The organism is Actinomadura sp. 6K520, from assembly GCF_004349245.1.
Classification (GTDB): domain Bacteria; phylum Actinomycetota; class Actinomycetes; order Streptosporangiales; family Streptosporangiaceae; genus Spirillospora.
In genome coordinates, this window is record NZ_SMLC01000048.1 from 1 (window position 1) to 45106 (window position 45106).

Annotated in this window: 36 protein-coding genes and 1 pseudogene; 24 read left to right on the top strand and 13 right to left on the bottom strand. The window is 72.2% G+C overall.

Features of this window, described 5'->3' with window-relative positions; genetic code table 11:
• From E1289_RS15320 to E1289_RS15330, 3 genes are all read left to right on the top strand, one after another.
• Nucleotides 1-629, top strand: a 629-nt coding sequence (locus E1289_RS15320) for a TetR/AcrR family transcriptional regulator (RefSeq protein WP_243712841.1), incomplete at its 5' end; no start/stop codon positions are given.
• Between the two features lie 488 nt (nucleotides 630-1117).
• Nucleotides 1118-1606 carry an endonuclease/exonuclease/phosphatase family protein gene (locus E1289_RS15325; RefSeq protein WP_207928980.1) on the top strand — a complete coding sequence of 163 codons (489 nt, stop codon included), beginning with the start codon at nucleotides 1118-1120 and terminating at the stop codon, nucleotides 1604-1606.
• 208 nt (nucleotides 1607-1814) lie between these two features.
• Nucleotides 1815-2468, top strand: a complete 654-nt coding sequence (locus tag E1289_RS15330) for a DUF4232 domain-containing protein (RefSeq protein WP_131980569.1) — start codon at nucleotides 1815-1817, stop codon at nucleotides 2466-2468.
• Between the two features lie 125 nt (nucleotides 2469-2593).
• Here E1289_RS15330 and E1289_RS15335 read toward each other — a convergent pair whose 3' ends face one another.
• Nucleotides 2594-3931, bottom strand: coding sequence for a cytochrome P450 (locus E1289_RS15335; protein ID WP_131980571.1), 1338 nt, complete (start codon nucleotides 3929-3931; stop codon nucleotides 2594-2596).
• A gap of 119 nt (nucleotides 3932-4050) precedes the next feature.
• Here E1289_RS15335 and E1289_RS15340 point away from each other — a divergent pair, with 119 nt between their 5' ends.
• Nucleotides 4051-4704: a TetR/AcrR family transcriptional regulator gene (locus E1289_RS15340; RefSeq protein WP_165970481.1), complete on the top strand. Its 654-nt coding sequence runs from the start codon at nucleotides 4051-4053 to the stop codon at nucleotides 4702-4704.
• A gap of 25 nt (nucleotides 4705-4729) precedes the next feature.
• Here E1289_RS15340 and E1289_RS15345 read toward each other — a convergent pair whose 3' ends face one another.
• Together E1289_RS15345 and E1289_RS15350 are read right to left on the bottom strand one after the other, a co-directional pair.
• Nucleotides 4730-5662 (bottom strand): FAD binding domain-containing protein, encoded by a 933-nt coding sequence (locus E1289_RS15345; RefSeq protein ID WP_243712842.1) that lies wholly within the window; start codon nucleotides 5660-5662, stop codon nucleotides 4730-4732.
• Nucleotides 5659-8181, bottom strand: coding sequence for a molybdopterin-dependent oxidoreductase (locus tag E1289_RS15350; protein WP_131980575.1), 2523 nt, complete (start codon nucleotides 8179-8181; stop codon nucleotides 5659-5661). Before E1289_RS15350 ends, E1289_RS15345 begins: the two co-directional genes overlap by 4 nt.
• Before the next feature lie 134 nt (nucleotides 8182-8315).
• Between E1289_RS15350 and E1289_RS15355 the strand changes: the two genes are divergently transcribed.
• The 3 genes from E1289_RS15355 to E1289_RS15365 all read left to right on the top strand — a co-directional run bounded on the left by E1289_RS15355 (nucleotide 8316) and on the right by E1289_RS15365 (nucleotide 9894).
• Nucleotides 8316-9116: an SAM-dependent methyltransferase gene (locus E1289_RS15355; protein WP_131980577.1), complete on the top strand. Its 801-nt coding sequence runs from the start codon at nucleotides 8316-8318 to the stop codon at nucleotides 9114-9116.
• 69 nt (nucleotides 9117-9185) lie between these two features.
• Nucleotides 9186-9575 carry a DUF202 domain-containing protein gene (locus tag E1289_RS15360; RefSeq protein ID WP_131980579.1) on the top strand — a complete coding sequence of 130 codons (390 nt, stop codon included), beginning with the start codon at nucleotides 9186-9188 and terminating at the stop codon, nucleotides 9573-9575.
• Between the two features lie 10 nt (nucleotides 9576-9585).
• On the top strand, nucleotides 9586-9894 hold the full coding sequence (locus E1289_RS15365; RefSeq protein ID WP_131980581.1) for a DUF202 domain-containing protein: 309 nt from the start codon (nucleotides 9586-9588) through the stop codon (nucleotides 9892-9894).
• Nucleotides 9895-9976: 82 nt separating this feature from the next.
• Here the strand turns inward: E1289_RS15365 and E1289_RS15370 are convergent, their stop codons facing one another.
• Nucleotides 9977-10810, bottom strand: coding sequence for an SAM-dependent methyltransferase (locus tag E1289_RS15370; RefSeq protein ID WP_131980583.1), 834 nt, complete (start codon nucleotides 10808-10810; stop codon nucleotides 9977-9979).
• Between the two features lie 229 nt (nucleotides 10811-11039).
• Between E1289_RS15370 and E1289_RS15375 the strand changes: the two genes are divergently transcribed.
• Nucleotides 11040-12557 carry an SDR family oxidoreductase gene (locus E1289_RS15375; protein ID WP_131980585.1) on the top strand — a complete coding sequence of 506 codons (1518 nt, stop codon included), beginning with the start codon at nucleotides 11040-11042 and terminating at the stop codon, nucleotides 12555-12557.
• A 10-nt stretch (nucleotides 12558-12567) separates the two neighbouring features.
• On the opposite strand, the gene E1289_RS15380 is transcribed toward E1289_RS15375, so the two are convergent.
• Nucleotides 12568-13653 (bottom strand): cobalamin B12-binding domain-containing protein, encoded by a 1086-nt coding sequence (locus E1289_RS15380; protein WP_131980587.1) that lies wholly within the window; start codon nucleotides 13651-13653, stop codon nucleotides 12568-12570.
• The gene (locus tag E1289_RS15385; protein WP_243712843.1) at nucleotides 13650-15011 is read right to left on the bottom strand and encodes a GAF domain-containing SpoIIE family protein phosphatase; all 1362 of its coding nucleotides are present in this window, start codon (nucleotides 15009-15011) and stop codon (nucleotides 13650-13652) included. Before E1289_RS15385 ends, E1289_RS15380 begins: the two co-directional genes overlap by 4 nt.
• A gap of 335 nt (nucleotides 15012-15346) precedes the next feature.
• Here E1289_RS15385 and E1289_RS15390 point away from each other — a divergent pair, with 335 nt between their 5' ends.
• The 6 genes and pseudogenes from E1289_RS15390 to E1289_RS15415 all read left to right on the top strand — a co-directional run bounded on the left by E1289_RS15390 (nucleotide 15347) and on the right by E1289_RS15415 (nucleotide 24578).
• Entirely contained in the window at nucleotides 15347-16042 is a 696-nt protein-coding gene (locus E1289_RS15390; protein WP_131980589.1) for a 3-oxoacid CoA-transferase subunit A, read from the top strand.
• A 64-nt stretch (nucleotides 16043-16106) separates the two neighbouring features.
• On the top strand, nucleotides 16107-16745 hold the full coding sequence (locus E1289_RS15395; RefSeq protein ID WP_131980591.1) for a 3-oxoacid CoA-transferase subunit B: 639 nt from the start codon (nucleotides 16107-16109) through the stop codon (nucleotides 16743-16745).
• Nucleotides 16746-16847: 102 nt separating this feature from the next.
• Nucleotides 16848-17000, top strand: a pseudogene (locus E1289_RS15400) (SAM-dependent methyltransferase); the annotation flags it as partial.
• Nucleotides 17001-17250: 250 nt separating this feature from the next.
• On the top strand, nucleotides 17251-18084 hold the full coding sequence (locus tag E1289_RS15405) for an ATP-binding cassette domain-containing protein (RefSeq protein ID WP_243712844.1): 834 nt from the start codon (nucleotides 17251-17253) through the stop codon (nucleotides 18082-18084).
• The gene (locus tag E1289_RS15410; protein WP_131980595.1) at nucleotides 18081-18929 is read left to right on the top strand and encodes an ABC transporter permease; all 849 of its coding nucleotides are present in this window, start codon (nucleotides 18081-18083) and stop codon (nucleotides 18927-18929) included. Before E1289_RS15405 ends, E1289_RS15410 begins: the two co-directional genes overlap by 4 nt.
• A gap of 162 nt (nucleotides 18930-19091) precedes the next feature.
• Nucleotides 19092-24578 carry a carboxyl transferase domain-containing protein gene (locus tag E1289_RS15415; protein ID WP_131980597.1) on the top strand — a complete coding sequence of 1829 codons (5487 nt, stop codon included), beginning with the start codon at nucleotides 19092-19094 and terminating at the stop codon, nucleotides 24576-24578.
• Between the two features lie 85 nt (nucleotides 24579-24663).
• Here E1289_RS15415 and E1289_RS15420 read toward each other — a convergent pair whose 3' ends face one another.
• The 3 genes from E1289_RS15420 to E1289_RS15430 all read right to left on the bottom strand — a co-directional run bounded on the left by E1289_RS15420 (nucleotide 24664) and on the right by E1289_RS15430 (nucleotide 28621).
• Nucleotides 24664-26592, bottom strand: a complete 1929-nt coding sequence (locus E1289_RS15420; RefSeq protein WP_131980599.1) for a DUF6807 family protein — start codon at nucleotides 26590-26592, stop codon at nucleotides 24664-24666.
• A complete protein-coding gene (locus tag E1289_RS15425; protein ID WP_131980601.1) occupies nucleotides 26589-27635 on the bottom strand; it encodes a mandelate racemase/muconate lactonizing enzyme family protein in 1047 nt (348 codons plus the stop codon). Before E1289_RS15425 ends, E1289_RS15420 begins: the two co-directional genes overlap by 4 nt.
• Nucleotides 27636-27733: 98 nt before the next feature.
• On the bottom strand, nucleotides 27734-28621 hold the full coding sequence (locus E1289_RS15430; protein ID WP_131980603.1) for an NAD(P)-dependent oxidoreductase: 888 nt from the start codon (nucleotides 28619-28621) through the stop codon (nucleotides 27734-27736).
• A gap of 143 nt (nucleotides 28622-28764) precedes the next feature.
• Here E1289_RS15430 and E1289_RS15435 point away from each other — a divergent pair, with 143 nt between their 5' ends.
• The 5 genes from E1289_RS15435 (at nucleotide 28765) to E1289_RS15455 (ending at nucleotide 34177) form a co-directional block, all read left to right on the top strand.
• Nucleotides 28765-29763, top strand: coding sequence for a LacI family DNA-binding transcriptional regulator (locus E1289_RS15435; RefSeq protein WP_131980605.1), 999 nt, complete (start codon nucleotides 28765-28767; stop codon nucleotides 29761-29763).
• A 12-nt stretch (nucleotides 29764-29775) separates the two neighbouring features.
• Nucleotides 29776-30795, top strand: a complete 1020-nt coding sequence (locus E1289_RS15440) for an aldose epimerase family protein (RefSeq protein ID WP_131980607.1) — start codon at nucleotides 29776-29778, stop codon at nucleotides 30793-30795.
• 208 nt (nucleotides 30796-31003) lie between these two features.
• Nucleotides 31004-31999, top strand: coding sequence for a sugar ABC transporter permease (locus E1289_RS15445; RefSeq protein WP_131980609.1), 996 nt, complete (start codon nucleotides 31004-31006; stop codon nucleotides 31997-31999).
• Nucleotides 32000-32102: 103 nt separating this feature from the next.
• On the top strand, nucleotides 32103-32873 hold the full coding sequence (locus E1289_RS15450) for a carbohydrate ABC transporter permease (RefSeq protein WP_243712845.1): 771 nt from the start codon (nucleotides 32103-32105) through the stop codon (nucleotides 32871-32873).
• Nucleotides 32874-32917: 44 nt separating this feature from the next.
• Nucleotides 32918-34177: an extracellular solute-binding protein gene (locus E1289_RS15455; RefSeq protein WP_131980613.1), complete on the top strand. Its 1260-nt coding sequence runs from the start codon at nucleotides 32918-32920 to the stop codon at nucleotides 34175-34177.
• Between the two features lie 135 nt (nucleotides 34178-34312).
• On the opposite strand, the gene E1289_RS15460 is transcribed toward E1289_RS15455, so the two are convergent.
• A complete protein-coding gene (locus tag E1289_RS15460; protein ID WP_131980615.1) occupies nucleotides 34313-35512 on the bottom strand; it encodes an RNA-guided endonuclease TnpB family protein in 1200 nt (399 codons plus the stop codon).
• Between the two features lie 171 nt (nucleotides 35513-35683).
• Between E1289_RS15460 and E1289_RS15465 the strand changes: the two genes are divergently transcribed.
• Both E1289_RS15465 and E1289_RS15470 read left to right on the top strand, forming a co-directional pair.
• The gene (locus E1289_RS15465; RefSeq protein ID WP_131980617.1) at nucleotides 35684-36967 is read left to right on the top strand and encodes a Gfo/Idh/MocA family oxidoreductase; all 1284 of its coding nucleotides are present in this window, start codon (nucleotides 35684-35686) and stop codon (nucleotides 36965-36967) included.
• A 368-nt stretch (nucleotides 36968-37335) separates the two neighbouring features.
• Nucleotides 37336-38847 carry a polysaccharide lyase family 1 protein gene (locus E1289_RS15470; protein WP_131980619.1) on the top strand — a complete coding sequence of 504 codons (1512 nt, stop codon included), beginning with the start codon at nucleotides 37336-37338 and terminating at the stop codon, nucleotides 38845-38847.
• A gap of 171 nt (nucleotides 38848-39018) precedes the next feature.
• Here E1289_RS15470 and E1289_RS15475 read toward each other — a convergent pair whose 3' ends face one another.
• Nucleotides 39019-39330 carry a HEAT repeat domain-containing protein gene (locus E1289_RS15475; RefSeq protein WP_207928983.1) on the bottom strand — a complete coding sequence of 104 codons (312 nt, stop codon included), beginning with the start codon at nucleotides 39328-39330 and terminating at the stop codon, nucleotides 39019-39021.
• 167 nt (nucleotides 39331-39497) lie between these two features.
• On the opposite strand from E1289_RS15475, the gene E1289_RS15480 reads away from it, so the two are divergent.
• Entirely contained in the window at nucleotides 39498-39776 is a 279-nt protein-coding gene (locus tag E1289_RS15480) for a zinc ribbon domain-containing protein (RefSeq protein WP_131980621.1), read from the top strand.
• A 69-nt stretch (nucleotides 39777-39845) separates the two neighbouring features.
• Complete coding sequence (gene fmdA, locus E1289_RS15485; RefSeq protein ID WP_131980623.1) at nucleotides 39846-41093, top strand: formamidase; 1248 nt, start codon at nucleotides 39846-39848, stop codon at nucleotides 41091-41093.
• 40 nt (nucleotides 41094-41133) lie between these two features.
• Here the strand turns inward: fmdA and E1289_RS15490 are convergent, their stop codons facing one another.
• On the bottom strand, nucleotides 41134-43158 hold the full coding sequence (locus tag E1289_RS15490; RefSeq protein ID WP_131980631.1) for a CocE/NonD family hydrolase: 2025 nt from the start codon (nucleotides 43156-43158) through the stop codon (nucleotides 41134-41136).
• A gap of 39 nt (nucleotides 43159-43197) precedes the next feature.
• The gene (locus E1289_RS15495) at nucleotides 43198-44472 is read right to left on the bottom strand and encodes an ATP-grasp domain-containing protein (protein ID WP_131980625.1); all 1275 of its coding nucleotides are present in this window, start codon (nucleotides 44470-44472) and stop codon (nucleotides 43198-43200) included.
• Nucleotides 44473-44672: 200 nt separating this feature from the next.
• On the opposite strand from E1289_RS15495, the gene E1289_RS15500 reads away from it, so the two are divergent.
• On the top strand, nucleotides 44673-45106 hold a 434-nt coding region (locus E1289_RS15500; RefSeq protein ID WP_207928984.1), incomplete at its 3' end, for a cellulose binding domain-containing protein.

Consider the following 45106-nt stretch of genomic DNA (forward strand, 5'->3'; position numbering starts at 1 on the left):
GCGGGGAAGAGGGCCGGCGGGAAGGGGGCCGCGTGCCGAAGATCCAGGCGCCGACCGTGGCGGAGCACCGGGCCGCGCAGCGGGCCGCCCTGCTCGACGCCGCCCGCACCCTGCTGGCCGAGGAGGCCGAGCGTGCGCCCAGCCTGGCGGAGGTCGCCCGCCGGGCCGGGCTCGCCCGCTCCAGCGTGTACGCCTACTTCAAGTCCCGGGACGATCTCCTCGACGCCCTCATCGTCGACACGTTCCCGCGCTGGTCCGCCTACGTCCAGGCGCGGATGGGACGGGCCAAGAGCCCGGGTGACCGGGTGCTGGCCTACGTCTACGCCAACCTCCGCCTCGTCGCCCGCGGGGACCACGCGCTCGCCCGCGCCCTCGCCGCCTTCGGCCGCAGCGACACGCTGGCCGAATCCAGCGGGCTGCTCCACCGTGAGCTCCAGGGACCGCTCCGCGTGGCGCTGACCGACCACGGTGCCTCCGACCCGGACCGGACGGCCGAACTCGTCCAGTCGATCGTCTACACCCTGAGCCGCATGATCGAGGAGGGCCTGTCCGAACGCGCCGCGCGCACGCTCGCCCGGGAGCTGCTCACGCCGTACCTGCGGTCCGCCCCGCCTCGGCCGGGCCGGTAGAGCCCGCCGCGCGGTGGGCGGTCAGGCGGTGGGGCCGACCGGTTTCCAGCCCGAGCGCCACCGCCGGCCGTTGCCGGCGTTGAGCGAGCTGTTGTCCGATTCCTCACCCTGATCGGCTACCTGGGGTGACATGACCCGGTCGTGGCCAACTTGGGCACGTTCGTGGTGCTGCGTTGACCGCAGAGTGCATAGTGTGTTTTGTCGTAACTGTCGGCAATAGCGCCGGCCGCGGGCAGGTCCGGGGGGTGGGGGCGGGATGACCATCCGGGTGGCGACGTTCAACGTCGAGAACCTCTTCGCGCGGTTCAGATTCGGCGCCGGCGTCGATCCGAGCACGGTCAGCAAGGACGGCTGGACGGTCGAGAGGACCGCCTTCCACCCGCTGTCGCTGGCCGACAAGCAACTCACCGGCGCCGCGGTCAAGGAACTCGGCGCCGACGTGCTGTGCCTGCAGGAGGTCGAGAACCTCGACACCCGGACCGGGACAGGTGCTGACGCTGTTCGTGCAGCACTTCAAGTCGATGATGGGCGGACGCGCGCAGACCGCGCCGCGGCGCCGCGCCCAGGCCCGCGCGGTCAAGCAGATCGTGGCGGACCGCTTCGGGCCGGCCCCGGGGGCGCACCCGTTCATCGTGTGCGGCGACCTCAACGACTTCATGCAGGCCGACGACCAGGGCGAGCCGGCCATCGACGACCTCGTCGGGTGGGACCAGGTGGTCAACGTGGTGGACCGGCTCCCCGAGGCCGACCGGTGGACCCACTTCTTCAAGCGGCGCAAGCATTACACGCAACTGGACTACCTGCTGCTGTCACGATCCCTGGCCGCCGCCAACCCCGGCCCGCCCGAGATCATGCGCAAGGGCATGCCGCTGCGCGCCGAACGCTACCCCGGCCCGCACTTCCCCGGCGTCGGCCGCGACAACCCCAAAGCCTCCGACCACTGCCCCGTCGTCATCACCCTCACCCAGCCGGCCTGACCCGTCCGTGGCGATCCGCCCGGACGGCCGGGACGAACCCGCCAGGGCCCCGACTACAGATGGTGATCACCCGTCGTAGCCGTCCGGCGGGGCCGTCCCGTGCGGGGAGCGAGCACGACACGTGGACTACCTGGAATTTCGTTCGAACCCATCCGGCATATCGGCCATCTCACTCTTCGACTGACAAAGATTCGAGGAGGTCCCCACCATGACGCAGAGTGCCGACCGTCGTTCCTTCGTGGCGCTTGCCGGGGCCGGGCTGGTGCTCGCACTCTCCGTCACCGGATGCAGCTTCGACTTCAGCGTGGGCGACCCCGAGCCGACCGCCGCGGAGCCCGGGACCGGCGTGGAGCCCGAGGAGGCGGGGCCCCTGGCGGGTTCCTCCCCCGGCGGTGACGAGCCGCCCCCGTCCCCGCGGGCGGGCGGCCATGAGACGCCCGTCTGCTCCGCGGCGCAGCTGATAGCCGAGCTGCACGAGCAGCCGTCCGACTCTGAGGAGAAGGTGCTGGCGGTCCTGACGCTGTCGAACAGGTCGACGGCGGACTGCGTCCTGCCCAGGGGCTGGGCGCCGCTCGGGCAGGGCGGCGGGGGCGGCCCGTACTACGCGGCCGTGGAAGGCGCACGCGACCCTCACCCGAACCCCGGCATGAGGATCACCCTGCGCCCGGGAGCGACGGCCTACGCGGGGCTGAAGTGGGCCACGAGCCCGGAGTGCCCGTCCGCCGGCGGCTGGGCGGTGTCGTGGCAGGGCTCCTGGCTCCCCGCCGAGGTGTCCTGGCAGGACGGTCAGCGCGACATCTGCCCTGGCGGCTTCACCCAGGGCACCCTCCAGCCCACCCCGAACACCGTCAACTACAGCTGATCCCTCAGTCGCGCGGGCCTCGGTCGAGCACGGCCGGGTCGAGCACGGCCGGGTCGAGCACGGCAGAGTCGATCACGGCAGAGTCGCGGTGAGCGCCGGTCACGGCTCACGGGCTTCGCCTTCCGTCACGGCGCGGGGGCCGCGGACGGAGTGGCCGGAGGAGTGAAGGTGCAGGGCAGCCGCTTGTATCCGTTGATGAAACCGGACAGCAGCCGGTCGGGCTCCTCCGCGGTGATGTCGGGCAGGCGGGTGAAGAGCTCGCGGAGCATCACGGTGACCTCTCGCCTCGCCAGGTTGGCGCCCAGGCAGAAGTGCGGGCCGGGACCACCGAACCCGACGTGCGGATTCGCCGAACGCGTGATGTCGAAGCGATCGGGGTCGGTGAAGACCGACTCGTCGCGGTTGGCGGACCAGTAGAACAGCGTCACCCGGTCGCCCTTGCGGTAGGTATGGCCGTTCATCTCGTAGTCACGGGTGAGATTGCGGCGCATGAAGATGACCGGGCTGCTGTAGCGCACGATCTCCTCGACGGCCCCCGCGATGCGGCCGTCGAAGTCGGCCAGCAGCAGTTCGCGCTGCTCCGGGTGGTCGGTGAACAGCTTCAGGCCGTGCGCGATCGCGTTACGGGTCGTCTCGTTGCCGGCCACCACCAGCAGCAGGAAGAACGTGGCGAACTCGCGCGGGCTCAGCCGTTCACCGTCGACGTTGGCGTTCACCAGCGCCGAGGTCAGGTCGTCGGTGGGCGTGGCCCTGCGCTCCCGGCCGAGCTGGGCCGCCAGGCGGTGCAGCCGCCATCCCGCCGACGCCACCGTGCCCAGCATGCGAACCGTGGCGAGCCGGCCCAGCCTCGGTGTACCGCCGCTGTACTCCAGGGTGGCGCCCACGTACTCGGGGTCGCTGTAACCGACGATGATGTTGGTCAGGTCCACCACCCGCCGGTGATGCCGGGCGGGGATGCCCAGCATGTCGCAGATGACCTCGACCGGCAGCCGCGCCGCGGCCCGGGAGACGAAATCGCCGTCGCCGGTCTGGATCAGCTCGTCCACGATCCGGGCGGCCCGCCGCGCGATGTCGTCCTCGGCCTTGGCGAGCATCCTGGGGCTGAACGCCCGCGACACGATCCGGCGGATCTTCGCGTGCCGGGGATCGTCCATGTCGATCATCGAGTTGAAGTACTTGTCCATCCAGCGCGGCATGTCGGCCGGGCTGGTGGCGCTGGGCTCGCTGCTGAAGACCTCGGGGTTGCGGCTGGCCTCCGTCACGTCCGCATGCCGGACCAGCGCCCAGGAACCCGGGCTCTGCGGCAGGAAGGGCAGCTTGGGGAGGGTGAAGAACACCGGTGCCTGCTGAGCGCGCAGCACCGCGAACGCACGCGCCCGCTCCTCCAGGGGCCGGGCCCAGAACCGCAGATCACTCAGGTCGATGTCCGCCGGCGTCAGCTGCGGGGGGTTCTCCGTGGCCACGTGACCTCACGCTCCCGTCTCACCTCGTGCATTCTGGTGAAGCGATGCACCAGAAGTATCTGGTGAGTACCGTCTCCAGATTTGCGGACGAAGTCAAGAGATGCGGCACAATCGGGGCTGTGCCGCAGCAGCCTTCTCGCACCCGCCCCTACGGCGGCGTCCCCGCCGATCAGCGGCGGGCCCGCCGCCGCGCCGCGCTGCTGGCGGCCGGGCTGGAGCTGCTGGGCACCCAGGGCTGGGCGGCCACGACCGTGCGGAAGGTGTGCGCCGAGGCCGGGCTCAACGACCGCTACTTCTACGAGAACTTCGCGGACCGGGACGCCCTGCTCCTGGCGATCATCGATGACCAGGTCGCCCAGGGCACCGCCGTGATCCTGTCCGCCGCCCGCGGGGCCCCCCGGGACCCGCAGGCCCGCACCCGCGCCGTGGTCGAAGCCGTGTTCGACTTCCTGACCACGGACCCGCGCCGCGCGCACATCCTCACCCACGCGTTCCCCTCGTCCCCCCTGCTCCAGCAGCGGCGGATCGAGATCATCCGGACCCTGGCCGGCATCTTCACCGCGCAGGCCCACCAGACCCTTGACCACGTTCCGCTCCCCGACACCGACCTGCAACTGACGGGGCTGACCCTCACGGCCGGGCTCTGGGAGCTGTTCACCAACTGGTTCCGCGGCGACCTCGACATCGACCGCGACCACCTCGTCGACTACACCGTCGCCCTGACCCTGACCACCACCGAGCTGGCCGCGCCCCTCCACCACCGGCTCCAATGACGAGCCGTCGCGCGGGTGCCGGCGGTCAGGGCGAAGGCGGGGACAGGCAGGCGGTGAGGGTGTCGATCAGGGTGGCGCGGAGGAGGGCCACCTTGTAGGCGTTGCGCGGCAGCGGGCTGCAGCGGGCGGTCGCCAGGTCGGCCGCGGCGGCCAGGTTCTCCGCCGTGGCGGGCCTGCCGAGCAGGGCGTCGGCCACCTCGGGAAGGAGGAGGGGTGTGCGGGCCACCCCGCCGACGGCCACGGCGGCGGACGTGACGCCACCGCCGTCGAGGGTCATCCGGGCGACGGCTTCGACCAGCGGCCATTCCGCCATCTCGCGGGCCGTGGCGCGGCGGTACGCGGCCCGTTCGGCCGGTGCGGGCGCGGGCATGAGGACGGCCTGGAGGATCTCGCCGGACTCCAGGAGATGGTCGCGTGTCGGGTCGCCGCCGTCCCCGTACAGCTCGGCGATCCTCAGCGGGGAGCGGCCGTGGACGTCGGCGGTCGCGGCATAGGTGAGCAGGGCGACCGCCAGCGAGGAGGGGTGGGGGGCGATGCAGGGGCCCTGGTCGACGACGGCCGAGTACAGGTGGGCGCCGTCGCGGGCGGGGCAGGTGTCGCCTCCCGTCTGGTGGCACGTGAAGGCCGGATTGCGCAGGTACCAGCACCGGTTGCGCTGGAGGAGGTTGCCGCCGACGGTGGCGACGTTGCGGATCTGCGGGGTGGCGATGGCGGCGGCCGTCGCGGCGAGCGCGGGATAGGCCGCGGCCAGGCGCTCGTCGGCGAGCACGTCGGCGATGGGGGTGAGGGCGCCGATGCGGGCGGAGCCGTCCGGCCGCCAGTCGGTGCCGCGCAGGCCGGGGATGCCGAGCAGGTCGACCGGGGTGCCCGGCGCCCGGGTCATGACGTCGGTGCCGCCGGCGCGCACCTCGCCGCCGGTGTCGCGGACGGCCTGGGCGGCGGCCTCGATGGTGGTCACGCGCCGATCCCCTCCAGCAGCAGGTCAGGCCGGATGGGCAGGTCGTGCGGGCGCCAGCCGGTGGCGTGCCGGACGGCGTTGCCGATCGAGGCGGCGACCGCCATGGTGCAGACCTCGCCGAGGCCGATGCCGCGGCCGGGCACGTGGTCCCAGCCCTCGGTGTGGAAGTACACGTCGATCTCCGGGGTGTCGGCGATGCCGGGGATGCGGTAGTCCTCCAGGTTCGCGGTGAGCACGGTGCCGGTGGCCGGGTCGTCGTGCCGCTGCTCGAACAGGGCGTAGCCGATGCCCTGGACGACCCCGCCCTCGCACTGGTTGCGGGCCAGCCGGGGGGCGAAGACGTGTCCGGCCGCCACCCCGCTCCAGACGCGGGTCGGCCGGACGCGGCCGAGCAGGGTGTCCACCTCGACCTCGGTGACGACGACCGCTCCCGAGAAGCCCCGGCCGATGGCGAAGTGGTCCAGCGGGAAGGGCGTGACGTATCCGCGGCGGTCCCGGGGCCGCCTGCCGACGACGTGGAGCCCCTCGGCCTCTTCGAGGGAGCGGGCGCCGAGGGCCTTGCGGAGCCGGTCCGCCGCGTCCTGCGCCGCCGGCGCTATGGACGGGGTCGAGCAGCTGCTGGCGGAGGTCGGCCCGTAGGCGTGGTCGCTGTGGCCGAGTTCGACGCGCACCTGGCCGGGCCGCAGGCCGAGCGCGGACCGCACGACTTCGGCGATCACCGAGCGGCTGCCGGTCCCGATGTCCTGGGTGGCGATGCGGGCGACGACGGCGCCCTGCTCGACGGTCAGCGAGACCTTCGTTCCCGGGTCGAGGAAGTACATGTAGTTGGCGGCCGCGACGCCCACGCCGCGGCGGAGCCGGCCGTCGCCGGGATCGGTGCGGTCGCGCCACATGGGCAGGGCCGAGGCCCGGTCGTAGAGCGCGTGCCGCTTGGCGTTGCCGTCCCACCGGCGGCGCAGCGCGATGGGGTCCTCGCCGCGGCGCAGCGCGATCTCGTCCACGCCCTGTTCCAGCGCCCACAGCATCGGCGGCAGGCCGGGGCCGCGGAAGGGGATGCCAGGGGCCCGGTTCGTGACGTGGTCGTAGTCCCGGATCCGGCGGGGCGCGTTGCCGTAGAAGAACCGCGAGTGCCAGGCCGCGTTGGACCCGATGGAGACACCGGAGTCGCCGTGCGCGTCCATCGTGAAGGCCGACAGCCTCCCGTCGGCGTCGGCGAGGAGGGCCAGGTCGATGCGCACCCCGGGGCGGGTGCCGCCGTCGACGAGTTCCTCCGGCCTGCCGAGGACGACCCGGACCGGCGCGCCGTGCAGGCGGGACAGCTCCACGGCGGCGACCACGTCGGACGTGACGTTGACCTTGGAGCCGAAGCCGCCGCCCACATGCTCGGCCACGATGTGCACCTGCTCCGGACGGAGCTTCCAGCGCTTGGCCGCCTGCTCGGCGACGCGCGTCACGGCCTGGGTGGACAGGTGGAGATGCAGCTCGTCCCCTTCCCAGCGGGCCACGCAGCCGTGCGGCTCCATGCACGTGTGGGCCTGGACGCCGGTGGTGTAGGTGGCCTCCACCAGGGTCTGGCCGTCGTCCTTCCGGGCTTTCTCGATGCGCTTCCCGGCCGTGCGGCCGCGCCAGCTCATGCCGGCGGGCCCGCGTACGTTCCCGTTCCACTTCGCGGAGGCGAGCGGGCCCTCGTTGGCGCGCGGTGCCCACGCGCGGGACTCCTTGGTCGGGTAGACGACGGTCTCGTCGTCCGGCGCCAGCACGGCGGGCAGCACCGTGTACTCCACCTCGACCCGCGCCGCGGCCGCGAGCGCCTCGGCCCTGGTGGGCGCGGCGACCGCGGCCACCGGCTGGCCCACGTACCGGACGACGCGGTCCGGCGGCAGCATCTCGGCCAGCGGGCCGTCGTGCCGGATCCCGCCCACCTGCGCGTGCGGGTGCGGCGACCGTACGATCACGCCTTCGAGCTGCCCCGCAAGGACGATGTCCGCCGTGTACTTCGCCGCGCCCGTGATCTTGCTGAGGGCCTCCACGCGCGGCGGCGCCACCGTGCCCTCGTCGTGCTCGCCCGCGCACGCCGCCGCGACCGCCGCGTAGATGCCGGCGTACGCCCCGCAGCGGCACAGGTGGCCCGCCAGGGCCTCGGCGATCTGCTCGCGGGACGGCTCGGCCGTGCCGTGCTCGGCCCGCCAGCGGTCCATGAACGCGGCCGCCTCCACCACGAAGCCCGGCGTGCAGTAGCCGCACTGCAGCGCGTCGTGCTCGGCGAAGGCCCGCTGCACCGGATGGTCGCCGCCGAGCCCCTCGACGGTCGTGATCTCGCGGCCCGCCGCCGCGCCGGCGGGCAGCAGGCAGCTCGCCGCGGTGCGCCCGTCCACCAGCACCGTGCAGGTACCGCACACGCCCGTCCCGCAGGCGACCTTGGTCCCCGTCAGCCCCGCCCGGTCCCGCAGCACCTCCGCCACGGTCTCCGCGGGCTCGACACCGACGTCCACGAGTTTGCCGTTGAGGCCGAATTCCATGCACGCTCCCCGCGCCGGGCAGTGATCAGGCGTCATCGTGGCACAGCGAGCAGGGTAAATCATCACTTTTGCACGTTCTCCGGGGCTAAGATCATTCCCGACGCTCCAACGCCCACGGCAGACGGGAACCACCGGTGTCGCAACAGCCTGGCGTGCCGCAGGGGATCGACCCGAGCACCCCGAACGTGGCCCGCATGTACGACTACGTTCTCGGCGGCAAGGACAACTACGCCGCCGACCGCGAACTCGCCGGCCATCTCATCGCCTCCATCCCGGACGGCGTCGAGGCCCTGCGCGCGAACCGCCGCTTCCTCGGCCGCGCCATCGCCTACACCGCCGAACAGGGCATCGACCAGTTCATCGACCTCGGTGCGGGCCTGCCGAACCAGGGCAACGTCCACGAGGTCGCCCAGCGCGTCCACCCGCACGCCGGCGTCGTCTACGTGGACATCGACCCGATCGTCATCGCGCACGCCCGCGCCCTGCTGGCCGCCGACGACCGCACCGCCGCGCTGCAGGCCGACATGCGCGCCCCCGAGACCGTCCTCGCCTCCGGCGAGGTGGCCCGCCTCATCGACTTCGACCGCCCGGTCGGCGTCGTCTTCAACGCCATGCTGCACTTCGTCACCGACGACGAGGACCCCGCCGGCATCGTCGCCGCGTTCACCGACCGCATGGCCCCGGGCAGCCACCTCGTCATCTCCCACAGCACCCTCGACGACCGCCCCGCCGACCTGGTCGAGATCATCGAGGCCGCCTACCGGAAGGCCTCGGCGCCCATGGTCTTCCGCGACTACGACCGGATCCTGCGCCTGTTCAACGGCCTCGCCCTCGTGGACCCGGGCCTGGTCAAGGTCAACCGGTGGCACGCCGACGCCCGGGAGACCGCGGCGAGCGGCGGCGCCTGGGTCTACGGCGGCGTCGCGGTCAAGTGACCGCACCCCGGCCGCCGAGTAGGCTCGCCTTCGGCCGGTGGTGAGCGGGTTCGTAAGATGAACGGCACGATGACTGCCACCGAGCGCCGGAGATCCCGAGGCCGCGGCTGGACCGGCCGCCTGCTGGCCGAGGGCAGCGACCCCGACCCGCGCTTCTCGCTCGCCAACGAGCGCACGTTCCTGGCGTGGATCAGGACGGCGCTGGCGCTGATCGCGGCCGGCATCGGCCTCGCGCTCGTCGACGACCTGGTCGAGGCGCCGCTGCGGCACGTCCTGTCGGTCGGCTCCGCCGCGACCGGGGCGCTGGTCGCGGCGCTCGCGTTCCACCGCTGGCTGCGGACCGAGCGGGCACTGCGCCGCGCCGAGACGCTGCCGCCGCCCGCGCTCGCCCCGGTGATTGCGTACGGGCTGGCCGCCGCGTCGCTCGTCCTGCTGGTCGCGGTCCTGGTCACCCGGTGAGCGCCCGCCGGTGAAGCTCTGGGACCCGGGCGCGCAGCCGGAGCGGACGGCGCTGGCGTGGTCCCGCACCACCCTGGCCCTGATCGCCGCCGGGCTGCTGTGCGTGCGGCTCGCGCCGTCGGCGGCCGGCGCGGGGCTGGCGGCGGCCGTCGTCTGCGGCGGCGCGGCCCTGCAGCTCCGGCGCAGCAGCGCGAGCTTCCGCCACCGCCGGCGCCACCTGCCCGAGGGCGGCGGCGCGGCCGACCCCGCCTCCGTCCTGACCGCGACGATCCTGACCGTCCTGCTGGCCGCGGTCGCCACCCTGCTCACGCTCACCTAGCGCGTGGGGGCCGATCCCTGGGGCGGTGGTGTCCAGCCAACGAGTTCGGTCAGGTGGAGGCTCTGATTCTCGGCTCAGGGCATCAGGAGGGCTTCGTGCCGATTCCGCAGACCGAATCCACGTTCCCTGGCGCGTCACCGATCTCGGGCAGGTCCGGGCGCCACATGGAGGTGGGGACCACGCCGGGCTCCACCAGTTCCAGCCCGTCGAAGTACCGGGCGATCTGGTCGGGGCTTCGCAGGTGGTACGAGCTCGCGGAGTTGGCGTTGTAGGTCTCGATGGCCTGGTTCAGCGCCGGGTTGGTGTCGGTGCCGTCGGTGAGGGCCAGGTAGCTGCCGGCCGGAAGCGCGTCCAGCAGGCGCTTCACGATTCCCCACGGATCGTCGGAGTCGGGGAGCTGGCCCATGATGCCCAGCAGCGTGAGCCCGATCGGCCTGGAGAAGTCCAGGGTCTTCGCCGCCTTCTCCAGGATCACATCCGGGTCGCGCACGTCGGCGTCGATGTAGTCACAGGCTCCCTCTGGCGTGCTGTTAAGGAGAGCCTGTGCGTGCACCAGCACGAGGGGGTCGTTGTCCACATAGACGATGCGGGATTCGGGTGCCACACGCTGGGCCACCTCGTGCGTGTTGTCGACGGTGGGCAGGCCGGTCCCGATGTCGAGGAACTGCCGGAGCCCGGCCTCGCCCGCGAGGAAGCGCACGGCGCGGGCCAGGAAGTAGCGCTGCAGTCTCGCCAGTAGCGCGATGTCGGGGAACGTCGCCTCGATCATCTCGCCGACCGCGCGGTCGGCGGGGTAGTGGTCCTTGCCGCCCAGGAGGTATCCCCAGACTCGGGCCGAGTGCGGCCGGTCCGACTGGATCCGGTCGGCCAACTCGTCCTGCGGGCTGTCGCCGTCCCCGGCGGGATGATCGCTCATGGCCCTCAGTTTCACATGCCCCCGCGCGCCGGGCGGGCGAGCGGACGAACCGGCCCGATGCGGCCTTGCGCCCCGCGAGCCGCGCGGACCGGGCAGAGCCGGAACGTCATCGCTTATCCGCAGTTCACAGGCTTGTGCGCGGGGACGGCGGGTACGAGGTGTCCGATCGGGGGGTGGTCAACATGGTTTCGAGCGACATGCTCTTGATCAACCGGGTCGTGGTCGGCTGATGGGCGCGGGCGGGCGGTTGTGCCTGGTGACCGGCGCGAGCGGGTACATCGGCGGGCGGCTGGTGCCGGAGTTGCTGGACGCCGGTCACCGGGTGCGGTGCATGGCCCGGTCGGCGCGGCGGCTGCGCGACCAGCCGTGGTCCGGGCGGGTGGAGATCGTCGAGGCCGACGCCACCGATCCCGTCTCGACGCGGCGTGCCCTGGACGGGGTGGACGTCGCCTACTACCTGATCCACGCGATCGGCACCGCGGGCGGCTTCGCCGAGACCGACCGGCGGGCGGCGCGCACCTTCGCGGACGCGGCGCGGGGGTCGGGGGTCGGGCGGCTCGTATACCTCGGCGGCATGGAACCCGAGGAGGAACTGTCCCCGCACCTGCGGTCCCGCGCCGAGGTCGGCGAGATCCTGCTCGGCAGCGGGGTTCCGACGGCGTGGCTGCGCGCCGCGGTGATCATCGGCTCGGGGTCGGCGTCGTTCGAGATGCTGCGCTACCTCACCGAGCGGCTGCCGGTGATGGTCACGCCGCGGTGGGTGCGCACGCACATCCAGCCGATCGCCATCCGGGACGTCCTGTACTACCTGGTGGCCGCCGCCGACCTTCCCCCGGAAGTGAACCGCGGATTCGACATCGGCGGTCCCGACGTCCTGACCTACGCGGAGATGATGCAGCGCTACGCGGCCGTGGCCGGGCTGAGGCGCCGGGTCATCATCCCGGTGCCGGTGCTGAGCCCCTGGCTGTCGAGCCTGTGGGTGGGCGGCATCACGCCCGTCCCCGGTGGTCTCGCGCGCCCGCTGGTGGAGTCACTGCGCAACGAGGTCGTCCGCCGGGAGCACGACATCGACGAGTACGTGCCGCCGCCCGGCGCGCCGATCGGTTTCGACCTGTCCGTGGCGCTGGCGCTGCGCCGCGTCCGGGAGGCGGACGTCGCCACACGGTGGTCGTCGGCCAGCACGCCGGGGGCGCCCAGCGACCCGCTGCCGACCGATCCGGACTGGGCGGGCGGCAGCCTCTACACCGACGAGCGCACCTGCCCGACGAGCGCGACGCCCGAGCGGGTGTGGGAGGCCATCGAGGCGGTCGGCGGGGAGCGCGGCTGGTACTCGTTCCCCCTCGCCTGGCGGGTCCGGGGCGCCCTGGACCGGCTGGTGGGCGGGGTCGGGCTGCGGCGCGGCCGCCGGGACCCGCGCCGGCTGCGGGTCGGGGAGACGGTGGACTTCTGGCGCGTGGAGGAGATCGAGCCGGGGCGGCTCCTGCGGCTGCGGGCCGAGATGCGGCTGCCGGGCCTGGCATGGCTGGAACTCGGCGTCCGCCGGGACGGTCCCGGAACCCAGGTCACGCAACGGGCGCTGTTCCACCCCCGGGGTCTCGCGGGGCACGCCTACTGGTGGGCGTTCCGGCCGTTCCACGACCGGGTCTTCGGCGGGATGTGCCGGGGCATCGGCCGCGCGGCCGAGCAGGACCGCACGGTGACCGGTGCGCGGCCCGGTGACCGGCGGGAACGGCAGCGGACGCCGTGATCGGAGCGGGTCAGGCGATGTCCCGCTCCGGTGCCGGTTCCCGCACCGCGTCATGGGCGCGTGCGAGCATGCCGGTGGCGCGCGGGTAGTCGGCGAGCTGCTCGGAGAGCAGGTCCAGCACGGGCCGGAGGCTCTCCGCCGGGACGCCGCGGACGCTGAGGATGCCGACCGTCCAGGTGAGGAAAGCGGTGAAGAGGCCGGGATCGTCCAGGTACAGGGCGGTGCCGAGGAACTCGACGATGTACGCGACGTCCTCGACCGTGCGGTGCCGCTGCTCGTCGGTGTATCCGGCCACCGCGGGGTACCGCGACTCCAGCCGGTCCATCACGTACCGGATCAGCTGCGGCGCCGTCCGGGTGACGTGGGCGTACGCCTGGTCGGCCAGGTGCGGCAGGTCGTCGATGACCCGGTGGCCGCGCGGCGGCTTGGGCAGCGGCCCGCGCGCCAGCCGGTCGGCCGCGGCGCGGGCGTCGGGGGCCCACGCGTCCGCGCCGAGCAGGTCGGCGTAGCGGCCGTCGTACCCGAAGGCGGCCCCGCCGACCAGGACCGGGGTGCCGGTCGACTGGCAGGCGGTGATGGCCGCGTGCGCGGCCGGCAGCCGCGTCGCGATCGACGACGACAGCGCCACCACGGCCGGTCCGGTGAGGTGCAGGTGGGAGATCAGGTGCGGGGTCGGCACCTGCGCGCCGAGGTAGTCGACCCGCCAGCCGCGCAGCCGCAGCACCTCGGCCACCAGCCGGGCCGGCAGCGCGTGCCACTCGCCGTCGATGCAGGCCACCGCGATGCGGCCCGGCTGCTCCGGGGCGCGCTCCCGCTGCCGCCGCCGGACGGCCGGATGGTGGGCGACCGCACCGAGCACGCGTTCGTTGACGGCGGTGGCGGTGTGCTCCTGCGCGACGGTGATCCGGTTCGCCGCCCATTCGCGCCCGACGCGGGCCTGCAGGGGGGCTATGACGTCGAGCATGACCTCTTCGGGGTCCATTCCGCCGTCCAGCGCCGCCATCACGATGTCGGTGGCCGTGTACTCGTCGCCGGTGCTGACGGCCTCCCAGAGATCGTCCGGCCGGATGTCGGTTCGCGTCCTCCCTGCGGTCATATGGTGAGCCTCCCCCGTCCCCCGGCGACGCCGATCCGGCTGCGCCCGGGAGCGGTGATCGCGATCACCGCCATGTCGTCGTGCCCGCCGGCCCCCACCCATTCGGCGGCGAGCATGTGCACCCGCTCCACCAGCGCCTCGGGGGGCATGCCGCCGCACCGGGCCAGCTCGGCGCGCAGCCGCTCCTCGCCGAACTCCTCGTCGCCCAGCGGCCCGCCGCTGGCCTCGGTGATGCCGTCGGTGTACAGCAGGCAGGCGTCCCCGGGGTCGAGGGTCTCCTCCGCGGTCGTCGAGTCGATCTCCTCCAGCACGCCGATCAGCGAGCCGCGGGTCGCGGCGGTCTCGACCGTCCCGTCCGCCCGGACGATCAGTGGGGGGGCGTGACCCGCGCTGGTCAGCCGCAACCGGACCTGTGCCCCCTGCCGGCGGGCCGAGACCAGGACCAGCGTCACGAACCTGGTCGATTCGCCGTGCAGGAGCATCCCGTTGAGCAGCTCCAGGACGCGCCGGTGGTCGTCCGCCATCGGCAGCAGCGCCCGGAAGGTGTTGCGGATCTTGCCGGTCAGCACGGCGGCCTCCAGGCCCTTGCCGCACACGTCCCCCAGCACCACCAGCGACTCGGCCTCCGAGTCCTCCGCGCCGGCGGGGTACACGTCGTAGAAGTCGCCGCCGACGAGGTCCTCGTCCCCGGACGGCCGGTAGCGCGCCGCGAGTTCCACCCCGTCCAGTTCGTGGGTGCGGGGCGGCAGCAGCTCGCGCATGAGCGTCGCGGTGATGGCGGCCTGCTCGGCGTACAGGCGGGCGGCCGACAGCGCCGCGCCCGCCCGCCCCGCGAAGAGGCGGATGGTCAGCTCCTCCCCCGCGGAGAACGCCTCGGGGCCGGAGCGGCGCAGCAGCACCAGCGCCCCGGCCGGCACCCCGTGCCCGGGCAGCGCGATCACCAGGATCGCGGCGGGCGGCGCGGGCACGATGCCCGTGATCCAGCCGGGAGCCTCACGTGGATCGATCCAGCGGTGCGGCGCCGGCGGAAAGCCCCGCATCGCGTCGGCCAGGCCCTCGACCTCGGCCGGGTCGCTCATCAGTACCCGGTGGTCGACCCGCCCGCCGGGCCCGCAGGCGGCGACGGGGTAGCCGCGCCCGGACCGCGGGACGACCACCACGGCCGCCTCGGCCAGGTGCCGGGCGGCCAGCCGCGCGGTCACGTCCATGCACCGCTCCAGGTTGAGCGATGCCAGCAACTCGTCGGACGCGTCGGCGAGCAGCGCCGTCCGCTCCCGTTCGGCGGCCAGTTCCGCGGCCAGCCGGTCCCGCTCGGCGGCCAGCCGGTCCCGCTCGCTTTCGCGCTGTGTCGATTCCATCCCCTCCCAGCTTGCCAGCAAGGCAACGGTTATATGTCCATATAGCGAGTTATGTAATGCTCTGAGGACGTAGGTCCCATTTACTGAATGGCCGGACCGCTGGGCGCGTTCGGGGGCCTCCGCGGGCCGTGGGCCGGCCATCCCCGGGTGATGGTCATGGCTATGGCCGGTCATGAGCGTGCCCGTCTGCCCGAGATGTGCGGCTAACGCCGCCATCTGCCGGTCTGCTGCCCGGTCACCCATAAGATCTACCGTGACGCCGCCCACCGGTCGCGGCTCGTGCCGCCGTTCACGACGCCCACCGTGGCGGAGAACCCCGTCTCTGGAGGAGCAGCGTGAGCAAGGCCCAGATACTCGCGTCACCGGACGAGGCGGTGCGCGTCGTCAAGGACGGCGACACCGTCCTGGTCGGCGGCTTCGGTTTCGCCGGCATGCCCTTCGACCTCATCGACGCCCTGATCCGGCACGGCGCGGGCGACCTCACCATCGTGTCCAACAACGCCGGCAACGGTGAGGTGGGCCTGGCCGCCCTGCTGAAGGCCGGTCAGGTCCGGAAGGTCGTGTGCTCCTTCCCCAGGCAGGTCGACTCCTACGTCTTCGACGACCTCTACCGGCGCGGGGAGATCGAGCTCGACGTCGTCCCGCAGGGCAACCTCGCCGAGCGGATGCGGGCCGCCGGGGCGGGCATTGGAGCGTTCTACTGCCCGACGGGCGTCGGCACGCCGCTCGCCGAGGGCAAGGAGACCCGCACGATCGACGGGCGCGACTACGTCCTCGAATACCCCATCCGGGGCGACGTCGCCCTGATCACCGCGCACACCGCCGACACGATGGGCAACCTCGTGTACCGCAAGACGGCCCGGAACTTCGGCCCGGTGATGGCCACCGCAGCCGCGACGACCATCGTCCAGGTCTCCTCGATCGTGGACGCGGGCCGGCTCGACCCGGAGGCCGTCGTCACCCCCGGCATCTACGTCGACCGCGTCGTCCAGGTCGAACCACGCCACTACACCGTGCAGGGAGCCCGCTGATGCGCACCCCGCACGATCCCCACCAGCCCACGCCACGTCACCACACCCCGCTGGGAGCCCGCTGATGCCGCTCGATCGTGACCAGCTCGCGGCCCGCGTCGCGCAGGACATCGCACCGGGCAGCTTCGTCAACCTCGGCATCGGCCAACCCACCAAGGTCGCCGACCACCTTCCGGCCGAGTTCGGCGTCGTCCTGCACACCGAGAACGGCATGCTGGGCATGGGCCCCGCGGCCACCGGCGACGAGGTCGACCCCGACCTCACCAACGCCGGCAAGGTGCCCATCACCGAGCTTCCCGGCGCCGCGTACTTCCACCACGCGGACTCCTTCGCCATGATGCGCGGCGGCCACCTCGACGTATGCGTCATGGGCGCCTTCCAGGTGTCGGCGGGCGGCGACCTCGCCAACTGGGACACCGGCGCGCCCGGCTCGATCCCCGCCGTCGGCGGCGCGATGGACCTGGCGATCGGCGCCAAGCAGGTCTACGTGATGATGACGCTCTTCGCGAGGGACGGCAGCCCGAAGCTCGTGCCCGCCTGCACGTACCCCCTCACGGGGGTCGGCTGCGTCAGCCGCGTCTACACCGACCAGGCCGTCTTCGAGATCACCCCCGACGGCGTCCGCCTGCTGGAGTCGTTCGACATCTCCGTCGCGGACCTGCGCGCCCGGCTCGACATCCCGCTCCTGGCCGACACCTCCTGACCAACAGACCACCGAGCACACCCCCGCCCGGGGCGGGCGGGGACCCGCCGCGGCCCTCGGGACGGCCCGTGAAACGTCAAGTGGATGACGAACTACGCCCGCATGTACCGTTTCGGCGTCACTCCGTGGGAGCGCTACGGAAAGGCCGCCGCGGAGAGCATCGCCGCACTCCTGGATCGCGAGGAGTCCGAGCGTTCCCGCCCCCTGGGCAGGGCCCTCGACCTCGGCTGCGGCCGCGGCCAGTTCACCCCCAAGTGGTACCGCCTACGCCACCACCCCTGACCGCACCCCATCGCGCGGTCACGGGCTCGCTCCCGCGCGGCCATCCGGAGAGCCGTGTACGTCGGGGGGCGTAGTTGGGGTGTCGTCGTCTGTGGGACGACCTTGGCGGGTGGCGGCGGGCACGATCGGTGGCATGAGTGGGAATGCGAGGAGCCAGGGTGCGGAGGCCGTCCGCACTCGGGGGTTGACGAAGAGGTATGGGGAGCATGTCGCCGTTGATTCGGTGAGCCTGACCGTGCGGCGGGGGGAGGTGTACGGCTTCCTGGGGCCGAACGGGGCCGGGAAGACGACGACCCTGCGCATGATTCTCGGGCTGATCCGTCCGAGCGGCGGGTCGGCGACCGTGCTGGGGCGGCCGGCCGGCGGCGCGGGTGTGAACCGGCACGTCGGCGCGCTGGTCGAGGGGCCGGGGTTCTACCCGTATCTCAGCGGGCGCGACAACCTGCGCGTGCTGGCGCGGTACCGCGGAATCGGTGACGGCGACGTCGGGCGGGTGCTGTCACGGGTCGGCCTCGCCGGGCGGGCGTCCGACCCGTTCAAGACGTACTCCCTCGGGATGAAGCAGCGGCTCGGGGTCGCCGCGGCGCTGCTCGGTGATCCCGGCCTGCTGGTCCTGGACGAGCCCACCAACGGGCTCGACCCCGCGGGTGTCGGGGACATGCGGCGGCTGCTGACCGAGCTGGCCGCCGCGGGGCACACGGTGCTGCTGTCCAGCCACATGCTGAGCGAGGTCCAGGAGACGTGCGACCGGGTCGGGGTGATCAACCGGGGGCGGCTCATCGTGGAGGCCACGGTCGGGGAACTGCGGGGTGCCGGTGGCCTGCGGGTGCGGGCCGAGCCGCTGAGCACCGCGCTGGACGTGAGCAAGCGGCTAGCCGGGGACGACGTGACGGTCGACGGCGGCGCGCTGCTGCTGCGCGTCGACCCGGGCCGGGCGGCCGAGGTCACCCGGGCGCTGGTGGCGGCGGACGTCGACGTCCACGAGATACGCCCGGTCGAACGCTCGCTGGAAGAGGTCTTCTTCGAGATGACCGCCGATGAGGAGGTGGCCCGATGACCGCGCTCACCGCGAGTACGCGCGCGGAGGTCCTGCGGCTGCGGCGGTGGCCTGCCTTGTGGACGCTTGGCGGGGTGTGGCTGCTGCTGAACATCACCTTCGGGTACGTGTTCCCGTACCTCTCGTACAGAAATGGCGGCGGGTTCGCCAATGAGGGGGCCGATCCCGGGCAGTTGCTCGCCGACGTCATGCCGGAGAGCGTTCCCGTCGCGGTGGTGCAGGGGATGCCCATGTTCGGTGGGGCGATCCTGTTCGCGCTGGGCGCGCTGACCGCGGGCAGCGGCTACGGGTGGGGGACGTGGAAGACCGCGTTCACCCAGGGCCCGGGACGCTCGGCCGTGCTCGGCGGCACCCTCGCCGCTCTCGGCGGCGTCGTCGTCGCCGTCGTGCTGGGGACGTTCGCCATCGACCTCGGCATCGCGGTATCGCTCGCTTCTGTCGAGGGTCAGAGCATCGCCATGCCCGCCGCAGGGGACGTGGCGCGCGGGCTCGGCGGCGGTGTCCTGATCCTGGCCCTGTGGACGGCCGCCGGTATGGCCGTCGGCACGCTCACCCGCAATCCCGCGCTCGCCGTAGCGCTCGGGCTGGTGTGGACGCTCGCGGTGGAGAACCTGCTGCGCGCCGTCTCGTCCCTGCTCGACTGGCTGGGGCCGGTCACGGACGTCCTGCCCGGCACGGCAGCCGGGTCGATCGCCTCGGCGATCGGGGGGAACCCGGTGTCGGAGGGCGGTTCCCCCGGTGTGGTCGACAACCTGGGCGGCGGCGCCGCGGTCACCGTGGGGCTCTGCTACCTCGCCGTCTTCGTCGTCATCACCGGAGTGCTGATCCGCCGCGACGTCGCGTGACCGCTCGCGGCACCGCGTTTTTGAAGGTTCTCCACAATTCGAGCGGCGCAGCATGAGTTGTGTCCGGCATGGCGCCGCGGCCGGGTGGGACGGAAAGGTGATACCTGCCGGGACGGCCGTGTCGCGGTGCGCAAGTGTTGGTCTGGAGAAGGGCTCGGTCGGGTGTTCAGTCGTGTCGCCATCGTCAACCGTGGTGAGGCCGCCATGCGGCTCATCCACGCCGTACGGGACATCACCGCGGAGACCGGGACGCGGATCGAGACCGTCGCCCTGCACACCGACGTCGACCGCACGGCCACGTTCGTCCGCGAGGCCGATCTCGCCTACGAGCTCGGACCGGCGTCCGCGCGTCCCTACCTCGACCTGAAGGTGCTGGAGCGGGCGCTGGTGGAGACCGGCGCCAACGCCGCGTGGGTGGGCTGGGGCTTCGTCGCGGAGGACCCGGCGTTCGCCGAGCTCTGCGAGAGGCTCGGCGTCACCTTCGTGGGCCCGAGCCCGGACGCCATGCGCAAGCTCGGCGACAAGATCGGCGCGAAGCTGCTCGCCGAGGAGGTCGGGGTACCGGTCGCGCCGTGGAGCCGCGGTCCGGTCGAGACGCTCGACGCCGCCCTCGCCGCGGCGGAGAAGATCGGCTACCCGCTGATGCTCAAGGCGACCGCGGGCGGCGGCGGGCGCGGCATCCGCGTGGTCACGAACGCCGGCGAGCTCACCGACGCCTACGAGCGCACCAGCCAGGAGGCGGCGCGGGCGTTCGGCAGCGGCGTCGTCTTCCTGGAGCGCCTCGTGACCGACGCCCGGCACGTCGAGGTCCAGGTGATCGCCGACGGCCAGGGGACGGCGTGGGCGCTCGGCGTCCGCGACTGCTCGGTGCAGCGGCGCAACCAGAAGATCATCGAGGAGTCGGCGTCGCCGGTGCTCAGCGCGGCGCAGACGGCGGAGCTGAAGGCGTCGGCGGAGCGGCTCGCCCTCGCGGTCGGCTACCGCGGCGCGGCGACCGTCGAGTTCCTGTACCACCCCGGTGACCGGCTGTTCGCGTTCCTGGAGGTGAACACCCGCCTGCAGGTCGAGCACCCGATCACCGAGGCCACCACCGGGTTCGACCTGGTCAGGGCGCAGCTGCACGTGGCGGCGGGCGGCCGGCTGGAGGGCGGCCCGCCGGCGGAGCGGGGGCACGCGATCGAGGCCCGGCTGAACGCCGAGGACCCCGACCGCGACTTCGCGCCGTCCCCCGGCCGCATCGCGCGGCTGGACCTGCCCGCCGGGCCGGGCATCCGGGTCGACACCGGCGTCAGCGAGGGCGACACCATCCCCGCCGACTTCGACTCGATGATCGCGAAGATCATCGCCTACGGCGCCGACCGCGCACAGGCGCTCGGCAGGCTGCGCCGGGCGATGGCGCAGACCACCGTGATCATCGAGGGCGGCGCGACCAACAAGAGCTTCGTGCTCGACCTGCTCGACCGGCCCGAGGTGATCGACGCGAGCGCCGACACCGGCTGGATCGACCGCGTCCGCGACGAGGGCGGGCTCGTCACGCACCGGCACTCCGCCGTCGCGCTGGCCGCCGCCGCCATCGAGGCGTACGAGGAGGAGGAGCGCGCCGAGCGGCAGCGGCTGCTGTCGACGGCGTTCGGCGGGCGCCCCCAGGTGCAGCACGAGAGCGGACGTCCCCTCGACCTCAAGCTCCGCGGCGCGGGCTACCGGGTGCGGGTCGCGCGGATCGGCGCGGACCGCTTCCGCGTCGGCGTCGAGACGGGGAACGGCGGCGACGGCACGGTCCGCACCGCCGACGTCGAACTGGAGCGCTTCGACCGGCACACCGGGCAGATCGTCGTCAACGGCACCCGGCACCGCCTGCTCACCGGCACGCACGGCCCGATCCACCTGGTCGAGGTCGACGGCGTGACGCACCGCGTGAGCCGCGACGAGGGCGGCGTGATCCGCTCCCCCGCGCCCGCGCTGGTCGTGGACACGCCGCTGAAGCCGGGCGCCGAGGTCGAGGCGGGCGCGCCGGTCCTGGTGCTGGAGAGCATGAAGATGGAGACGGTGCTGCGGGCGCCGTTCAAGGCGCGGCTGAAGGAATGCGCCGTGTCCGTGGGCAGCCAGGTGGAGACCGGCGCGCCGCTGCTGAGGCTGGAGCCGCTCGCCGACGACGACGGCGAGGCCGAGGACGTGTCGTCCACCGCGGCCGTCGAGCTGGACCTGCCCGCCGCGCCCGAGCGGGCCCCGGCCAGGGTGCGGATCACCCGCGCCCAGGAGGACCTGCGCAGCCTGCTGCTGGGCTTCGACGTCGACCCGCACGACGAAGGCCGGGTGCTGGACGACTACCTGGCCGCGCGCCGCGCCGCCGTCGCCGAGGGCCACCAGCCGCTGGCCGAGGAACTCGGGCTCATCGACGTGTTCGCCGACCTCGCCGAGCTGAGCCGCAACCGGCCCGCGGGCGGCGGCGGGGCGGGCGGCGACGGGGACGGCCACGTCCACAGCGCGCGGGAGCACTTCCACAGCTACCTGCAGAGCCTGGACGTCGAGCGGGCCGGGCTGCCGGAGTCGTTCCAGGCCGAGCTCGCCACGGCGCTCGGGCACTACGGCGTCACCGAGCTCGAACGCTCCGCCGGGCTGGAGGCCGCGGTGTTCCGCATCTTCCTCGCGCAGCAGCGCGCCGCGGCCGACGCCGCGGTCATCGCGGCGCTGCTGCGCACCTGGCTGCAGGAGCCGCCGCCGGAGGGGGCGCTGCGCGAGCCGGCCGGCCTCGCGCTGGAGCGGCTGATCGCCGCGACGCAGGTCCGCTTCCCGGTGGTCTACGACCTCGCGTGCGGCGTGGTGTTCGCCTGGTTCGCCCAGCCGCTGCTGCGCCGCAACCGCGCCCGCGTCTACGCCGACGTCCGCCGCCACCTGCGGCACCTGGACGCGAACCCGGACGCGCCGGACCGCGCCGAGCGCATCGCCGAGATGGTCCGCAGCACCGAGCCGCTGGTGCGGCTGCTCGGCCAGCGCCTCGTCCGCCACGACCGGGACAACGCGGTCATGCTGGAGGTGCTGACGCGGCGGTACTACGGCAACAAGGGCCTCACCGGCGTCCGCACCAGCGAGGCCGCGGGCTGCGCGTTCGTGGTCGCCGAACGCGACGGCAAGCACCTCGTCTCCGCCGCGGTCGGCTTCGACGGGCTCGGCGGCGCGCTGCGCGGGCTCGCGGAGCTGGCGGGCGGCGAGGCGGCCGTGGACGCCGACATCTACCTCTCCTGGGAGAAGCAGCCGGAGGACTTCGACGCGATGGCGGCGGCGCTGCACGACGTCATCAACGAGCATCCGCTGCCGGAGGGGGTCCGCCGCGTCACCGCCACCGTCGCGGGCAGCAGCGGCGCGGTGATGCACCACCACTTCACGTTCCGCCCGTCCGCCTCGGGGATGGCCGAGGAGCGGCTGATCCGCGGCCTGCACCCGTACATCGCGCAGCGGATGAAGATGGAGCGGCTGAACCGGTTCGACCTGACGCGCCTGCCGTCGTCGGACGAGGAGGTCTACCTCTACCGGGCCGTGGCGCGGGAGAACCCGTCCGACGACCGGCTCGTCGCGTTCGCGCAGGTGCGCGACCTGACCGAGCTGCGCGACCACGACGGCAGGCTGCTGACGCTGCCGACCGCCGAGTACACGATCGCGTCCTGCGTCGACTCGATCCGCCGGGCACGGTCGCGGCGGGCGTCGCAGAACCGGTTCCCCACCAACCGGATCGTGATCTACGTCTGGCCGCCGAGCGAGCTCACCCGCGCCGAGCTGGAGACGCTGGCCAAGCGCGTCGTGCCGACGACCGCGGGCGCCGGGCTGGAGGAGATCCTGCTCATCGGGCGGCAGCGCGACCCGGCGACCGGCGAACCGCGCAAGATCGCGGTGCGGGTCGGGTTCGACGCCGCCGGCGGCACCAGGCTGCGGGTCGGCGAGCCGACGGACGAGCCCGTCGAGCCGCTCGACGGCTACCGGCAGAAGGTGCTGCGCGCGAGCAGCCGCAACACCGTGTACCCGTACGAGCTGACCCGGCTGCTCGGCGACTTCGTCGAGCACGACCTGGACGACGGCGGCGCGCTGGTCCCGGTCGACCGGCCGAAGGGGCGCAACACCGCGGCGATCGTCGCGGGCGTCGTCACCACGCGGACCCGGTTGCACCCGCGGGGCGTCACCAGGGTCGTGCTGCTCGGCGACCCGACCAAGGCGCTCGGCGCGCTGTCGGAGCCGGAGTGCCGCCGCGTGATCGCCGCGCTGGACCTGGCGGAGCGGATGCGGGTGCCGCTGGAGTGGTACGCGCTGTCCGCGGGCGCCCGGATCTCCATGGAGTCCGGCACGGAGAACATGGACTGGGTCGCCGCCGCGCTCAAGCGGATCGTCGAGTTCACCCAGGACGGCGGCGAGATCAACATCGTGGTCGCGGGCATCAACGTGGGCGCGCAGCCGTACTGGAACGCCGAGGCGACGATGCTCATGCACACCAAGGGCGTCCTCGTGATGACGCCGGACTCGGCGATGGTGCTGACCGGCAAGCAGTCGCTCGACTTCTCCGGCGGCGTGTCCGCCGAGGACAACTTCGGCATCGGCGGCTACGACCGGGTGATGGGCCCGAACGGCCAGGCGCAGTACTGGGCGCCGAACCTGGCCGCCGCGCGGGACGTGCTGATGTCGCACTACGCCCACACCTACGTCGCGCCGGACGAGCGGGCACCGCGCCGGGCCACGACCACCGACCCGGTCGACCGCGACATCTCCGGCTTCCCGCATGTCCTGGCGGGCAGCGACTTCAGCACGGTCGGCGAGATCTTCTCCGCCGAGGCCAACCCGGACCGCAAGAAGCCGTTCGACATCCGGACCGTGATGCGGGCGCTGTCCGACCAGGACCACCCGGTCCTGGAACGCTGGGCCGGGATGGCCGACGCGGAGACCGCGGCCGTCCAGGACGTCCACCTCGGCGGCATCCCGGTGTGCCTGCTCGGCGTCGAGTCGCGGTCCGTGCCGCGGCGCGGCTTCCCGCCGACCGACGGCCCGGACGCCTACACCGCGGGCACCCTGTTCCCGCGGTCGTCGAAGAAGGCCGCGCGGGCGATCAACGCGGCCAGCGGCAACCGGCCGCTGGTGGTGCTGGCGAACCTGTCCGGCTTCGACGGCTCGCCCGAGTCGATGCGGAAGCTGCAGCTGGAGTACGGCGCCGAGATCGGCCGTGCGATCGTGAACTTCCGCGGGCCCATCGTGTTCTGCGTGATCTCGCGGTACCACGGCGGCGCGTTCGTGGTGTTCTCCAAGGCGCTGAACCCGAACATGACGGTGCTGGCGGTGGAGGGGTCGTTCGCGTCGGTGCTCGGCGGCGCGCCCGCCGCCGCGGTGGTGTTCTCCGGCGACGTCAACGCCCGCACCGCCGCCGACCGGCGGGTGCGGGACCTGGAGGCCCGCGTCGCCGTCGCCGGCGGTCCCGAGCGGGCCGTGCTGACCGCCGAGCTGGAGGAGCTCCGCGCGATGGTCCGCGCGGAGAAGCTCGGCGAAGTGGCCGCGGAGTTCGACCGCGTCCACGACATCCACCGCGCGGTCCAGGTCGGTTCCGTCGACGCCGTCATCCGCGCCGCCGAACTCCGGCCCCGCGTCATCGAGGCGATCGAGGCCCGCCTGCGCTGAGCACCCCGTACCGGACAGAGTCCCGCGTCATCCAGGCGATCGAGGCCCGTCTGCGCTGAGCACCCGAACAAGACAGCGTCCCGTGTCATCCAGGCGATCGGGGCGCGCCTGGGCTCAGAGCACCGGCCGCTTCGCGGGCCTGGCCCGGGGTGAGCCGTCCGTCGGCGACGACGACGGTGAGCGCCCGGGTCAGGCTGTCCGCGATGGTCAGCGGCTTCTCCCAGGCCAGGGCGGGGCCGACACCGGGGTATCCGGCGACGCGCACGAACCAGGGGTCGAGCCCGGTGGTCTGCACGAACACCAGGCTCCACGCGTCCGAGACCAGCGCCAGCCAGGGCGTGACGCTGCCGTGCACGGCCTCCTCCCCTGCCGCCTCGCCAGTGAAGACGTCCAGGCCGGGGGAGTTCTTGGGTGCGCGCCAGAAGAACCCGCCATAGCCCGCGCCGGCGCGGCCCTTGCAGGCCGAACTTTGCAGGACGAGGGGCCTCCCGGTCCGGCCGGTCAGCGTGAACGCGAAGTCCAGCGCCCAGGCCCCGCCGCCGGCGGGACGCGCGGTCAGCGTCCGTTCCTCGGCGGCCAGGACGGTGCCGTCCGGGCCGACCCAGTCGAGGGCGTCGGCGTAGCCGCCCCGGATGGGCCGGAGCGTGCGCCGGCGCTGCTGCCCGTGGTTGGGCAGTATCTTCGGGCCCACGCCGCGGACGTAGGTGGAGCCGCCCCAGAAGTTGGCCCCGTCCACGTCGGAGATCGCGACGCCTGCCCCGAAGTGATGGACGTGGTCGTCCGGCTGGGTCTCGGTGACGACGGTCCCGCCGAGGGTCCGTACAGGGTGCAGGTGAGGTCGCGGGGCATCGGTGGCCTGCAGGTCCCCGCGCCGGATGTAGGAGGCGACCTCCCGCGCGCCCACCCGCAGCGCCGGCTCCGGCCACGGGTCTTCGACCGTGCCGAGGCCGCCGGGGAAGCCCAGCTCGGAGAGCGTCGCGAGGTCCCGCGCCGCGCGGACGGCCAGATCCTCGATGCCGGGCAGCACCAGCCGGGTCGGCTCCGTCCGGACGAACCGCTTCTCGACCGGGCGCGGTCGCGGCGCGCGCCGGATCTCGTCGAGCAGCCGGGTGAAGCCGCCGGTGCGCGCGAGCGGCACCAGGAGCGGCGTGCCGTCCCGGATGTGCGCGAGGAGGTCGCCGAGCAGGTCGGCCCGGCCGAAGCCGGTCCGGACGCCGCCGGCCTCGATCTCGTCCAGGGTGTAGAAGAGCCGGGCCGACCGGGTCTCGCCGTGGAGGTGGAGGTAGGGCTCGGTGCGCCGGCCGGAGCAGAGCGAGACGGTGATCGCGATCACCGTCCCGTCCGCGAGGCGGAGCCGGGCGCTGGAGGTGTCGTCGGACTCGATCGCGTTGGCGCGGTACAGCTCCAGCTCGATGCCGCCGACGGAGTCGACGGTGTCCGCTCCGGCCACGGCCAGCGCGGAGGCGACGGCGTGGGCGAACGGATTGGTGAGGGCCCCGTCCATGACGTCGACCCCGTCGAGCCGCCGGCGGCCCGCCCACGGCGAACGGGTGAAGTACGAGAACGGCCTGGTCCACGCCCCCGCGACCCCGATGGCGCGGAGCGGCTCGCCCAGCAGGTCCCGCGCGGCCGGGATCGCGTGCGAGCCGAGCGACTGGAAGCCGACCTGGCAGCCGAGCCCGGTCTCGGCCACCGCGGCGGAGATCGCGCGGAACTCCGCGACCGACGGCGCGGGCGGCTTCTCCAGCAGCACGTGCGCCCCGGCCCGGAGCGCGGCCACGGCCAGCGGCGCGTGGGTGTGGATCGGGGTGGCGATCACCGCCGCCTCCGCCCCGGTCTCCCGGATCAGCGCGGCGAGATCCGGCCCGCTCGGCACGTCCAGCCCGGACGGCGGCGCGATGTCGCACACCCCGGCCAGCTCGGCCCGCCCGGCCGCCGCCAGCCGCCGGACGTTCGCCAGGTGGTTGCGCCCGTAGCCGTTGACCCCGGCGACCACGACCCGCACGGGCGTCACGGCGCGGCCCACCGCGTCGGCGCGCCCGTCGCCCGCAGCTCCGCGCCGGTGATCTCCACCGGGGGCGGGCCGGCGAGCAGCCCGAGGTCGGTGAGCGTGGCGTCCTCCGGCGCCTCCACCATCGCGGGATGGTGCAGGGCGAGGGCGAGCTGGCCCGACAGCTCGGTGAGCAGGTGCGGGTACACCGGGACGTCGAAGACGCGGGCGAGCTCGGCGATGCGCAGGAACGGCGTGATCCCCCCGACCCGCACCACGTTCGGCTGGACGACGTCGCACGCACCGGCGGTCAGCAGGTCGCGGAAGCCGTGGGTGGTGGTGACGTTCTCCCCCACGGCGACCGGCGTGCCGATGCTCCGGCGCAGCTCGACGTGGGCGGCGAGGTCGTCGGCGGGCAGCGGCTCCTCGATCCAGGCCAGGTCGAACCGCTCCAGCGCCCGCAGCGCGGTGCGGGCCCGGTGCAGGTCCCACCGCTGGTTCGCGTCGATCATCAGCGCGGTGCCGGGGCCGACGACGTCCCGGACGGCCGCGACCCGCGCGACGTCCTCGGCGAGCGACGGCCGCCCCACCTTGATCTTGACGGCCGGGTACCCGGCGGCGGCCCAGCGCTCGGCCTGGGCGGTCAGCTCGTCCAGCGGGTAGTGCCGGTTGATCCCGCTGCCGTAGACGGGGACGGCGTCGCGCCGCGCCCCGAGGACGTCCACCAGGGAGCGGTCACCGCATTCCAGGTCCCACAGCGCGAGATCGACCCCCGCCATGGCGATCGGGACGATCCCGGCACGTCCCGCCTCGCCGAGACGCGCCGAAAGCCGGTCCCAGACGACGCCCGGGTGCGCCGGAAGCCCGATCACCGCGTCGCGGACATCGTGCTCCAGCAGCGCCTGCACCGCGTGCATCCCGATCTGCGGCGTCCAGGAGATCCCGGTTCCGGACCGCCCGTCGTCCAGTGTCAGCGTGACGAACAGGACGTGGTTGCACGGCACGTCCGCGCCCCACGGCCGGGCCAGCGGCACCGACCGCGCGACGACCGCCAGGTCCTTGATCATTTCTGCTCCTTGAGCACGAGTGCCTTGATCACGAGCGCCTTGGTCCCGAGCGCCTTGATCCTGAGCACCTTGATCCCAAACGTCATGGGGGCCGCCCTTCAGGCGAGCTCGGTGCGCCAGCTGCGCTTGGCGGTCCAGCCGAGCAGCCGCTCGGCCTTGGCGGAGGAGAACGCCGGGGAGGTGCCGGTGAGCGCGCCGGCGGCCTCGGCGGTCGCGGGGAAGAACCGGGGCAGCAGTTCGGCCAGCGGCTCGCGGGCCAGCGCGTCCCCGGCACCGGCGAAGAACACCTCGCCGTTGCGTTCGAGCCGGGGCAACTGGGCGAGGAGCGCGCCGATGAACTCGCCGGCGTCCCGGGCGTCGAGGTAGTTGAACAGCGACACGCTGCCGATCTCCGGCCGGTCCAGCCGCTCGCGGAGGGTGTGCCCGGACTGGGTCGGGGCGCCCTCCCACTCCTCGGGCGCGATCACGAAGCAGGGGCGGAACGCCGCCATCCGCGTGCCGGTGGCGGAGCGGGCGAACGTCTGCATGGTCTGCTCGGCGACCAGCTTCGACAGGCTGTAGACGTTCCAGGGCCGCGGCGGGTGCTCCTCGTCCAGCGGCAGGTAGGCGGGCGTCCAGCCGCCGGGCGCGCCGTAGCCCAGCACCGTGGGGCTGCTCGCGACGACCAGCTCCGGCACGTCCAGCGCCACCGCGGCCGCGCACACGTTGAACGCCAGCTGGGTGTTGACGCGGAACGTCGTGGCGTCCGTCCGGCCGAAGGGCACCGCGATGGCGGCGAGATGGACGACGGCGTCCGGCCGGAAACGGGTGATCGCCGAGTGGGCCTCGCCCAGATCGGTGAGGTCGGCGGGCAGGGACTGGGCGGCCTCCCCCGGGGTGCCCGGGGCGCTGTCGACGCCGATCACCTCGTGTCCGGCGGCCGCCAGCGTGGTGACGACGCTCCGGCCCAGCCGGCCCGCGCTTCCGGTGACGAGCACTCTGCTCACCGCATGGACTCCTTCGGTGCTGCAACCAGTTGCAGTAACGATCGCCCCCGGGGGGCCGGACGTCAAGGCATCAGCGCTCCACCAGTACAAACGGTCGCAGTGATCACTCCGACCTTGCAAACGGTTGCGTTAGGGTGGGCGCCATGGCAGTGACTATCCGGGACGTCGCGCACGCGTCCGGCGTGCACGTGTCGACGGTGTCGCGGACCTTCTCCGCGCCGCACATGGTGAACGCCGAGACGCGGACCCGGGTGCTGGCGGTGGCGGAGCGGCTCGGCTACCGGCCCAACCGGGCGGCCCGGTCCCTCACCACCGGCCGGACGAACAACCTCGGGCTGATCGTCGCCGATCTCGCGAACCCGTTCTTCCCCCCGCTGATCAAGGCCGCCCAGGCCGCCGCCCGCGCCCGGGACTACCACCTGTTCGTCGCCGACACCGACGAGGATCCCGCCAAGGAGCAGGAACTCGTCCTGGCCTTCTCCAAGCAGGTCGACGGCATCGTGCTGTGCAGCCCCCGGTCGTCGAACAAGGCGCTGGAGAAGCTGGTCAAGACGATCCCGTTCGTCCTGGTCAACCGGCGGCTGCGCGGGGTGACGACCGTGGTCATGGACGTCGCCCGCGGCGCCCGCACGGCGATGGAGCACCTCGCGGGGCTGGGCCACCGGCGCGTCGCCCTCGTGTCGGGGCCGTCCGGGTCGTGGACGAGCGGCGAGATCCGCAAGGCCGTCACGGACAGGCCCGGCGTCGAGACGGTCGTCATCGGCCCCAACGCGCCCACCGAGGAGGGCGGCGTCACCGTCGCCGGCCAGGTGGCGGCGTCGGGCGTGACCGCCGTGCTCGCCTACAACGACCTCGTGGCCATCGGCCTCATCGAGGGCCTGGAGGAACTGGGCGTCGGCGTCCCCGGCGACATCAGCGTGATCGGCATCGACGGCAGCATCACCGGGCGCCTGTACCGGCCCAAGCTCACCACGGTCGCCATGCCCACGGCCGACGCCGGGCGCATGGCCGTCGACCTGCTCATCACGTCGATGAGCGCGGCGGCCGTCCTGGAGACCCACCTGGTGGTCCGCGAGTCCACCGCTCCCCCCAAGGCTCCGACCTCTGCCCCCGGGAGAGGTGGGAGCGGCTCCCCCCACTGAAAGGCAGGCCCCATGTCAGGTCACGACCTCTTCGGCGTCACCCCGGAAGGCGAGCAGGTCGACCGGTACGTGCTGGACAACGGGCGGTTGCGCGTCGCGGTCCTCACCCTCGGCGCGACCGTCCAGCGGCTGGAGGTGGCCGACGGCACCAACGTGGTGCTCGGCCTCGGCTCGGTGGACGACTACCTGCACCGCAGCCGGTACTTCGGCGCGGTCGTCGGACGGTACGGCAACCGCATCGGCCACGCCAGGTTCACCCTCGACGGCAAGGAGTACCGGCTCGCGGCGAACGACGGTGCGCACAGCCTGCACGGCGGCGTCCGCGGCTTCGACAAGCGGGTGTGGCGGGCCGAGCCCGCGGGTCCCGCGGATCTCCTGCTGAGCCTGGTGAGCCCCGACGGCGAGGAGGGCTACCCCGGCAGGCTGGCGGCGAGCGTCCGCTACCTGCTGGACGGCGACACGCTGCGGCTGGAGTACCGCGCGACGACCGACGCCCCGACCGTGCTCAACCTGACCAACCACTCCTACTTCAACCTCGCGGGCGGCGGTGACGTGCGCGGCCACGTGGTGACGATGGAGGCCGACCACTACCTGCCGGTGGACGAGGGGAAGATCCCCACGGGCGAACCGGCCCCGGTGGCGGGGACGCCGTTCGACTTCACCGTCCCCGCCCGCGTGGACGCGCGGCTCGGCGGCCGCTACGACCACTGCTACGTCTTCACCACCGGCGCCCACTCCGGTGCGCGGCCCGGCGGCCACGGCGAGGAGGACCACGACCTCCGCGGCCGGGCCACGGTCACCGACCCGGACAGCGGCCGTTCGCTGGAGGTCGCCACCACCGAACCGGGCGTGCAGTTCTACACCGGCCACATGCTGGACGGCGCCGCCACCCCGTTCGGCCCGTTCGCGGGCCTGTGTCTGGAGACCCAGCGGTTCCCCGACGCGCCGAACCGGCCGGAGTTCCCGTCCGCGGTGCTGCGCCCCGGGACGACGCACGTCTCGGTCACCGAGTACCGCTTCGGCGTCTCCTGACCCCGCTGCAAACGGTTGTAGTAACAAGCGGCGCGGACGGAAGTCTTCTCGCGACGCTCCGTCCGCAGAAACAACGTTGACCTGCCGAAATACCGGAACCGGCCAGCGCGGACAGTGAGGTATCTCACTGCAAAGGGTTGACGACATCTCCGCCAGCGCGCTAAGAAAGCGCTATCTCAACACCCTCCGACCCACCGAAGGGCGAGTGATGACGCTTAGGCCCGCCGCGGCCGGTCCGGCGCCGGAGACGGCCGGGCCGCCGGTCACGTCCTCCCCCGTGGAGCCGGGCGACCGCCCGCCCGGACGCCGCAAGAGCTCCCGTGCCCGCGCGCAGGCGTGGACCGCCTACCTGTTCCTGGCCCCCTGGTTCCTCGGCCTGTTCGCCATCACGCTCGGCCCGATGATCGCGTCGCTGTACCTGTCGTTCACCGACTACAGCCTGCTGAGCGAGGCGCAGTGGATCGGCCTGGACAACTACGACAGGATGTTCACGGCCGACGACCGCTACCTCAACTCGCTCAAGGTCACGACCATCTACGTGGTCGTCTCGGTCCCCCTCCAGCTCGCATTCGCCCTCGGGCTGGCGCTGGCGCTGGACAAGGGGCTGCGCGGGCTGTCGTTCTACCGGTCGATGTTCTACCTGCCCTCGCTGCTCGGGGGCAGCGTGGCGATCTCCATCCTGTGGCGCAAGATCTTCGGGACGGACGGGATCGTCAACACGTTCCTGGGCTGGTTCGGCTACCAGGGGCAGGGCTGGGTCACGAGCCCCGACACCGCGCTGTGGACACTGATCATCCTGCACGTCTGGACGTTCGGCGCCCCGATGGTGATCTTCCTGGCCGGGCTCCGGCAGATCCCGCAGAACCTCTACGAGGCGGCGCGGGTCGACGGGGCCGGGCGGATCCGGCAGTTCCGCTCGATCACGCTGCCGCTGCTCACGCCGATCATCTTCTTCAACGCCGTGCTCGAAGTGATCAAGTCGTTCCAGTCGTTCACCCAGTCGTTCGTCGTCAGCGGCGGCACCGGCGGACCGGTCGACTCGACCCTCTTCTACACGCTCTACCTCTACCTCAAGGGCTTCAAGAACTACGAGATGGGCTACGCGGCCGCCATGGCGTGGGTGCTCCTCCTCATCATCGCGGTCCTGACCGCCGTCAACTTCCTCATGTCTCGATTCTGGGTCTTCTATGGCGACGACAAGTAAGCGGGCGACCGGCGGACCGGCTGCGGGCGGGCGCGTGCCGATCCTGTTCCGCCCCGCCTCGCGGCTGACCAAGCACGTCCTGCTGATCGTGTTCGGGCTGTTCATGCTCTACCCGCTGCTCTGGATGCTCTCCAGCTCGGTCAAGCCCGAGGAACTGATCTTCCGGGAGCCCGGCCTGGTGCCGTCCGAGGTGACCGGCGAGAACTACTCCGGCGGCTGGGACGCGCTCAAGCACTCCTTCGGCTACTACATGTGGAACTCGGCGGTCATCACCGGCCTGGCGGTCGCCGGCAACCTGCTCGCCTGCTCGCTGGCGGCCTACGCGTTCGCGCGGCTGGAGTTCCCGTTCAAGAAGCTCTGGTTCGCGATCATGCTGGTCTCGATCATGCTGCCGCACCACGTGACGGTCGTGCCGCAGTACATCGCGTTCAACAAGATCGACTGGATCAACACGATCTGGCCGATCGTCGTGCCGAAGTTCCTGGCCACCGACGCATTCTTCATCTTCCTGATGGTGCAGTTCATCCGCACCCTCCCCCGGGAACTGGACGAGGCGGCCGCGATCGACGGCGCGGGGCACTTCCGCACGTTCCTCCAGGTGGTCATGCCGCTGTGCGTGCCCGCGCTGGCCACCACGGCGATCTTCACGTTCATCTGGACGTGGAACGACTTCTTCACCCAGAACCTCTACCTCACCAATTCCGACAACCTCACGGCCCCGGTCGCGCTGCGCCATTTCATGGACACGAGCGGCGACTCCTCCTGGGGGCCGATGTTCGCGATGTCGATCGTCTCGATCGGCCCCATCTTCGGTTTCTTCCTGGCCGGCCAGAAATACCTCGTCCGAGGCATCTCGACCACCGGCCTCAAGTAGCGGCCCTCCACAACCCCACCCCTGTCCCCCCGGAGGTACAACAGATGAAGCGCATTCTGGCGGCCGCGGCCGCCACCCTCCTCGCGGTGTCGGCCACCGCGTGCGGAGGCGGCGACGACGGGTCCGGCGGCAAGACGAAGGTCGTCTTCTCCTACTGGGGCAACGACTCGCGGCAGAAGCTGACCGAGGCCGCCATCGCCGAGTTCGAGAAGAAGAACCCCGCGATCGACGTCGAGGGCGACTTCTCCGACTGGGACAGCTACTACGAGAAGCTCGCCACCAAGACCGCGGCCGGGGAGGCCCCGGACGTCATGTCGATCGAGATCCGCGGCCTGGCGGAGTTCGCGAACCGCGGCATCCTCGCCGACGTGGCCGGGAAGGTCGACACCGCCGGACTCGACCAGGAGGTCCTCAAGGCCGGGCAGGTCGACGGCAAGCAGTACGCGATCCCCACCGGGGTCAACGCCTTCCCGATGATCGTCAACGAGACGGCGCTGGCGGAGCACGGCCAGAAGCTCCCGGACGACAAGACGTGGACCTGGGACGACTACATCGCCACGTCCCAGAAGGTGACCGAGGAGAGCGGCGGCGAGGTCTGGGGCACCGAGTACAACGAGAACCCCGCGTTCCTGCAGATCTTCGCCGCGCAGCGCGGCGAGCAGTTCTACTCCGGCGGCAAGGTCGCGCTGACCGAGCAGACCATCAAGGACTGGTGGGCCCTGCTGCAGAAGATCATCGACACCAAGGCCGGGCCGGGCGCCGCCGAGATGCTGGAGACCGGCACCAAGGTCGACCAGGCGCTGCTCGCCACCAACAAGAGCGTGTTCGGGAGCTGGTGGAGCAACCAGCTCGACGCGCTGACCAAGGGCTCCGGCCAGGAGCTGAGCCTGCTGCGCATGCCGAAGTCGCCGGGCGCCACCGCGTCCGGCATGTTCCTGCAGCCGGCGATGTACTACACGATCTCGGCGAAGACCGAGGAGGGCGCCGCGGCGCAGAAGTTCGTCGACTTCCTGGTCAACGACCCGGCCGCCGGCGCGATCCTGCTCAGCGACCGCGGCCTGCCCACCAACTCCGCGGTCGTCACCGCGATCAAGGACAAGCTGTCGCCGGCCGACCAGAAGGTCCTGGCCTTCATGGACTCGATCAAGAGCGATCTCAGCCCGATCGTCGTCCCGCCGAAGGGCGCGATGGAGATGGAGGACATCCTGAAGCGCGCCACCGACTCGGTGCTGTTCGGCGAGGCGAAGCCCGACGAGGCCGCCAAGACCTTCCTGACCGAGGCCAACAACGCCCTGTCCCAGTAACGCGGCCCGGTAGGGCCGCGGCCCAGTAACACCGCGGCCCTGGAACACCGGCGTCCCAGCACCACCCGACGAGCCGTGCGGCCCTTGACGTCCTCCCCCGCCTGAAGTGAAGGCGGGGGATTCCACCCCATTCCCCTACGCAGGCAGGAGAGCAGGTTGAGGTTCGCGGTTCACCGGCCCGCCCAACGGCGTGCCTCCCCGCGCGGCCACCGTGCGTCCCACGGCGGTATCCCTGATGTTGCATGCTGCGTTGACGTCGGCGTTGGCCCGATGCCCGCAGGCCGCACACCGGAACACCGCTTGGCTCTCGCGGTTGTCCGGGGCCCGGTGCCCGCAGGGGTTGCAGGTCTGCGACGTGTAACGCGGGTCGACCTTGACGACTCGTCCCGGAGCCTTGTGCTCCAGCCGGGCGGCGAGCCGGCCCCAACCATTGGCGAGGATGCCCCGGTTGAGCCCGGCCTTGGCGCCGACGTTCACGCCCGGCTCCTCCAGGGTGCCGCGCACCGAGCGGGTCATGGCCGCCACGTTCAGGTCCTCAACGGCGATGACGTCGAAACGGCGCGCCAGACCGGTCGAGGTCTTCTCCACCCAATCCTTGCGGCGGTCGGCCTCACGCGCCTTGAGGCGGGCGATGGCGGCCTTGACCCGTGCGCGGCGGTTCGACCCCGGTTTCGCGCGGGCCAGCCGCCGCAGCAACCGGTCCAGCCGCTCGGCCTCGCCCGCCGTCAGGCCCGGCACGTTCAGGGTCTCGCCGGTCGACAACGCGGCCGACACCGCCACCCCCCGGTCGACGCCGACCGCCGCACCGTTGCCGGGAGCGGGGACGGGGTCGGGGATCGCGGCGAACGCGACATGCCACCGGCCGGCGCGGTCGCGGGTCACCCGGAACGACTTCACCCCGCCGGGTACCGGGCGGGACCAGCGGAACCGCACCCACCCCACCTTCGGGATCCGCACCTGGCCGGTGCGGCGGTTCAACCGCCGCACCTCCCACGCCGGGCCGCGGGCTCCCACGATCCGGAACCCCTCGTGCCGCCCGGCCTTGCGCCAAGTGGGCCGCCGGTGCGTGCCCGCGAAGAAGTTCGCCATCGCCTGCGCGAAATCCTTCAGCGCCTGCTGCTGCACCGTCACCGAACCGGCCGCCAGCCACCCGAACGCGGCGCGGGCCTCGGTCAACTGGCGGCACTGCACCGCAAAACCCGGGGCCGCGCCGCGCCGCGGCGTCCACCACCCGTGCTGCTCCACCGCCAGGTTCCACACGAACCGGGCATGCGCACAATGCTCCAACAACCCCGCCTCCTGGGCAGGGGTCGGACACAACCGGTACCGGGACACGCCCGCACCATACCGACCGCCACCGACAAAACCCGGAGAGTCACCGCGCCGCGTTTCCTCCCCGCCCTCAAGTCAAGGACGGGGCATCCACACTGTAGGTACCCGGTGAAACGGCCGGGCCGCACGGCTCCCCCACACCCGGCGCCCCTGATCCCTGGAGTTCCCCGCACCATGCGATACGCCTTCGTCGGGCTCGGCCACCGGGCGCAGATGTACGTCGACGCGCTGCTCGGCGAGTGGCGCGACACCGGCGAGATCGTCGCGCTCTGCGACCCCAACCGGACCCGCCTGCGCTACCACCTCGAGCGGATCGGCCGCGACGTCCCGTGCTTCGCGCCCGAGCAGTTCGGGAAGATGCTCGAAACCTGCGACGCCGTCGTGGTCGCCACCGTCGACTCCGCCCACGCCCGCTACGTGGTCGCCGCCCTCGACGCGGGCAAGGACGTCGTCGTGGAGAAGCCGCTGTGCACCACCGCCGAGGACTGCGCGGCCATCGCCGCGGCGGCCGAGCGGAGCACCGGCAGGCTCGTCGTCACGTTCAACTACCGCTACTCGCCGCGCAACAGCGCGGTCCGCCGGGTGATCGCGGAGGGCGCGATCGGCGAGGTCACCTCGGTGCACTTCGGGTGGGCGCTCGACACCATCCACGGTGCCGACTACTTCCGCCGCTGGCACCGGGACAGGGCGAACTCGGGCGGCCTGCTGGTGCACAAGGCCAGCCACCACTTCGACCTGGTCAACTGGTGGATCGCCGATGCCGCCGCGTCCGTCTACGCCCAGACCTCCCTGCGCTTCTACGGCGCCGGGAACGCCCGGGCGCGCGGGCTCGCGGACCGGCCCGCGCGGGCGTTCGGCGCCCCGGGACTCGGCACGGACCCGTTCCTGCCGGACCTGTCCGCCGACCCCCGGCTGAAGCGCCTCTACCTGGACGCCGAGCACGAGGACGGCTACCTCCGGGACCGGGACGTGTTCGGCGAAGGCGTGAGCATCGACGACAACATGTCGGTGCTCGTCCGGTACGAGGGCGGCGCGCTGCTGACCTACTCCCTCAACGCCCACGCGCCCGCCGAGGGGTACCGGGTGGTCGTCAACGGCACCGCCGGACGGCTGGAGCTGGACGTCGTCGAGCGGGCGTGGACACCGCCGCACGCGGCGATCGACCCGACCGCGTCCGGGAAGGAGCACGCGGAGGGCGCGGCGGAGCGGCTCGTCCTGCACCGGCACTGGCGGCGGCCGGAGGAGATCGCGATCGTGGGGGGCGCGGGCGCGCACGGCGGCGGCGACGTCCTGCTGCTCGACGACGTGTTCCGCGGCCCGTCGGACGACCCGCTCGCCCGCCAGGCGGGGTACCGCGCGGGTGTCGCCGGGGTGCTGGTCGGCGTGGCCGCGAACCGCTCGGCGGCGACCGGCCTTCCGGTCGTCCTCGCGGACGGCGGCACCCGGCTGGCCGGCTGACCCGCCGGCGGGCACGGAAAGGCGCCGGCGACCATTATGCCGAGCGCTTTATGCGACGCTGCCCATTCGACACTTGTCACAATTGCCCCCGACCGTTGTGCATGAAAAGAATGGAAAACCATTGACGCGTTCACGGTCGACCCCTACCTTATGAGAAAGCGCTTTCTGTAGCACGCTCCCCGCCATGTCCGCTGCCGTGCCGCCGCAGCCGAATTCGCCGCACAAGGGGCTGGTCCCATGCGCCCGCGCTCCCACCTCCGGATCCGTTCACCCCCGCGTACCCCCGGTGCACCCCTCAGCAGGGCCATTCGGGGACGAGACCAGGCCACCGGTCTGATGATCACCAGAGATCGAAAGGAGAGGCGAGGATGAGAAGAGCAGTCGCACTGCGACTATCCGCGGCGTCGGCGACGCTGGCCCTTGCGGCCACGGCCGGTGTCGTCCTGTCGATGCCCCAGGTCGCGGCGGCGGCCGGTACCGCCACCGGCTACGCGACCCAGAACGGCGGGACCACCGGCGGCGCGGGCGGGCAGACGGTCCGGGCCACCACCGGCACCGCGATCCACGCGGCCCTGTGCGGCCGGGCCAGCAGCAGCACCCCGATCACCATCGAGGTGGAGGGGACCGTCAACCACGGCAACACGAGCAAGGTGTCCGGCGGCAGCTGCAACACCGCCGACGGCGTGATCGAGCTCAAGCAGATCAGCAACGTGACGATCATCGGGGTCGGGAGCGGAGCCGTCTTCGACCAGGTCGGCATCCACATCCGCGAGGCCAGCAACATCATCATCCAGAACGTGACCGTCCGGAACGTCAAGAAGTCCGGCTCGCCCACGTCGAACGGCGGTGACGCCATCGGCATGGAGAGCGACGTCCGCAACGTCTGGGTCGATCACACCACCCTGGAGGCGTCCGGCGGGGAGGACGAGGGGTTCGACGGCCTCTTCGACATGAAGAACAACACCCGGTACGTGACCCTGTCCTATAGCGTCCTGCGGAACTCCGGCCGCGGCGGACTGGTCGGCAGCAGCGAGAGCGACCTGTCGAACGGCTTCATCACGTACCACCACAACCTGTACGAGAACATCGACTCCCGGACGCCGCTGCTGCGCGGCGGCACCGCCCACATCTACAACAGCCACTTCAGGAACATCAGCAAGTCCGGCATCAACTCCAGGGCCGGGGCGCAGGCCAGGGTCGACAACAACTACTTCGAGGACTCCAAGGACGTCCTCGGCACCTTCTACACCGACCAGGCCGGGTACTGGCAGGTCAACGGCAACATCTTCGACAACGTGACCTGGTCGAGCCCGGGCGACGACAACCAGCCCGCCGGCCCGAACCCGCGGTCCAACACCAGCGTGAGCATCCCCTACTCCTACAGCCTGGACAGGGCGGACTGCGTGCCGGACGTCGTGAGCCGGACGGCGGGCGCCGGCAAGGGCCTGCGCGTGTCGGACGGCAACTGCACGCCGCAGACGCCCACGCAGACACCGACGCCGACCGTGCCGGGCGGCACCAACCTCAGCATCGGGGCGGGCTCAGACGGCTCCAGCAAGGCCGCCGGGACGAGCTACGGCAACGTCCGCGACGGTGACATGGGCACCTACTGGTCGCCGGCCGGCTCCACCGGCTCCATCTCGATCAAGTGGGGCTCCCCCACCACCGTCTCCTCGATCAACATCCGGGAGGCGGCGGGCTCGGCGGGCGCCATCGGGTCGTGGCGCGTCCTCGACCACGATGCCGGCACGGTGCTGGCCTCCGGCAGCGGGGCGGGCGCGATCGCCGTCCCGCGCACCACCCTGCGCAAGATCACCTTCGAGATCACCGGCTCGTCCGGCACCCCCCGGGTCGCCGAGTTCGAGACCTACGCCGGCTGATCACGCGGGCTGATCACACCGGCTGATCACACCGGCTGGTCACGCAACCCGCCCTCGGAATCCGCTCCCGCAACCCGCTCGCCCGGCCGCTCCGGCCCGCCCCGGACCGGCCGGGCGAGCGGCCGTGCACCAGCCCGCCGAATACCGGCCCGCCCGGCCGGGTACCTCGTGTCAGGCGATCCAGCCGTCGTCGCGCGCCCGCTCCAGCACCTGCTCCGCCGCGCGGCTGTCGAGCATCTCCAGGCCGCGGACCGCCCAGAAGCGCAGTGACTCGTCCGGGCTCTCCAACTGGTCGCGGAACACGCCCAGCGCCTCCGGGGCGCGGGCCTCGGCGATGAGTTCCAGCAGCCGGCAGCGCAGGTCGTCGTCCGCCTCCGCCGCGAACTCCCCGATCAGCTCGCCCGCGTACGCGTCGGCGTGCTCGCGCAGGAAGTCGAACGCGCCTTCCCGTGCCTGGGGGTCCGTCTTCCGCATGTGTTGCATGGCCTGATCGAAACGCCGCCGCGACATGTGCCCAACTCTACGACCGGACACCGACACACCGGCTGGACATGGCGCGCAAAAGCCCGCATTGCGGGCCTGACCTGGCCCTTTCGTTTACCGGTGCCTCCCGGCGGAATAGTCCGCCACAGACGCATTGGAGGCTGCCCATGGCCATCTACCAGTACCGCTGCGAGAAGTGCGGGGCGTTCGACGTCTCGCGCCCGATCGGTACCGCCGCCGCCGCGGAGATCTGCGCGGGCTGCGGCGGCGCGGCGGCCCGCGTGTTCACCTCGCCGCACCTCGCCCGCATGTCCCGCCCGCTCGCGAGGGCGCTCCAGGCCCAGGAGGCGAGCGCCGACGAGCCGCGGGTGGTCAGGCGGGCGCCTTCCCGCGAGTCCGCGGCACCGCCCGCCGATCCGCGGCACGCGCTGCTGCCACGCCCTTGAGCCTGCCCCGCCCTTTCAGCCCGCCGAAGGGCCGTCCACACGGCCCGATGACTCTCTTCGGAGGAAGATATGCCCGAAGTCGTGTTCCGCGTCGACCAGTCGAAGTCGATGCGCGACCAGGATGTCCCCGGCCATAACCGGTGGCATCCCGACATACCGGCGGCGGTCACCGTCCGTCCGGGGTCGGAGGTCCGCATCGAGTCCCGGGAGTGGATGGACGGGCAGGTCGTCAACGACGACTCGGCCAACGACATCCGGGATCTCGACCTCAACGTCAACCACATGCTGAGCGGCCCGATCGCGGTGGAGGGCGCCGAGCCCGGCGACCTGATCGTCGTCGACATCCTCGACATCGGCCCCGTCCCGCAGGAGACCGGTGCGGTCGCCGGCCAGGGCTGGGGCTACACCGGGATCTTCGCCCGGGGCAACGGCGGCGGGTTCCTCACCGACTGGTATCCCGACCCGTGCAAGGCGATCTGGGACTTCCACGGTCAAATGGCCACGTCCCGCCACATCCCCGGTGTCCGCTTCACCGGCATCACGCACCCCGGCCTGTTCGGCAGCGCGCCGTCCGCCGACATGCTGGCCCGCTGGAACCGCCGCGAGCAGGCCCTCATCGACACCGACCCGGACAAGGTGCCGCCGCTCGCCCTGCCGCCCGAGCCGACGGAGGTGCTCGCGGGCACCCTCACCGGCTCCGACCTGGAGCGGGTCGGCCGCGAGGGCGCCCGGACCGTCCCGCCCCGGGAGAACGGCGGCAACCAGGACATCAAGAACTTCAGCCGGGGCTCGCGGGTTTTCATGCCCGTCTACGTGCCCGGCGGGCTGCTGTCCACCGGCGACCTGCACTTCAGCCAGGGCGACGGCGAGATCACGTTCTGCGGCGCGATCGAGATGGGCGGGTTCCTCGACGTGCACCTCGACCTGATCAAGGGCGGGATGGAGAAGTACGGGGTGACCACCAACCCCATCTTCATGCCGGGCAACGTCGAGCCCCGCTACGACGAGTTCATCTCGTTCATCGGCATCTCCGTCGACCACCAGACCGACACCAACCATCACCTCGACGCCACGCTGGCCTACCGGAACGCGGTGCTGAACGGCATCGAGTACCTGAAGAAGTTCGGGTACACGGGCGAGCAGGCGTACCTGCTGCTGGGCACGGCACCGATCGAGGGGCGGCTCAGCGGCGTCGTCGACATCCCCAACGCCTGCTGCTCCCTCTACCTGCCCACGGCCATCTTCGACTTCGACGTCCGGCCCACGGCCGACGGGCCCGTCCGCGCCGACCGCGGCCAGTGCGCCACGGCTGACTGACGGCGCGTCCGCCTGAGCCGCCGACCGTCCGGCCGGCGGCTCACAGGTGGTCGCGCGGGATGACGACCGACCAGTTCCGGGAGTGGACCCGGTTACCGCGCTCGTAGGCGTCCAGTTGCGCGTGGAGGTGGAAGTCGGTCTCGGTGGAGGTCAGCTTGGTACGGGTCTCCGTGTTGACCTCCCAGTCGTCCCGGACGAAGCCCATGCGCCACTGGACGTCGCCGTACACGGAGGTGAAGTCGTCGCCCGTCCAGCCGTAGGTCTCGGTCACCCGGCGCGCGATCCGCATGTCGATGTCGTCGATGCGGACGACGCCCAGGTCCTTGACCACGTGGAGCGCCGACTTGTACGTCACCAGGTCGCGGGACACCGTCCAGCCCTCCTCGCCCGACTTGAGGAGGGTCGTCGGGACGGGCGGCGTCCCCTCCGGCTCGCCGAACGGGCTGACGTGCGGTTCGTCGGGCGCCTTGATCGGGCGCACCGGCAGTTCGAGGTAGCAGGGCCCGGTGTAGAGCGCCAGGCGGACCGGTCGTGGCGGTGGCCATGCCAGCGGCCAGTACGACGTCGAGACCGACAGGCGGATCCGGTGTCCGGGCGGGAAGGCGTGCGCCATACCGTTCAGCGTGATCCGGACCTCGTACCGCTGTCCGGGCTCAAGGCGCCGGGGCATTTCGTGGTCCGTGCGGTGTGTGAGGTTGAGCAGCCCGTAGGTGACGCGGGTGGCGCGGCCGTCCGGGGCCACGTCCGACAGCCGGACGGCGACCATCGCGTCCGGTCCGGTCACCGCCAGCACCAGCCGCACCACCGGGGAGCCGAGGACCTCGCACCGCCGGTCGAGGATGTCGCTGTCGAAGACGAGTGACCCGCCGTCCTCCTCGCGCTGGTCGTAGGGGAGGTCGGGGGGCGCGTTGTAGGAGCACCACTTGCCGGCGAACTGCCCCACCGACAGCGGGGACTCCACGGTCAGCTCCTCGCGCGGCACCTGCTCGCCCTCCGCGGCGATGCGGGTGCGCTCCAGCGGATACCTGCGGATGGGGATGCGGGGCGACGGCCAGGACCGCTCACCCACCCAGCGTCCCGGACGCTTCTGGTACGCGGTGGACGGCGGCACGGTCTCCTGCATGTAGATGCGCAGGCGCGGCTCGTCCATCACGCCGTTGTCGGCGCCCTTGAGCCAGTGGTCCCACCAGCGCACGAGTTCCTGGAGGAAGCCGATCGCCGGGCCGGGTTCGCCGAGGTGGGGGTACTTGTGCGACCAGGGGCCGATGAGCCCCATGGTGGGCGCCCTGAGGTTGGCGAGGACGCGGAACACGGCGTTGGAGTATCCGTCGGCCCAGCCGCTCACCGCGAGCACGGGGCACTGGACGTCGGCGTAGTTCTCGGAGATCGATCCGTGCTGCCAGAACCCGTCGCGGCGCTGGTGCCGGAGCCAGTTCGCGAGCCACAGCCCGCTGTGCTCCAGGCGTTCGTGCCACATGTCGCGCCACCGTTCGCCGACGACCGCGGGGTCCGGCGGGCACGAGGTGTAGGCGAACATCGTGGACGCCCACGAGAGGTTGTCGCTCAGCAGGCAGCCGCCCATGTAGTGGACGTCGTCGGCGTACCGGTCGTCGCTGAAGCACAGCGCGGCGATCGCGCCGAGACCGGGCGGGCGGCGGGCGGCGACCTGCAGCGCGTTGAACCCGCCCCAGGAGATGCCCATCATCCCCGCGCGGCCGTTCGACCAGGGCTGGGCGGCGAGCCAGGCGAGGATCTCCTCGGCGTCGCGCAGTTCGCGTTCCAGGTACTCGTCGGTGAGGACGCCTTCGGAGTCACCCGTGCCGCGAATGTCGACCCGCACGCACGCATAGCCGTGACCGGCCATGTACGGGTGGTGGATGGAGTCCCGCACCGCCGTTAAATCCCGCTTGCGGTAAGGGATGAATTCCAGAATGGCCGGGACCGGTTCGTCGTCGGAGCCGACCGGCCGCCAGATGCGCGCGGCGAGCCGTACGCCGTCCGAGACGGGAATCCATACGTTCTCGTCCTCCCGCACCGCGTAGGGCAGTGACGTCACCGTGCGCATCATGTCCCTCCCCTGTGACCCGTTCCCGGCCGGCCCGGCCTACTCGTCGATCTCGATCGGCAGCCGCGCCAGGCACCGCTCGTAGCGGGCCGTCAGTTCCGACTCGTCCGCGGCGCCCATGAAGATCTGGCCGATCTCGTAGCTGTAGCTGTCCTGCAGCGGCAGCTCGGACAGCCGGTCGCCGGGCCGCACGGAGATGTTCACCATCGTGCCGGGCAGTTCCCGCTCGACCGCCGCGATCTCCCCGGCCGTGGGCACGCGCCGGACGACGCCGTCGGTGAACCGCTTGACGAACCATTTCGCGGCCACGCCGTACTCGCCGCCGCCCGGCCGCCGCAGTTCCGGGTCGAGCCCCAGCGCGAGCCGCACCATGTACTGGTGGTTGGGCACGCCGTCCACGTGCCAGAACAGCGGGGCGTGGGACTGGGAGTGGCGGGGGTTCACCTCCAGCAGGCTGATCGCGTCCTTCTCCCGGTCCCAGAAGAACTCCACGTTGAACGTCGTGGAGTCGAGCCCGACGCGGTCGATCACGCGGGTGGTGACGCCGACCATGCGGTCGATGACGTCGCCGGGCAGGCAGGACGGGTACCGGTAGCGCTGGAACGTCGGCCGGTCCGGGTAGCCGATGGAGTCGACGACGCCGTAGACGTGCACCTCCCCTTCGGCCCGCCATCCCTCGACCGTGACCTGGGCGCCTTCGATCGACTCCTCGGCGAGGCACGCCATGCCGCCGACCCGGGCGATCTCCGGCGGGAGGTCGAGGCGGGCCAGCACGGATTCGAACGGCCTGCCGAGGTGGCCGATCCCCGCGCGGATCGCGGCGACCGCCCGGTCGAACTCCTTGTCGTCCACCACCAGGTACGCCAGGACCGCCGCCGCCGACTTCACCGGCTTGAGCCACATCGGGTAGCGCAGGCCGGGCGGCGGCCGGGCGCGGTCCGTCCGGATGTCCACGAGCCCGAACGCGGGCAGCTCGTCGATCACCTCGCGCTGCTCGATGCGGCTCCAGTACTTGTGCTCGCACTTCACGACGGATTCCAGGCTCGACGAGCGCAGGCCGTACCGGGCGCACAGGACCGGGACCATCGTGGTGACGGGGAAGTCCCAGAACCCGATGATCGCGTCGATCGGCCCGTCGAAGGCGTCGAGCTGCTCCTGCGCCCGTGCCACCGCCCGGTCGAAGTCGATCACGCCCAGCCGCAGCTCCCGGCGCGACATCACGCCGTGGAAGCGGTACTCCGACGGGTGCGGAAGCTCGTGGAGCATCCGGAGATTCAGCTCGTCCAGCCCCAGCACGAACACGTTGCGCGGCATGCGTGGTCCCCCTACGCGGTGCGTATCCGCGTACGGCGCGTCCAAACGGCCGGGGGTTGCGGAGCGGGGAAAACGCGGTTACCGTTCGGGAGACTTATAGGAAACTTTCCTATCGGTTCAAGGTCGAACCGCCCACCCGCCACCATCGCGGCACCGCTCGGGGGATCCCGCTCACCCACCCTCCTACCCCGGGAGCGATCTTGCGAAGAGCCCTTCTTCCCGGCTTCCTGCTCACCGCGCTCTGCTCACTCGTCCTCGCCCTGCTCGTCCCCGTCCCGGCGCACGCCGCCGCGGTGACGGCGACGTTCGCCAAGTCCGCCGACTGGGGTTCGGGCTACGAGGCCAGGTACACGGTCAAGAACGAGACCGGCTCGGCGATCTCGTCGTGGACGGTGGAGTTCGACCTCCCGTCCGGCTCCAGCGTCGGCACCTACTGGGACGCGCTGCTCACGCAGTCCGCCGGGCACGCCGCGTTCGCCAACCGCTCCTACAACGGGAACGTCGCGCCCGGCGCATCGGTCTCGTTCGGCTTCATCGTCAACGGCCCGGGGACGCCCCTCAACTGCACGATCAACGGCGCCTCCTGCGCCGGCGGCGGCACCCCCGGAGGCCGGTGCGCTGCGCCTCGGCATCT

What these genes read in the sequence shown, in the direction of transcription:
- E1289_RS15330 (WP_131980569.1), top strand. Translation starts at nt 1,815, where the DNA reads ATGACGCAGAGTGCCGACCGTCGTTCCTTCGTGGCGCTTGCCGGGGCC.
- E1289_RS15350 (WP_131980575.1), bottom strand. Translation starts at nt 8,181, where the DNA reads ATGGAATTCGGCCTCAACGGCAAACTCGTGGACGTCGGTGTCGAGCCC.
- E1289_RS15360 (WP_131980579.1), top strand. Translation starts at nt 9,186, where the DNA reads ATGACTGCCACCGAGCGCCGGAGATCCCGAGGCCGCGGCTGGACCGGC.
- E1289_RS15370 (WP_131980583.1), bottom strand. Translation starts at nt 10,810, where the DNA reads ATGAGCGATCATCCCGCCGGGGACGGCGACAGCCCGCAGGACGAGTTG.
- E1289_RS15375 (WP_131980585.1), top strand. Translation starts at nt 11,040, where the DNA reads ATGGGCGCGGGCGGGCGGTTGTGCCTGGTGACCGGCGCGAGCGGGTAC.
- E1289_RS15380 (WP_131980587.1), bottom strand. Translation starts at nt 13,653, where the DNA reads ATGACCGCAGGGAGGACGCGAACCGACATCCGGCCGGACGATCTCTGG.
- E1289_RS15385 (WP_243712843.1), bottom strand. Translation starts at nt 15,011, where the DNA reads ATGGAATCGACACAGCGCGAAAGCGAGCGGGACCGGCTGGCCGCCGAG.
- E1289_RS15395 (WP_131980591.1), top strand. Translation starts at nt 16,107, where the DNA reads ATGCCGCTCGATCGTGACCAGCTCGCGGCCCGCGTCGCGCAGGACATC.
- E1289_RS15410 (WP_131980595.1), top strand. Translation starts at nt 18,081, where the DNA reads ATGACCGCGCTCACCGCGAGTACGCGCGCGGAGGTCCTGCGGCTGCGG.
- E1289_RS15425 (WP_131980601.1), bottom strand. Translation starts at nt 27,635, where the DNA reads ATGATCAAGGACCTGGCGGTCGTCGCGCGGTCGGTGCCGCTGGCCCGG.
- E1289_RS15435 (WP_131980605.1), top strand. Translation starts at nt 28,765, where the DNA reads ATGGCAGTGACTATCCGGGACGTCGCGCACGCGTCCGGCGTGCACGTG.
- E1289_RS15440 (WP_131980607.1), top strand. Translation starts at nt 29,776, where the DNA reads ATGTCAGGTCACGACCTCTTCGGCGTCACCCCGGAAGGCGAGCAGGTC.
- E1289_RS15445 (WP_131980609.1), top strand. Translation starts at nt 31,004, where the DNA reads ATGACGCTTAGGCCCGCCGCGGCCGGTCCGGCGCCGGAGACGGCCGGG.
- E1289_RS15450 (WP_243712845.1), top strand. Translation starts at nt 32,103, where the DNA reads ATGCTCTACCCGCTGCTCTGGATGCTCTCCAGCTCGGTCAAGCCCGAG.
- E1289_RS15455 (WP_131980613.1), top strand. Translation starts at nt 32,918, where the DNA reads ATGAAGCGCATTCTGGCGGCCGCGGCCGCCACCCTCCTCGCGGTGTCG.
- E1289_RS15465 (WP_131980617.1), top strand. Translation starts at nt 35,684, where the DNA reads ATGCGATACGCCTTCGTCGGGCTCGGCCACCGGGCGCAGATGTACGTC.
- E1289_RS15470 (WP_131980619.1), top strand. Translation starts at nt 37,336, where the DNA reads ATGAGAAGAGCAGTCGCACTGCGACTATCCGCGGCGTCGGCGACGCTG.
- E1289_RS15475 (WP_207928983.1), bottom strand. Translation starts at nt 39,330, where the DNA reads ATGCAACACATGCGGAAGACGGACCCCCAGGCACGGGAAGGCGCGTTC.
- E1289_RS15480 (WP_131980621.1), top strand. Translation starts at nt 39,498, where the DNA reads ATGGCCATCTACCAGTACCGCTGCGAGAAGTGCGGGGCGTTCGACGTC.
- fmdA (WP_131980623.1), top strand. Translation starts at nt 39,846, where the DNA reads ATGCCCGAAGTCGTGTTCCGCGTCGACCAGTCGAAGTCGATGCGCGAC.
- E1289_RS15490 (WP_131980631.1), bottom strand. Translation starts at nt 43,158, where the DNA reads ATGCGCACGGTGACGTCACTGCCCTACGCGGTGCGGGAGGACGAGAAC.
- E1289_RS15495 (WP_131980625.1), bottom strand. Translation starts at nt 44,472, where the DNA reads ATGCCGCGCAACGTGTTCGTGCTGGGGCTGGACGAGCTGAATCTCCGG.